This is a genomic window from Pseudomonas thivervalensis (assembly GCF_001269655.1).
In the GTDB taxonomy this organism is placed as follows: Bacteria; Pseudomonadota; Gammaproteobacteria; order Pseudomonadales; family Pseudomonadaceae; genus Aquipseudomonas; species Aquipseudomonas thivervalensis.
Genome location: NZ_LHVE01000001.1, coordinates 519,044 through 575,984, shown reverse-complemented (window position 1 = coordinate 575,984; position 56,941 = coordinate 519,044). Strand labels below are relative to the sequence as shown.

51 protein-coding genes (2 of these 51 cut by a window edge) are annotated in these 56,941 nt (G+C 61.9%); 32 read left to right on the top strand and 19 right to left on the bottom strand.

Annotated features, from left to right (window positions below):
- The 6 genes from AD659_RS02420 to AD659_RS02395 form a co-directional block, all read left to right on the top strand.
- On the top strand, nt 1–2,054 hold the 3' portion of the coding sequence (locus AD659_RS02420) for a TonB-dependent copper receptor (protein WP_053118029.1). 73 nt of this gene lie to the left of the window's left edge; 2,054 of the gene's 2,127 nt are visible here — the last part of the coding sequence; its start codon lies off the left edge, out of view; it ends in the stop codon at nt 2,052–2,054.
- Nucleotides 2,055–2,263: 209 nt separating this feature from the next.
- Nucleotides 2,264–3,643, top strand: coding sequence for a PepSY-associated TM helix domain-containing protein (locus AD659_RS02415; RefSeq protein ID WP_053118027.1), 1,380 nt, complete (start codon nt 2,264–2,266; stop codon nt 3,641–3,643).
- A 201-nt stretch (nt 3,644–3,844) separates the two neighbouring features.
- Nucleotides 3,845–4,633: an ABC transporter ATP-binding protein gene (locus tag AD659_RS02410; protein WP_053118024.1), complete on the top strand. Its 789-nt coding sequence runs from the start codon at nt 3,845–3,847 to the stop codon at nt 4,631–4,633.
- Nucleotides 4,630–5,577 carry an ABC transporter substrate-binding protein gene (locus AD659_RS02405; protein WP_053118022.1) on the top strand — a complete coding sequence of 316 codons (948 nt, stop codon included), beginning with the start codon at nt 4,630–4,632 and terminating at the stop codon, nt 5,575–5,577. Before AD659_RS02410 ends, AD659_RS02405 begins: the two co-directional genes overlap by 4 nt.
- Nucleotides 5,574–6,584 (top strand): FecCD family ABC transporter permease, encoded by a 1,011-nt coding sequence (locus AD659_RS02400; protein ID WP_053118020.1) that lies wholly within the window; start codon nt 5,574–5,576, stop codon nt 6,582–6,584. Before AD659_RS02405 ends, AD659_RS02400 begins: the two co-directional genes overlap by 4 nt.
- A gap of 114 nt (nt 6,585–6,698) precedes the next feature.
- Nucleotides 6,699–6,998: a 7(1) septoil knot domain-containing protein gene (locus AD659_RS02395; protein WP_053118018.1), complete on the top strand. Its 300-nt coding sequence runs from the start codon at nt 6,699–6,701 to the stop codon at nt 6,996–6,998.
- A gap of 56 nt (nt 6,999–7,054) precedes the next feature.
- Here AD659_RS02395 and AD659_RS02390 read toward each other — a convergent pair whose 3' ends face one another.
- Nucleotides 7,055–8,590 carry a class I SAM-dependent methyltransferase gene (locus AD659_RS02390; protein WP_082343498.1) on the bottom strand — a complete coding sequence of 512 codons (1,536 nt, stop codon included), beginning with the start codon at nt 8,588–8,590 and terminating at the stop codon, nt 7,055–7,057.
- A 273-nt stretch (nt 8,591–8,863) separates the two neighbouring features.
- On the opposite strand from AD659_RS02390, the gene urtA reads away from it, so the two are divergent.
- The 11 genes from urtA to ureC all read left to right on the top strand — a co-directional run bounded on the left by urtA (nt 8,864) and on the right by ureC (nt 19,088).
- Entirely contained in the window at nt 8,864–10,129 is a 1,266-nt protein-coding gene (gene urtA, locus AD659_RS02385; protein ID WP_025211599.1) for an urea ABC transporter substrate-binding protein, read from the top strand.
- Nucleotides 10,130–10,228: 99 nt separating this feature from the next.
- Nucleotides 10,229–11,731: an urea ABC transporter permease subunit UrtB gene (gene urtB / locus AD659_RS02380; protein ID WP_053118014.1), complete on the top strand. Its 1,503-nt coding sequence runs from the start codon at nt 10,229–10,231 to the stop codon at nt 11,729–11,731.
- On the top strand, nt 11,731–12,810 hold the full coding sequence (urtC, locus tag AD659_RS02375; protein ID WP_053118012.1) for an urea ABC transporter permease subunit UrtC: 1,080 nt from the start codon (nt 11,731–11,733) through the stop codon (nt 12,808–12,810). The genes urtB and urtC overlap by 1 nt, the downstream gene beginning before the upstream one ends.
- The gene (urtD, locus tag AD659_RS02370; RefSeq protein ID WP_053118009.1) at nt 12,807–13,667 is read left to right on the top strand and encodes an urea ABC transporter ATP-binding protein UrtD; all 861 of its coding nucleotides are present in this window, start codon (nt 12,807–12,809) and stop codon (nt 13,665–13,667) included. The genes urtC and urtD overlap by 4 nt, the downstream gene beginning before the upstream one ends.
- A 169-nt stretch (nt 13,668–13,836) precedes the next feature.
- On the top strand, nt 13,837–14,535 hold the full coding sequence (gene urtE, locus AD659_RS02365) for an urea ABC transporter ATP-binding subunit UrtE (RefSeq protein WP_053118007.1): 699 nt from the start codon (nt 13,837–13,839) through the stop codon (nt 14,533–14,535).
- A 30-nt stretch (nt 14,536–14,565) separates the two neighbouring features.
- Nucleotides 14,566–15,408, top strand: coding sequence for an urease accessory protein UreD (locus AD659_RS02360; protein WP_053118005.1), 843 nt, complete (start codon nt 14,566–14,568; stop codon nt 15,406–15,408).
- 149 nt (nt 15,409–15,557) lie between these two features.
- A complete protein-coding gene (gene ureA / locus AD659_RS02355; protein ID WP_003197350.1) occupies nt 15,558–15,860 on the top strand; it encodes an urease subunit gamma in 303 nt (100 codons plus the stop codon).
- A gap of 9 nt (nt 15,861–15,869) precedes the next feature.
- Nucleotides 15,870–16,403, top strand: a complete 534-nt coding sequence (locus tag AD659_RS02350) for a GNAT family N-acetyltransferase (protein ID WP_053118002.1) — start codon at nt 15,870–15,872, stop codon at nt 16,401–16,403.
- A gap of 5 nt (nt 16,404–16,408) precedes the next feature.
- The gene (locus AD659_RS02345) at nt 16,409–16,942 is read left to right on the top strand and encodes a GNAT family N-acetyltransferase (RefSeq protein WP_053118001.1); all 534 of its coding nucleotides are present in this window, start codon (nt 16,409–16,411) and stop codon (nt 16,940–16,942) included.
- Complete coding sequence (locus AD659_RS02340; protein WP_003186307.1) at nt 16,939–17,247, top strand: urease subunit beta; 309 nt, start codon at nt 16,939–16,941, stop codon at nt 17,245–17,247. The genes AD659_RS02345 and AD659_RS02340 overlap by 4 nt, the downstream gene beginning before the upstream one ends.
- A 140-nt stretch (nt 17,248–17,387) precedes the next feature.
- Nucleotides 17,388–19,088, top strand: coding sequence for an urease subunit alpha (ureC, locus tag AD659_RS02335; RefSeq protein ID WP_053117999.1), 1,701 nt, complete (start codon nt 17,388–17,390; stop codon nt 19,086–19,088).
- 187 nt (nt 19,089–19,275) lie between these two features.
- On the opposite strand, the gene AD659_RS02330 is transcribed toward ureC, so the two are convergent.
- The 3 genes from AD659_RS02330 to AD659_RS02320 all read right to left on the bottom strand — a co-directional run bounded on the left by AD659_RS02330 (nt 19,276) and on the right by AD659_RS02320 (nt 25,871).
- On the bottom strand, nt 19,276–24,240 hold the full coding sequence (locus AD659_RS02330; protein WP_231987633.1) for an NEL-type E3 ubiquitin ligase domain-containing protein: 4,965 nt from the start codon (nt 24,238–24,240) through the stop codon (nt 19,276–19,278).
- 163 nt (nt 24,241–24,403) lie between these two features.
- Complete coding sequence (locus tag AD659_RS02325; RefSeq protein ID WP_053117995.1) at nt 24,404–24,703, bottom strand: chaperone modulator CbpM; 300 nt, start codon at nt 24,701–24,703, stop codon at nt 24,404–24,406.
- A 229-nt stretch (nt 24,704–24,932) separates the two neighbouring features.
- Nucleotides 24,933–25,871: a DnaJ C-terminal domain-containing protein gene (locus AD659_RS02320; RefSeq protein ID WP_053117994.1), complete on the bottom strand. Its 939-nt coding sequence runs from the start codon at nt 25,869–25,871 to the stop codon at nt 24,933–24,935.
- A 295-nt stretch (nt 25,872–26,166) separates the two neighbouring features.
- Between AD659_RS02320 and AD659_RS02315 the strand changes: the two genes are divergently transcribed.
- Nucleotides 26,167–27,441, top strand: coding sequence for an Hsp70 family protein (locus AD659_RS02315; protein ID WP_053117992.1), 1,275 nt, complete (start codon nt 26,167–26,169; stop codon nt 27,439–27,441).
- Nucleotides 27,442–27,574: 133 nt separating this feature from the next.
- Here the strand turns inward: AD659_RS02315 and AD659_RS02310 are convergent, their stop codons facing one another.
- From AD659_RS02310 to AD659_RS02295, 4 genes are all read right to left on the bottom strand, one after another.
- Entirely contained in the window at nt 27,575–28,588 is a 1,014-nt protein-coding gene (locus tag AD659_RS02310; RefSeq protein WP_053117989.1) for an AI-2E family transporter, read from the bottom strand.
- Nucleotides 28,589–28,798: 210 nt separating this feature from the next.
- Nucleotides 28,799–29,071 carry a PsiF family protein gene (locus AD659_RS02305; protein ID WP_053117987.1) on the bottom strand — a complete coding sequence of 91 codons (273 nt, stop codon included), beginning with the start codon at nt 29,069–29,071 and terminating at the stop codon, nt 28,799–28,801.
- Nucleotides 29,072–29,281: 210 nt separating this feature from the next.
- Nucleotides 29,282–30,172: an esterase/lipase family protein gene (locus AD659_RS02300; RefSeq protein ID WP_053117985.1), complete on the bottom strand. Its 891-nt coding sequence runs from the start codon at nt 30,170–30,172 to the stop codon at nt 29,282–29,284.
- Nucleotides 30,173–30,288: 116 nt separating this feature from the next.
- Nucleotides 30,289–30,927 carry an FMN-dependent NADH-azoreductase gene (locus AD659_RS02295; RefSeq protein WP_053117983.1) on the bottom strand — a complete coding sequence of 213 codons (639 nt, stop codon included), beginning with the start codon at nt 30,925–30,927 and terminating at the stop codon, nt 30,289–30,291.
- Nucleotides 30,928–31,063: 136 nt separating this feature from the next.
- Between AD659_RS02295 and AD659_RS02290 the strand changes: the two genes are divergently transcribed.
- Both AD659_RS02290 and AD659_RS02285 read left to right on the top strand, forming a co-directional pair.
- The gene (locus tag AD659_RS02290; RefSeq protein WP_053117981.1) at nt 31,064–31,984 is read left to right on the top strand and encodes a LysR substrate-binding domain-containing protein; all 921 of its coding nucleotides are present in this window, start codon (nt 31,064–31,066) and stop codon (nt 31,982–31,984) included.
- Nucleotides 31,985–32,211: 227 nt separating this feature from the next.
- Nucleotides 32,212–32,742 carry a ferritin-like domain-containing protein gene (locus AD659_RS02285; protein ID WP_053117979.1) on the top strand — a complete coding sequence of 177 codons (531 nt, stop codon included), beginning with the start codon at nt 32,212–32,214 and terminating at the stop codon, nt 32,740–32,742.
- A gap of 129 nt (nt 32,743–32,871) precedes the next feature.
- Here AD659_RS02285 and AD659_RS02280 read toward each other — a convergent pair whose 3' ends face one another.
- Nucleotides 32,872–34,947: an AsmA family protein gene (locus tag AD659_RS02280; protein WP_053117977.1), complete on the bottom strand. Its 2,076-nt coding sequence runs from the start codon at nt 34,945–34,947 to the stop codon at nt 32,872–32,874.
- A gap of 375 nt (nt 34,948–35,322) precedes the next feature.
- Between AD659_RS02280 and AD659_RS02275 the strand changes: the two genes are divergently transcribed.
- From AD659_RS02275 to AD659_RS02245, 7 genes are all read left to right on the top strand, one after another.
- On the top strand, nt 35,323–35,817 hold the full coding sequence (locus tag AD659_RS02275; protein ID WP_053117974.1) for a hypothetical protein: 495 nt from the start codon (nt 35,323–35,325) through the stop codon (nt 35,815–35,817).
- 156 nt (nt 35,818–35,973) lie between these two features.
- On the top strand, nt 35,974–36,606 hold the full coding sequence (locus AD659_RS02270) for a TetR family transcriptional regulator (protein WP_053117972.1): 633 nt from the start codon (nt 35,974–35,976) through the stop codon (nt 36,604–36,606).
- 186 nt (nt 36,607–36,792) lie between these two features.
- Complete coding sequence (gene ureE, locus AD659_RS02265) at nt 36,793–37,293, top strand: urease accessory protein UreE (protein ID WP_053117970.1); 501 nt, start codon at nt 36,793–36,795, stop codon at nt 37,291–37,293.
- On the top strand, nt 37,290–37,979 hold the full coding sequence (locus AD659_RS02260) for an urease accessory protein UreF (protein WP_053117968.1): 690 nt from the start codon (nt 37,290–37,292) through the stop codon (nt 37,977–37,979). Before ureE ends, AD659_RS02260 begins: the two co-directional genes overlap by 4 nt.
- Nucleotides 37,980–37,988: 9 nt before the next feature.
- Complete coding sequence (gene ureG, locus AD659_RS02255) at nt 37,989–38,603, top strand: urease accessory protein UreG (RefSeq protein ID WP_053117966.1); 615 nt, start codon at nt 37,989–37,991, stop codon at nt 38,601–38,603.
- Nucleotides 38,604–38,634: 31 nt separating this feature from the next.
- Nucleotides 38,635–39,207: a HupE/UreJ family protein gene (locus AD659_RS02250; protein WP_053117964.1), complete on the top strand. Its 573-nt coding sequence runs from the start codon at nt 38,635–38,637 to the stop codon at nt 39,205–39,207.
- A gap of 130 nt (nt 39,208–39,337) precedes the next feature.
- The gene (locus tag AD659_RS02245) at nt 39,338–40,471 is read left to right on the top strand and encodes an AGE family epimerase/isomerase (RefSeq protein ID WP_053117962.1); all 1,134 of its coding nucleotides are present in this window, start codon (nt 39,338–39,340) and stop codon (nt 40,469–40,471) included.
- A gap of 183 nt (nt 40,472–40,654) precedes the next feature.
- On the opposite strand, the gene AD659_RS02240 is transcribed toward AD659_RS02245, so the two are convergent.
- From AD659_RS02240 to amaB, 8 genes are all read right to left on the bottom strand, one after another.
- Nucleotides 40,655–41,419 carry an SDR family oxidoreductase gene (locus tag AD659_RS02240; RefSeq protein ID WP_053117960.1) on the bottom strand — a complete coding sequence of 255 codons (765 nt, stop codon included), beginning with the start codon at nt 41,417–41,419 and terminating at the stop codon, nt 40,655–40,657.
- 782 nt (nt 41,420–42,201) lie between these two features.
- Nucleotides 42,202–42,918 (bottom strand): ABC transporter ATP-binding protein, encoded by a 717-nt coding sequence (locus AD659_RS02235; RefSeq protein ID WP_053117959.1) that lies wholly within the window; start codon nt 42,916–42,918, stop codon nt 42,202–42,204.
- On the bottom strand, nt 42,915–43,787 hold the full coding sequence (locus tag AD659_RS02230) for an ABC transporter ATP-binding protein (RefSeq protein WP_053117957.1): 873 nt from the start codon (nt 43,785–43,787) through the stop codon (nt 42,915–42,917). The genes AD659_RS02235 and AD659_RS02230 overlap by 4 nt, the downstream gene beginning before the upstream one ends.
- Nucleotides 43,784–45,064, bottom strand: a complete 1,281-nt coding sequence (livM, locus tag AD659_RS02225) for a high-affinity branched-chain amino acid ABC transporter permease LivM (protein ID WP_053117955.1) — start codon at nt 45,062–45,064, stop codon at nt 43,784–43,786. The genes AD659_RS02230 and livM overlap by 4 nt, the downstream gene beginning before the upstream one ends.
- A gap of 2 nt (nt 45,065–45,066) precedes the next feature.
- Complete coding sequence (locus AD659_RS02220; protein ID WP_053117953.1) at nt 45,067–45,981, bottom strand: ABC transporter permease subunit; 915 nt, start codon at nt 45,979–45,981, stop codon at nt 45,067–45,069.
- 163 nt (nt 45,982–46,144) lie between these two features.
- Nucleotides 46,145–47,281: a branched-chain amino acid ABC transporter substrate-binding protein gene (locus tag AD659_RS02215; RefSeq protein WP_053117951.1), complete on the bottom strand. Its 1,137-nt coding sequence runs from the start codon at nt 47,279–47,281 to the stop codon at nt 46,145–46,147.
- 370 nt (nt 47,282–47,651) lie between these two features.
- Nucleotides 47,652–48,935: an L-pipecolate oxidase gene (amaA, locus tag AD659_RS02210; RefSeq protein WP_053117950.1), complete on the bottom strand. Its 1,284-nt coding sequence runs from the start codon at nt 48,933–48,935 to the stop codon at nt 47,652–47,654.
- Nucleotides 48,936–49,091: 156 nt separating this feature from the next.
- A complete protein-coding gene (amaB, locus tag AD659_RS02205) occupies nt 49,092–50,582 on the bottom strand; it encodes an L-piperidine-6-carboxylate dehydrogenase (RefSeq protein WP_053117948.1) in 1,491 nt (496 codons plus the stop codon).
- A gap of 180 nt (nt 50,583–50,762) precedes the next feature.
- Here amaB and AD659_RS02200 point away from each other — a divergent pair, with 180 nt between their 5' ends.
- The 3 genes from AD659_RS02200 to nadE all read left to right on the top strand — a co-directional run bounded on the left by AD659_RS02200 (nt 50,763) and on the right by nadE (nt 53,977).
- Nucleotides 50,763–51,671 carry a LysR family transcriptional regulator gene (locus AD659_RS02200; protein ID WP_053117946.1) on the top strand — a complete coding sequence of 303 codons (909 nt, stop codon included), beginning with the start codon at nt 50,763–50,765 and terminating at the stop codon, nt 51,669–51,671.
- A gap of 249 nt (nt 51,672–51,920) precedes the next feature.
- Complete coding sequence (gene pncB / locus AD659_RS02195) at nt 51,921–53,126, top strand: nicotinate phosphoribosyltransferase (RefSeq protein WP_053117945.1); 1,206 nt, start codon at nt 51,921–51,923, stop codon at nt 53,124–53,126.
- A 23-nt stretch (nt 53,127–53,149) separates the two neighbouring features.
- Nucleotides 53,150–53,977 carry an NAD(+) synthase gene (gene nadE / locus AD659_RS02190; protein WP_053117943.1) on the top strand — a complete coding sequence of 276 codons (828 nt, stop codon included), beginning with the start codon at nt 53,150–53,152 and terminating at the stop codon, nt 53,975–53,977.
- Nucleotides 53,978–54,995: 1,018 nt separating this feature from the next.
- Here the strand turns inward: nadE and azu are convergent.
- Complete coding sequence (azu, locus tag AD659_RS02185; RefSeq protein ID WP_053117941.1) at nt 54,996–55,442, bottom strand: azurin; 447 nt, start codon at nt 55,440–55,442, stop codon at nt 54,996–54,998.
- A gap of 340 nt (nt 55,443–55,782) precedes the next feature.
- On the opposite strand from azu, the gene AD659_RS02180 reads away from it, so the two are divergent.
- Both AD659_RS02180 and AD659_RS02175 read left to right on the top strand, forming a co-directional pair.
- On the top strand, nt 55,783–56,370 hold the full coding sequence (locus AD659_RS02180) for a cytokinin riboside 5'-monophosphate phosphoribohydrolase (protein ID WP_053117938.1): 588 nt from the start codon (nt 55,783–55,785) through the stop codon (nt 56,368–56,370).
- A gap of 68 nt (nt 56,371–56,438) precedes the next feature.
- Nucleotides 56,439–56,624 (top strand): hypothetical protein, encoded by a 186-nt coding sequence (locus AD659_RS02175; protein WP_053117935.1) that lies wholly within the window; start codon nt 56,439–56,441, stop codon nt 56,622–56,624.
- Between the two features lie 73 nt (nt 56,625–56,697).
- On the opposite strand, the gene AD659_RS02170 is transcribed toward AD659_RS02175, so the two are convergent.
- Nucleotides 56,698–56,941, bottom strand: the 3' portion of a protein-coding gene (locus AD659_RS02170) for an NUDIX hydrolase (RefSeq protein ID WP_053117933.1). 134 nt of this gene lie beyond the right edge of the window; 244 of the gene's 378 nt are visible here — the last part of the coding sequence; its start codon lies beyond the right edge, outside the window; the stop codon is at nt 56,698–56,700.

Here is a 56,941-nt window from a genome sequence, read left to right as displayed (position 1 = left end):
GTTTACGCCAAACCATCGCCGCACTGTGCGGCCTGCTGCTCACCCCGCTCGTGCTGGCCGACGAGCACGAGCATCACGATCATCCGGTCGAAGAACTGAGCCCGACGGTCATCACCGCCATCGCCCCCAGCTCGCCGCTGACCGTCATCACCAACCCCAAGGACCCGCGCCAACCGGTGCCGGCCAGCGATGGCGGCGATTACCTCAAGACCATTCCCGGCTTCGCCCTGGTGCGCAACGGCGGCACCAATGGCGACCCGGTGCTGCGCGGCATGTTCGGCTCGCGGCTGAACATCCTCACCAATGGCAGCATGCTGCTGGGGGCTTGCCCGGGCCGGATGGACGCGCCGACGTCCTACATCTCGCCGGAAACCTACGACAAGCTCACCGTCATCAAAGGCCCGCAAACCGTGCTCTGGGGCCCCGGCGCATCGGCCGGGACCGTGCTGTTCGAGCGCGAGCCGGAACAGTTCGGCGAGCTGGGCACCCGGGTCAACGCCAGTGCGCTGGCCGGCTCCAATGGCCGTTTCGACAAAGTGGTGGATGCCGCCGCCGGTGGGCCGCTGGGTTATGTACGGGTGATCGGCAACACCGCCCATTCAGACGATTACCGCGACGGCAATAACGACACCGTGCCGTCGCGCTATGACAAATGGAATGGCGACGTCACCCTCGGCTGGACGCCGGACGCCGATACCCTGCTGGAGTTGACGGCCGGCAAGGGCGACGGTGAAGCACGTTACGCCGGGCGCGGCATGGACGGCTCACAGTTCAAGCGTGAAAGCCTCGGGCTGCGTTTCGAGCGCTCGAACATCGGCGAGGTGCTGGACAAGGTCGAGGCCCAGGTCTACTACAACTACGCCGACCACGTGATGGACAACTACACGCTGCGCACGCCATCCGGCACCGGGATGATGGCTGGGCCCATGGCCTCCAACGTCGACCGTCGCACCCTCGGCGCCCGTATCAAGGCCACCTGGCGCTGGGCCGACGTGCAACTGATCAGCGGCCTGGACGCCCAGACCAACGAGCATCGCCAACGCAGCAGCATGGGCGTGGATACCTACAAGGACCTGCCGTACACCAAGGACGCCGACTTCCACAATTACGGGGTGTTCGGCGAATTGACCTGGTACGCCGCCGACCGCGACCGAGTGATCACCGGCGCCCGGCTCGACCGTGCCTCGGCCAAGGATTACCGCCAGAGCATCGGTTCCGGCATGTCCGCGCGCCCCAACCCCACCGCCGATGAGACCCGGGCCGACACGCTGCCCAGCGGTTTCGTTCGCTACGAGCACGACCTGGACGACAGCCCCACCACCCTTTATGCAGGCGTGGGTCACGCGCAACGCTTCCCCGACTATTGGGAGCTGTTCTCGCCGAACGCTGGCCCCAGCGGCTCGTTGAATGCCTTCGACGCGATCAAGCCGGAGAAAACCACCCAGCTCGATGTCGGCCTGCAATACAAAACCGAAACCCTCGAAGCCTGGGCATCGGGTTATGTCGGGCAGGTGCGCGACTACATCCTGTTCGATTACACCCCCGGGATGATGGGCTCCACCTCCCGGGCCGAGAACATCGATGCGCGGATCATGGGCGGTGAACTGGGCGCGGCCTACAAACTCACCGAGCGCTGGAAAGCCGACGCCACCCTGGCCTACGCCTGGGGCAAGAACAGCAGCGACGGCAGCGCCCTGGCGCAAATGCCGCCGCTGGACGCACGCCTGGGCCTGACCTACAGCGAAGACCGCTGGAGCGCCGGAGCCTTGTGGCGGGTGGTGGCGGCGCAGCACCGGGTCGATGAAAACAAAGGCAACGTGGTCGGCAAGGACTACGGCAAAAGCTCGGGGTTCGGGGTCTTCTCGCTCAACGGCGCCTATCGCATCAATCAGCACTGGAAGGTCAGCAGCGGCGTCGACAACCTGTTCGGCAAAGCCTACGCCGAGCACTTGAACCTGGCCGGCAACGCCGGGTTCGGCTACCCGGCGAGCGACCCGCAGGCCATCAACGAACCGGGGCGCACGCTCTGGACGAAGGTGGATATGAGTTTCTGACAACACAGGCAAGGCCTGACACCTGACCTTGTGGCGAGGGAGCTTGCTCCCGCTCGGTTGCGTAGCAACCGCAAAAAGCCAGGGACTGCTGCGCAGTCCAGCGGGAGCAAGCTCCCTCGCCACGGGGTCTGTGTTTAAGGCTCCCTGCTTATCGGTTGCCTGGCAACCGCACAACATAACGACACAATTTGCCTGCGGAGCGCTTTGCAATGAGCCAACCGAAACCGAACTTCTACAACCTGGCCTGGCGCTGGCATTTCTATGCCGGGCTGTTTGTCGCGCCGTTCATGGTGATGCTGGCCCTGACCGGCATCATCTACCTGTTCAAGCCGCAACTCGATCCATTGATGTACGGCGACTTACTGAACGTGCCGGCCAGTCATCACGCCCTGGCGGCGGACGACCTGCTCAAGCAGGTCCGCCAGGCCTACCCTGAAGGCCAGGTCAAACAGTACCTGCCTGCGGTCAATGCCGAGCGCAGCGCGCAATTCGTGGTGATCGACAAGGGGCGGGAACTGAATGTGTTCATCGACCCGTACCACGGCGACGTCCTCGGCGAGCAGGATGCCAAGAGCAACCTGCAAGCCATGGCCCGGGCGATCCACGGCGAGTTGCTGATCGGTACCGTCGGCGACCGGCTGGTGGAAATGGCCGCCGGCTGGGGCGTGGTGCTGGTGGTCTCCGGCCTGTACCTGTGGTGGCCGCGCGGACAATCATCGGCCGGTGTGCTGTGGCCGCGCTGGAGCGCACGCGGTCGGTTGTTCTGGCGTGACCTGCACGTCGTCGTCGGCTTCTGGGGGGCGGCGTTCCTGCTGGTGATGCTGCTCAGCGGCATGACCTGGACCGGCTTCTGGGGCAAGCAATACGCGGACCTCTGGAACCGCTTCCCGGCGGCGATGTGGAACGACGTGCCCAAGTCCGACGTCGAGGCCGGCAGCCTCAACAACGCCCACCGCCAGACCGTGCCGTGGGCAATGGAAAATACGCCGATGCCGATGTCCGGCGACCATGCCGAACACATGGCCCACGGCGGCATGCACGAAGGCCCCGCCGCCCCGACCGTCAGCTTGCAAGCGGTGCAGGATATCGCCACCGAGCGTCAGGTCGAACCCGGCTACAGCATCACGTTTCCAACGACCGCCTCGGGCGTGTTCACCATTGCCGTGTTCGCCGATGACCCACGCAACGACGCCACCCTGCACGTGGACCAGTACACCGGCAAGGTCCTGGCCGATGTGCGCTGGGAGCATTACAGCGTCGTGGCCCGCGCCACCGAAACCGGGGTGATGTTGCACGAAGGCAAGATGTTCGGCCCGGTGAACCAGATCCTCGTGCTGCTGGTTTGCCTGATGATCCTGCTCAGCGCCGTGAGTGGCCTGGTCATCTGGTGGAAGCGCCGACCTCAAGGCAAGTTCGGCGTGCCGCCACTGCGCCACGACCTGCCGACGTGGAAGACCGGGGTGGTGATCATGCTCGCCCTGGCGCTGGTGTTCCCGTTGGTGGGGGCTTCGCTGGTGGTGGTTTGGGCGCTGGATCGGCTTGTCACCCGGCTCAATCGTCAGCCTGAAGCGGCTTCATCTTCAAGCTGAAGACAGTGCGTTAACGGAAGGCGGCGCGAAACCTCTACAATCGCGCCCGCTTTCCAAACGATGAACACCATCCCTGTGGGAGCGAGCCTGCTCGCGATAGCGGTGTGTCAGTGACATCTTTGTTGGCTGACCCACCGCTATCGCGAGCAGGCTCGCTCCCACAATGGACTGGGGTTCCGATCCAATCATTTGAGTGAACGCATGACCTCGCTAACCCTCTCCCACCTCGCCTGGACGCCCCTGGGCCATGGCCATTGTCATCACCAGTTCCAGCTGCGTGACGCCACGCTACAGGTGACAGCCGGGGAGTTCGTCGGGTTGATCGGGCCCAACGGCAGCGGCAAGACCAGCCTGTTGCGCTGCGCCTATCGCTTCAGCCGGCCGGAAAGTGGCGAGGTCAAACTCGAGCATCACAACGTCTGGAAACAGTCCTCGCGCTGGTGCGCCCAGCGCATCGCCGTGGTGCTGCAAGAGTTTCCCGACGCCTTCGGCCTGACGGTGGAAGAAGTGGTCGCCATGGGCCGCACGCCCCACAAAGGCCTGTTCGACGGCGACAATCACGACGACCGTCGGCTCGTGCTCCAGGCACTGGAATCGGCCGGGCTCGCAGGCTTTGGCGACCATGCCTTCGCCACGCTCTCGGGCGGTGAAAAACAACGGGTGATCCTCGCCCGCGCCCTGGCCCAGCAACCGCAGTTGCTGATCCTCGACGAACCGACCAATCACCTCGACCCCCACTATCAATTGCAATTGCTGCAACTGATCAAGGGCCTGGGCATCGGCACCCTTGCCAGCCTCCACGACCTGAACCTGGCCGCCGCTTTTTGCGACCGTCTATACGTGATCGAACACGGACGCATCGTCGCCAGCGGCACGCCCAAGGACGTTCTCACCACGGAGCTGTTGCGCGAGGTATTCAGCGTCGAAGCCCTGGTGGATGAACATCCGCTGTCCGGCTACCCACGAATCACCTGGATAACCCAACCATGACCTTGCGTTCCCTGCTGTTGCTGCCCTTGCTGCTGGGCAGTGCCCATGCCCTGGCCGAAGCCACCCGCTACCCATTGACGGTCCAGAGCTGCAACCGCCAGGTGGTGTTCAACGAGGCCCCTCGGCACGCCGTCAGCCATGACATCAACATGACGCAGATGATGCTGGCACTGGGGCTCAAGCCACGCATGGTCGGCTACAGCGGCATCAGTGGCTGGAAATCGGTGACGCCCGAGCTGGCGAAGATCCTCGACGGCCTGCCGGAGCTGGCCGCCAAGTACCCCTCGGTGGAAACCCTGCTCAATGCCAACGTCGATTTCTTCTTCGCCGGCTGGGACTACGGCATGCGGGTGGGTGGCGACCTGACCCCGCAGACCCTGCAACCGTTGGGCATCAACGTGTACGAGTTGACCGAATCCTGTGCGTTTGTGATGAAGCGTCCAGCGGCCTCCCTGGAGGACACCTACAGCGACCTGCGCAACCTCGGCAAAATCTTCGATGTGCAGGACCGCGCCAACGCGCTGATCGCGACGATGCAGGCCCAGGTGGCCGAAATACGCAAGCACCTGCCGACCCAACAACCGCGGGTGTTCCTTTATGACAGCGGCGAAGACCGCGCCATGACCTCCGGGCGCCTGGGCATGCCCCAGGCCCTGATCGACGCGGCCGGCGGGCGCAACATCCTCGACGACGTGGAAACCAGTTGGACGCGGGTGAACTGGGAGAACGTGGTCGAGCGCAACCCGCAGGTGATCGTGATCGTCGACTACGGCGAAGTCAGCGCCGAGCAGAAGCAGCAATTCTTGCTGGACAACCCGGCCCTGCAATCGGTGGAAGCGATCCAGCAGCGACGCTTCATTGTGATCCCCTACGTGCAGGCCACGCCGGGCATCGATAACGTGTTGGCGGTGCAAACCCTGGCGCGGGGTTTCCACCGTCAATGAATGATCGTCGCTACGCCGCCCTGCTGATGGTCCTTGGCGCGCTGCTGCTGGTGTCATGCGTGGTGTCCCTGGGCTTCGGGCCGGCGCGGGTGCCGGTGGCCGTGGTCTGGGATCTGCTGCTGCACAAGGCCTTCGGTGTGGGCGAGGTCTATTGGACGCCCGGCCAGGAGCATATCGTCTGGCTGATCCGCGTCCCGCGCCTGCTACTCGGCGCGCTGGTCGGTGCCGGGCTGGCGCTGATCGGTGCGGTGCTGCAAGCGGTGACGCGCAACCCGCTGGCCGACCCGCATCTACTGGGTGTCACCTCCGGCGCGACCCTGGGAGCGGTGATCGTGGTCTTGCATGTCGGTGAAATCATCGGCCTGCTGACCCTGCCCCTGGCCGCCTTCATCGGCGCATTGCTGAGCATGTTGCTGGTATTGGCCATCGCTGCTCGCCAGGGTCGCCTGGAGAGTGATCGTCTGTTGTTGTGTGGCGTGGCGGTGTCTTTCGTGATGATGGCCGCGGCCAATCTGCTGTTGTTCCTCGGTGATCATCGCGCCAGTTCGGCAGTCATGTTCTGGATGCTCGGCGGCCTGGGCCTGGCGCGCTGGGAACTGCTGGCCGTGCCGGCCGCCAGCGTAGGGCTGGGACTGGTGTTGCTGCTGGGCATGGCCCGGCCGCTGAACGCGCTGATGGCGGGTGAACAGACCGCCGTGACCCTGGGCCTGAACGCGGCGAAGGTGCGGCTATGGATCTTCCTGATTGCGTCGCTGATGACCGGCGTGCTGGTGTCCATCAGCGGCTCGATTGGTTTTGTCGGGCTGATGGTGCCGCACATCGCCCGGCGCCTGGTGGGCGCCGAGCATCGTCGGTTGCTTCCGGCCTGCGTGCTGCTCGGCAGCCTGTTCCTGGTGTGGGTGGACGTGGCAGCTCGCACGCTGATCGCGCCGGAGGACTTGCCGATCGGGGTCGCTACCGCAGCCATCGGCGGACTGTTCTTCATCGGGCTGATGCGCCGCCGCTGATCCACCCAATCAATCGCCGTGGAGTGAATTTACTCGCGACTGCGAGCATCATCCTATACCCAAGGGTCGAGCCGACACTTAGACTGTGCGCCGTCAACTCTCAGGATGAGCGTCATGTTTAAAAAAGTCTTACTGTCGTTGCTGGTACTCGGTTCCAGCGCAGCCTTCGCGGACACGAAGGTCGATGTATCGAAGATCTACGGCAAAATCCAGTTCGTCGATTCTTACCCCGACTACAAGGTGAAGATCGACAACTCCTGGCCCGATCTGGATGTTAAAAAAGTGACCCAGTGGCCCGACTCGGTCGGTAAATGGCAAATTGTAGATCAGTACCCCGATTACAAAATCCAGATGGTTGATTCCTATCCAGACTTCACCATCAAATATGTGGAATCCTGGCCGGAAGTAAACTGACCCTTACCCATGTCGCGCAAGCACTTGCCCACCCAACAACCGTAGGTGTTTGCGCTTCATTGGTCTGATGCGCCATCGTTGAAGAGATGTTTCTTTTTATAGACGCCAAACAGCTCGGTTCCAAGACCTCCATTTCGAAAATGCTCAAGCTCCGCTCGAACCATATCGATGACCAACGCCCGATCTTCAGCCTCTTCAAGATTGAAGTTTCCACTGTAGGCAAGATTCACCATTCGCCAGAGGAAGCAGTTGGTGCGGTAAACGTCTACCGGCTTCAGCCAACGTTCAAGAAGCGCGGTAATCTCCTCGCTTCGAATCCCCTCGAAACACCCAATCGAATGGTCCTTGTCTGGAATGACAGCATCGACAACCTGGGTATCGGCATTTAATCGGTAGCGCGCCGGCAAGGAAGAGAATGCTGCGTCAGCGGCAATTATTGCGTCGGGCCACAAGCGGTTGCCATTACGTCCCACGGCCTCCCCCACACTCCAGAACTCTCCCTCGCTTTTCAAACTACGGGAGATAAAGAGCATGACCTTTTCCAGCGCTACCAAATGATGCAACGCCGAAACACAAATAATGACATCCCACTGTTCACCGGTCGGCACCAGGTTATTCGCATCCGCCACGATCAAATCGAGACCGATCCCTGGCGGAAACTGCTTTGCCGCGATTTGGAGCAGGTCTTCATTGATATCCAGCAATGACCATTCCACGCCTTCGGGAACAGCCGCTGACAAGCCAGCCTCTATCCGCGCGGCGCCACTGCAGATTGACAAGACCTTTATTGCCCCGTGGTCCGTGACTTTCTGGCGTAGCCTCGCCTGAAAATCAGGCGGCGTTTCCGGGACGTTCGCCCTCAGGACACGCGTCGCATAAGCGTAGGCGGCCTCTCCTCCAAACGGCTCCAAAATGACCATGTCAGCCTGCGCACCACACTCTTTCGAATGAGCCAGTCCATTTAATTGGCGAACGCTGCGAGCAACGCCCATCGCAGCTTCACTCTGTCGCTCCTGAACGTTTGCATAGAACTCATTCCGATAGACGCTACTGAAGTGTGCGATCTCGTTTTTCATGCGCATTGGATGGTGTGTTTTCGCCAGAAGAGACTTCATCTCTCCCTCTCTGGCGACGCACAAATCCGATATTGCCAGCCAGTCAGCTGTAGGATCATTCTCCGCCCCCGGTCCACACGTTACCGAGAGACGGCCACCTTTCCCTGCCAGCCAAGCCAGATCCAAATCGACCGTCCTCCATTCCGACGGCGACTGCCCTCCGCAGACATGAAACACCCCAAGTTGAAACTCGGTTTGACTTGCCTCATCAAAAAAAACAGCTGAGCACGTGAGCCCATCCAAACTGATACTGGGCAGAGCCGCCGAAAAGCGAATGTAGAGTCTTGAATCGGAAAACACATTCAGCTGGCTGCTTCGAAGGTGTTCTCCAGCGGTGAGCACCAGCGAATACCGTCCTTCTCTTAAATGCGTCACATGCATCCATTGCGGATGCCCGGCCAGTTTAACTTCAGGCAGCACGTCAAAAACCGCCGTATCGTCGAGCAGAAAATAACTTGCAACGCTGGTGTCATTCAAACGGATTGCCCCACTTCAAATGGCAAAAGAATCAGCATAGTCGGGCGGTCGAAAATCTCACCTTGAATTAATCCACATCCGCGCCCCAATGCGGAGCGCCATATTGCACCAGCACCCGCGAAGTGGTCGTTGATGGTGCATCGTCATTTTCCTCCCCCCCCGATAACCCCGCATTTCAAAGCCTCTGCCCAACCGGGCACACCCCTTGCAAAAGCGCCTTCAGCGTTTGCATCTGCCATCCAAAAAAACTCATAAGTCCACGGAGATCGCACAATGAAGCGTCGTAGCTTGATCAAGGCTTTTACACTCTCGGCAAGCATTGCCGCGATGGGCATGGCCTGGACCGTCCAGGCCGCCGAGACCATCAAGGTCGGCATCCTGCATTCGCTGTCCGGCACCATGGCGATCTCCGAGACGTCCCTCAAGGACATGGCGCTGATGACCATCGACGAGATCAACGCCAAGGGTGGAGTCAACGGCAAGAAGCTTGAAGCGGTGGTCGTGGACCCGGCGTCGAACTGGCCGCTGTTCGCCGAAAAGGGCCGCCAGTTGCTGACCCAGGACAAGGTTGCCGTGGTGTTCGGCTGCTGGACCTCGGTGTCGCGTAAATCGGTGTTGCCGGTGTTCGAAGAACTCAATGGGCTGCTGTTCTACCCGGTGCAATACGAAGGCGAAGAGATGTCGCCAAACGTGTTCTACACCGGCGCAGCGCCGAACCAGCAGGCGATTCCGGCAGTGGAATACCTGATGAGCGAAGAAGGTGGCAGCGCCAAGCGCTACTTCCTGCTGGGCACCGACTACGTCTACCCGCGCACCACCAACAAGATCCTGCGTTCGTTCCTGCACTCCAAAGGCGTGGCGGACAAGGACATCGAAGAGGTCTACACCCCGTTCGGCCACAGCGATTACCAGACCATCGTGGCCAACATCAAGAAATTCTCGGCCGGCGGCAAGACCGCTGTCATCTCCACGGTCAACGGCGACTCCAACGTGCCGTTCTACAAAGAACTGGCGAATCAGGGCCTGAAGGCCACCGATGTACCGGTCGTGGCGTTCTCGGTGGGCGAAGAGGAACTACGCGGCATCGACACCAAGCCACTGGTGGGCAACTTGGCGGCGTGGAACTACTTCGAGTCCGTGGATAACCCGGCGAACAAGAAATTCGTCGACTCCTGGAAAGCCTACGCCAAGGCCAAGAACCTGCCAGGCGCCGACAAAGCGGTGACCAACGACCCGATGGAAGCCACTTACGTCGGCATCCACATGTGGGCGCAAGCGGTGGAAAAAGCCAAGTCCACCGACGTCGACAAAGTCCGCGAAGCCCTCGCCGGCCAGACCTTCGCCGCACCGTCGGGCTATACCCTGACCATGGACAAGACCAACCATCACCTGCACAAGCCAGTGATGATCGGCGAGATCCAGGCCGACGGTCAGTTCAACGTGGTCTGGCAGACCGAAGGGCCGATCCGCGCGCAACCGTGGAGCCCGTTCATCGCCGGCAACGACAAGAAGCCTGACTATGCGGTGAAGAGCAACTGAGCCCATGGGTGTCGGCCCTGAATCTAGGGGTCAACACCCATCCCTTGTGGGAGCGAGCAGGCTCGCTCCCACAAAAAAAGTTTGCGCAAGGCCAACAATATGCCCACCGCCCTTTACCGCCTCATCCTCGCCCTGGTGCTGCTGTTGCCACTGGCCGCCCACGCCGGCGACGCCGAAGACTTCGTCGCCGCCAACCCGACCCAGCAGGCCAAACTGCTGGAAACCTGGGCCGCGCAGCCTGAGCCTGAGCGCGTCGAGCTGATCAACGCCCTGCAACAAGGCCAGTTGACCGTCGACGGCCAACCCAAGACCCTGCGCCTGAACAACCGCTTGCGCGGGCTGATCGAAACCGCGCTCGCCAGTCATCAACTGCTCGCCGTCGATGCCCGCGTACGCCTGGCCGCCGCGCAGCAATTGCAAAAAAGTGCTCGCCCGGCGCAACTGGCCTTTCTCGATCGGCAATTGGCCGGCGAGCAGGACGAAGACGTACACGCCGCCCTGAGCCTGGCCCTGGCGAACCTGCAACTGGTGGACACCAACCCGAACGTACGCCTGGCCGCCGTGCGCCTGCTGGGGGAAACCGGCGACCCGTTGGCCCGTACCCGCCTGGAAGGTCTGCTCGAACCCGGCGTCGAAACCGATGCCGCCGTGCGCACCGCCGCCGAAACCAGCCTCGGCCAGGTCAAGCGCAAGCTCCTGGTGGGCGAGTTGCTGGGCCAGGCCTTCAGCGGCATGTCCCTGGGTTCGATTCTGCTGCTGGCCGCCCTCGGCCTGGCGATCACCTTCGGCCTGCTGGGGGTGATCAACATGGCCCACGGCGAGATGCTCATGTTGGGTGCCTATTCCACTTATGTGGTGCAGATGCTGTTCCAGCGCTTCGCCCCGAACGCCATCGAGTTCTATCCGCTGATCGCCCTGCCGGTGGCATTTTTCATCACCGCTGCCATCGGCATGGCCCTGGAACGCACGGTGATCCGCCACCTCTACGGACGGCCACTGGAAACCCTGCTCGCCACCTGGGGCATCAGCCTGATGCTGATCCAACTGGTGCGCCTGGTATTCGGTGCGCAGAACGTCGAAGTCGCCAACCCGGCGTGGCTGTCGGGCGGAATCCAGGTGTTGCCGAACCTGGTGCTGCCGTACAACCGCATCGTGATCATCGCCTTCGCGCTGTTCGTGGTGGTGCTGACCTGGCTGCTGCTGAACAAGACGCGCCTGGGCCTGAACGTCCGCGCGGTGACCCAGAATCGCAACATGGCCGCTTGCTGCGGCGTGCCCACCGGGCGGGTAGACATGCTCGCCTTCGGCCTCGGCTCGGGCATCGCCGGGCTCGGCGGCGTGGCCCTGAGCCAGATCGGCAACGTCGGCCCGGACCTGGGCCAGAGCTACATCATCGATTCGTTCCTGGTGGTGGTGCTCGGCGGCGTCGGCCAGTTGGCCGGCAGTGTGTTCGCCGCGTTCGGCCTGGGCATCGCCAACAAGATCCTCGAACCGCAGATCGGCGCCGTGCTCGGCAAGATCCTGATCCTCGCGCTGATCATTCTGTTCATCCAGAAGCGTCCGCAAGGCCTCTTCGCGCTCAAAGGACGGGTAATCGACTGATGAATCAGCCCCTGATGCTCACGGCCACGCAAAAGGCCGGTCCCAAAGTGACCCTCGCCGTCGGCGCGCTGATCCTGGCCGTGCTCTTGAGCCTGCCGCTGCTGTCGCTGCTGGCGGCGGACCATCCGCTGCACGTCTCGGCCTACACCCTGACCCTGGTGGGCAAGATTCTCTGCTACGCCATCGTCGCCCTGGCGCTGGACCTGGTCTGGGGCTACGCCGGTTTGCTCTCCCTGGGCCACGGCCTGTTCTTCGCCCTGGGTGGCTACGCCATGGGCATGTACCTGATGCGCCAGGCCGCTGGCGATGGCTTGCCGGCGTTCATGACGTTCTTGTCGTGGACCGAGTTGCCCTGGTACTGGGCCGGCACCCACAGTTTCCTCTGGGCGATGTGCCTGGTGGTGTTGGCGCCGGGTTTGCTGGCCCTGGTGTTCGGCTTCTTCGCCTTCCGCTCGCGGATCAAGGGCGTGTATTTCTCGATCATGACCCAGGCCCTGACCTTCGCCGGGATGCTCCTGTTTTTCCGAAACGAAACCGGGTTTGGCGGCAACAACGGCTTCACCAATTTCCGTTCGATCCTGGGCTTTGGCATCACCGAGCCGGGCACCCGGGCGGTGTTGTTTTTCGCCACGGTGGTGCTGCTGGTGGCGAGCCTGTTCATCGGCTGGCGCCTGGCCCACAGCAAATTCGGGCGGGTGTTGACCGCCCTGCGCGACGCGGAAAACCGCCTGATGTTCTGCGGCTACGATCCCCGTGGTTTCAAGCTGTTCGTCTGGGTGTTGAGCGCGGTGTTGTGTGGCCTGGCCGGGGCGTTGTACGTGCCGCAGGTGGGCATCATCAACCCCAGCGAAATGTCGCCGACCAACTCCATCGAAGCCGCTGTGTGGGTCGCCCTTGGCGGGCGCGGCACGTTGATCGGGCCGTTGCTGGGCGCCGGTGTGGTCAATGGCATGAAGAGCTGGTTCACCGTGGCGTTTCCTGAGTATTGGCTGTTCTTCCTCGGCGCCCTGTTCATCGTCGTGACCCTGTACCTGCCCAAAGGTGTGATCGGGCTGCTGAAGAAAAGGGGCGAACAATGAGGATCACTCCAACGGCGGATTTCATGCTCGAACCGATTCTTGAACCCAACAAAGATCAAGGCAGCAGCCGCGACGCTATCGGCCTCGGCCAGGCGGCCGGCGTGGGCCTGAACACCCGCCACGGCACCATCCTGACCCTGGAAGACATCAGCGTCAGTTTCGATGGTTTCAAGGCCTTGAACGATTTGAACCTGTACATCGGCGTCGGCGAATTGCGCTGCATCATCGGCCCCAACGGCGCCGGCAAGACCACCCTGATGGACGTGATCACCGGCAAGACCCGGCCCAGCCACGGCAAGGCCTGGTTCGGCGAGACCCTCGACCTGACGACCATGAGCGAAGTCGAGATCGCCCAGGCCGGCATCGGGCGCAAGTTCCAGAAGCCGACGGTGTTCGAAGCCCTGAGCGTATTCGAGAACCTGGAGCTGGCGCTCAAGACTGACAAATCGGTGTGGGCCAGCCTGCGGGCGAAATTGACCGGCGAGCAGCACGACCGCATCGACGAAGTGCTCGAGACCATCCGTCTCACCGCCTCGGTCAACCGCGCCGCCGGGCTGCTGTCCCACGGGCAGAAGCAGTTCCTGGAGATCGGCATGCTGCTGGTGCAGGACCCGCAACTGCTGTTGCTCGACGAACCGGTGGCGGGCATGACCGACGCCGAGACCGAGTTCACCGCCGAGCTGTTCAAGTCCCTGGCGGGCAAGCATTCGCTGATGGTGGTGGAACACGACATGGGCTTCGTCGGCGCCATCGCCGACCACGTCACCGTGCTGCACCAGGGCAGCGTGCTGGCCGAAGGGTCGCTGGAACAGGTGCAGGACAATGAGCGGGTGATCGAGGTCTATCTCGGTCGCTGAGGCTGACACGGACCTGATCGTTCCCACGCTCTGCGTGGGAATGCCGCCAGGGACGCTCCGCGTCCCTTGGTTTGCGCAGGGTTCAAATCCTGCGCAATGGTGACGCAGAGCGTCACAGGATGCATTCCCACGCCGAGCGTGGGAACGATCACTAAGGAGAATCTGGAACATGCTGCAAGTCGACAAGCTGCACCAGTACTACGGCGGTAGCCACATCCTGCGCGGCCTGTCGTTCGACGCCAAGGTCGGCGAAGTGACGTGCCTGCTGGGGCGCAACGGCGTGGGCAAGACCACCCTGCTCAAATGCCTGATGGGCCTGCTGCCAGCCAAGGAAGGCGCGGTAAACTGGGAGGGCAAACCCATCACCACCTTCAAGCCGCACCAACGGGTGCACGCCGGCATTGCCTACGTGCCCCAGGGCCGGGAAATTTTCGGCCGGCTGACGGTGGAAGAAAACCTGCTGATGGGTCTGTCGCGCTTCCCTGGCTCAGAAGCCAAGGAAGTGCCGGCATTCATCTACGAACTGTTCCCGGTGCTGCTGCAGATGAAACAACGCCGGGGTGGTGACCTGTCCGGCGGCCAGCAACAGCAACTCGCCATTGGCCGCGCCCTGGCCAGCCGTCCGCGCCTGCTGATCCTCGACGAACCCACCGAAGGCATCCAGCCTTCGGTGATCAAGGAGATCGGCGTGGTGATCAAGAAACTGGCGGCCCGGGGCGACATGGCGATTTTGCTGGTGGAACAGTTCTACGACTTCGCCGCCGAGCTGGCCGATCAGTACCTGGTGATGTCCCGGGGCGAGATCGTACAGCAGGGCCGCGGAGAAAACATGGAAGCCGAGGGTGTGCGCGGGCTGGTTACGATCTAGTCTTAGCGTCCCGACGATCATCAGAAAATCATGAATCTACCTGTATCGCCTCAAGCCCTGTTCACCCCCAGCTGGCATGCCGAGCTGGACTTGGGCTATGCCCGCTTCGGCGATTGCACACGCCCGGTACAGCGCCGCCACAAAGGCCCGCTGCGGGTGCAGAAGCACTTGTACGCCGAAGGCCCCGAGGTGTGCCAGCACATCATCGTCCACCCCCCCGGCGGGATTGCCGGCGGTGATAGCCTGGACATCTCCGCCCACGTCGGCCCGGATGCCTGGGCGCAGCTGACCAGCCCCGGCGCGGCCAAGTGGTACCGCGCCGCGGGCCCGGCGTATCAACAACTGACCCTGAGCGTGGCCCCCGGCGCGACCCTGGAATGGCTGCCTCAGGAAACCATCGTGTTCAGCGCGGCCCAGGCCGAGCTCAGCACACGCATCGACCTACAGGGTGATGCCCGGTTGTTCTACTGGGACATGGTTGCCCTCGGCCGTCCGGCCAGCGGCGAGCGGTTCGACCTCGGGCACTTTCAGTCACGGCTGGACATTCGCCGCGACGGCCAGTTGCTGTGGCATGAGCGCCAGCGCATTGTCGGCGGTGATGGGCTGCTCGACTCGCCCATCGGGCTGGGCGGCGATCCGGTGTTCGCCACGTTGCTGGTGACCGGCGAGATCGACAGTGAGCTGCTGGAACGCTGCCGATCCCTGGGCCATGCCGTGCGCGGCGACCTGACCCAATTGCCCGGCCTGGTCGTGGCCCGCTGCCTGGCGAGCGAAGCGTTGCTGGCGCGGGGGTGGTTGATTGAGTTGTGGCGCTTGCTCAGGCCTGCATTGCTCGGAAGAGAAGCCATGCCACCGAGAATCTGGAGTACCTGAATACTTCTACTGTGGGAGCGAGCCTGCTCGCGAAATCAACGGCACATTCAACATGGATATTGACTGACACACCGCTTTCGCGAGCAGGCTCGCTCCCACAGTGGAACGCGTTTCCTGCAAGAAACTTTATCTGCCCTTATGGATTGCACATGGACCTGACCCCACGCGAAAAAGACAAGCTGCTGATTTTCACCGCCGGCCTCGTCGCCGAACGGCGGCTGGCCCGGGGCTTGAAGCTCAACTACCCGGAAGCCATGGCCTACATTTCCGCCGCGCTGCTGGAAGGCGCCCGTGACGGCCAGACCGTGGCCGAGCTGATGCATTACGGCACCACGTTGCTGAGCCGCGAGCAGGTGATGGAGGGCATCCCGGAAATGATCCCGGAGATCCAGGTGGAGGCGACGTTTCCCGACGGCACCAAACTGGTCACCGTCCACCAACCCATCGCCTGAGGCCACGCCATGACTGCCCACGTTCGTGACGCCCATGCCGCCGACCTGCCGGCGATCCGCGACATCTACAACGACGCCGTCCTCAACACCACGGCGATCTGGAACGAACAAGCCGTGGACCTGGGTAATCGCCAGGCCTGGTTCAGCGCCCGGCAAACCCAGGGCTACCCGGTGCTGGTGGCCGTCGACGCCGAGGACAACGTGCTCGGCTACGCTTCCTTCGGCGACTGGCGGCCGTTCGACGGCTTCCGCCATACGGTGGAGCATTCGGTGTACGTGCGCAACGACCAGCGAGGCAATGGCCTTGGCCCAGTGTTGATGAGCGCGCTGATCGAGCGCGCCAGGGCCTGCGACAAACACGTCATGGTCGCCGCCATCGAAAGCGGCAACGCGGCCTCGATTCGCCTGCATGAGCGGGCCGGCTTCGTCACCACCGGGCAGATGCCTCAGGTGGGCACCAAGTTCGGCCATTGGCTGGACCTGACGTTCATGCAGTTGGTCCTCAACCCCGGGGCGCCACCGCCCGCCATCGACAAGGAGTGATACCGATGAACGCCGCCCAGTTGCGTCGAGTCCACGCCGAAAGCTTTGCCCATTACCGCCAGGGCCTGATCGATCTGTTGCTCGACGCCGTCGGTTACGGCGCCAGCGTAGGGTTCATGGCCGACCTCGATGCCGTCCAGGCCCGCGCCTATTTCGACGAGGTCCAGGCCAGCCTCAACCAGGGCCACCTGCTGCTGTGGGTGGTGGTCAAGGATGAACAAGTGCAGGCCAGCGTCCAGCTTGCCCTGTGCCAGAAGCCCAACGGGCTCAACCGTGCCGAAGTGCAGAAGCTGCTGGTGCGCGGCGAGGCGCGCCGCCGGGGCCTGGGCCAGCAATTGATGAGCGCCCTGGAACTCGGCGCTCGTCAGCACAAACGTGGCCTGCTGTACCTCGACACCGAGGCCGGTTCCGAGGCCGAAGCGTTCTACCGCGCCATGGGCTACACCCGCGTTGGTGAACTGCCCGACTACTGCCAGAGCCCGGACGGCACCTACAGCCCGACCGCCATTTACTACAAGACTTTGGGGCAACCGCAATGATTCCAGGGCAATACCAGGTGCAGCCTGGCGACATCGAACTCAACGTCGGCCGCCGCACGCTCACGCTGAACGTCGCCAACAGCGGCGACCGGCCGATCCAGGTCGGCTCGCACTATCACTTTTTCGAGACCAACGACGCCCTGACCTTCGACCGCGCCGCCAGCCGTGGCATGCGCCTGAACATCCCGGCCGGCACTGCGGTGCGCTTCGAACCGGGCCAGAGTCGCGAGGTGGAGTTGGTGGACCTGGCCGGGCACCGCCGGGTGTTCGGGTTTGCCGGGCGGGTCATGGGCGACCTGGACTGAAGCGCCTCTGTGGCGAGGGAGCTTGCTCCCGCTGGGCTGCGCAGCAGCCCCAAAAACCCAGGGCCGCTGCGCGACCCTGCGGGAGCAAGCTCCCTCGCCACAATGGACTGCATACGACTTAAGAACCTCAAGGCGAGCACATGAAGATTTCGAGACAAGCCTACGCCGACATGTTCGGCCCCACCGTCGGCGACAAGGTCCGCCTGGCCGACACCGAGTTGTGGATCGAAGTGGAAAAGGACTTCACCACCTACGGCGAAGAAGTGAAGTTCGGCGGCGGCAAGGTGATTCGCGATGGCATGGGCCAGAGCCAGCTGCTGGCCGCCGAGGTCGTCGACACCTTGATCACCAACGCACTGATCATCGACCACTGGGGCATCGTCAAGGCCGATGTCGGCCTCAAGGACGGACGCATCGCAGCCATTGGCAAGGCCGGCAACCCGGACATCCAGCCCGACGTGACCATCGCCATCGGCGCCAGCACCGAAGTGATTGCTGGTGAAGGCATGATCCTCACCGCCGGCGGCATCGACACCCACATCCACTTCATCTGCCCACAGCAGATCGAAGAGGCGCTGATGAGCGGCGTCACCACCATGATCGGCGGCGGCACGGGCCCGGCCACCGGGACCAACGCCACCACCTGCACGTCCGGGCCGTGGCACCTGGCGCGCATGCTCCAGGCCGCTGATGCCTTCCCGATGAACATCGGCTTCACCGGCAAGGGCAACGCCAGCCTGCCGGAGCCGTTGATCGAACAGGTCAAGGCCGGGGCCATCGGTCTTAAGCTGCACGAAGACTGGGGCACCACGCCGGCGGCCATCGACAACTGCCTCAGCGTCGCCGACCAGTTCGACGTGCAGGTGGCGATCCACACCGACACCCTCAATGAATCTGGCTTCGTCGAAACCACCCTGGCCGCGTTCAAGGGTCGCACCATCCACACCTACCACACCGAAGGCGCCGGTGGCGGTCACGCGCCGGACATCATCAAGGCCTGCGGTTTCCCCAACGTGCTGCCCAGTTCCACCAACCCGACCCGGCCGTTCACCCGCAACACCATCGACGAACACCTGGACATGCTGATGGTCTGCCATCACCTGGACCCAAGCATTGCCGAGGACGTAGCGTTCGCCGAAAGCCGCATTCGTCGCGAGACCATCGCCGCCGAAGACATCCTCCACGACCTCGGCGCCTTCTCGATGATCAGCTCCGACAGCCAGGCCATGGGCCGCGTCGGCGAAGTCATCACGCGCACCTGGCAGACCGCCGACAAAATGAAGAAGCAACGCGGCGCCCTGCCCGGCGACGGCGAAGGCAACGACAATTTCCGCATCAAGCGCTACATCGCCAAGTACACCATCAACCCGGCGATCACCCACGGCATCAGCCATGAAGTGGGTTCCATCGAAGTGGGCAAGTGGGCCGACCTGGTGCTGTGGCGCCCGGCGTTCTTCGGCGTCAAGCCGACGCTGATCCTCAAGGGCGGAGCGATTGCCGCCAGCCTGATGGGCGACGCCAACGCCTCGATCCCGACGCCGCAACCGGTGCACTACCGACCGATGTTCGCAAGCTACGGCGGCTCACGGCATGCCACCAGCCTGACCTTCATCAGCCAGGCCGCCGCCGAGGCCGGGTTGCCGGAACAGCTGGGGCTGAAGAAAAGAATCGCCGTGGTCAAAGGCTGCCGCGACGTGCAGAAGACCGACCTGATCCACAACGATTACCTGCCGAGCATCGACGTCGACCCGCAGACTTACCAGGTCAAGGCCGACGGCGTGTTGCTGTGGTGCGAACCGGCGGAAGTGCTGCCGATGGCGCAGCGTTATTTCCTGTTTTGAACCCGCACAACCCTTGTGCAGCTCTTGTGCAGTCTTGTGGCGAGGGAGCTTGCTCCCGCTCGGTTGCGAAGCAGCCGCAAAAAAGCGAGGGCTGCTTCGCACCCCAGCGGGAGCAAGCTCCCTCGCCACAAATGAGCCCCCCACTACCGGGTTTCATTCCGGCCTGAAGTAACCGGGTCAGACTCGCTTACAGATCGGTACTCTCCGGCAGCGCGTCCAGCTCGGTTCGCGTCAACGACTGGACCAGCTCCGCTTCCTTGATCTTGTGTTGCAGGCCCAACGCCTCGGACTGGCTGACGTAGTCGGCTTCCTCCAGGGTCCCGGCCGCCTTCGCTTCATCCAGCTCGATCTGGTTGGCGATGAGGGTGTCATTCAGCGCCTGGAAGGAAGCCCCATGCTGCTGCTTCAAATAGTCGATCCAGAAATCCCGGCCCACCAGCGATTGAAACTGCTGGGGTGAATCGTCCAATGCCAGGACCTGATTGGCAGCGGCGTCGAGCATTTCAGGGGTGACATCGCCCAGCGTGAGAAAAACCCCGCCCTCGGGTTGCCCCGGTAGCCTCAGTCGATTCTTGAGCCCCACCCGGAAAGCCAGACGGACCTCGACCTCTTCGATCAGCGCCAGGTTTTCGAGCTTTTCCTCGTTGGTCAGGTCGGGGCGGGCGTTGATCGCGTCACGGCGCCGCTGGATATTCTTCAGGGCAATGCTTTCTACCTCATCGAGGCGAAACAGCCCCTTGGCCAACTGGACCAGCGTTGCCGCCTCATCCTTTCCAACCGCCAAGGCCCTGGCGTTGTGGATCATCAAGCGGATTTCCAGGTAGCTGAACGACAAGGCTGCGCGATCTTCACAGGCAGGTTGGCCGGCCAGGTCGAACAGTTCATCACGCAGCTCGGTGGAACGCCCCATCGCGTCAAGCATCTGCCAAACGCGGGCCTGGAGGTCCGGATGATCTTTCAGGCCCTGGTAAGAGTTAGCCAACCGATGCAACAACTCAAAAAACTCGCCCGATTGCGGCTCATCCGCCAGGCTTTGCCATAAGACTCTCTTGTGCGCCAGTTGGCCCGCGGGCAGGTTAAGCATCCATTGCTGCATATTCGACGGCCCGACCGTCTCTGAAAACCCAAACGCATCAGGCAGACGCAGGACCATCCATTCAGGACGCGTCTGCGAGACCGTCGCCCAGTAATCACGCATGCGCTGCTGGACCGTCTCGCTCAATGGGTTGCCCTGCAACAACGTCACGCGATTGAGGCGTGCGGTGACATGGGCACGCTCGGCGGGCGGGTCGAGCAGGTGATCCGGCACCTGGGTCAAGCCGTTGTCGCGCAAATCAATCAGCGTCAGCGGCTGGTCGCGCAGGCCGGTGGGCCAGGCGGTGATCCCGGTACTCTTCAGGTGCAATCGTTCCAGGTCAGGCAACCTGCTGAAATCCGGCAGGCGCCCCAGCACGTTGGAATCCAGGTCGAGGTTTTTCAAGCGGGTAAGGCCTTGCAGGATTTCAACGCTACGAGGTGTCAGGCCGATTCGGTTCGCCTCCAGTCGTAGCGTCTCCAGGTTCCTCATCCCCTCCAGGGCCCGGGGAATATCGATCAACCGGTTCCTGGACAGGTCCAACCGGCGAATGGAAGGGAATCCGCTGAGGAAGCTTTCGCATTTGTGCAGCGTCAAGCGCATGTCAGGCATATAGAGCACGCCCACATGGCTGAAGTCCGCCGTCAGTTCCGGCAGTGGGCCGAGGTCCATTCCACTCAAATCAAGCTTATAGCCGATGATTCGACGATCCGCTCCTATAGCGACCGAGGTCTGACGCCTCCAGCATCGCTCGATTTGTCTGGCCGCCACCTGCCTGATCCCCAGTGGTACTTGCTGATAGCGAGTACCCACAACACGCCAATCGAGGGTAGCAACCCAACGGTCCAGATCCCGGCGCAGCATTTTCAGCTCGACTTTACGTCGCTTGAGCTCCCTCACCGCGCCATCACCCAGAGAGCGCAACAGCCTCTCGGTTTGTGCCGCCGTGTAGCTCGGGTACAGCTCCAACACCCGGTTTTCCGGCGTCCGGCCCAGGCCCAACCAATCCCGCAGTCCGCCCAGGGGGTAACCGACTCGGCCCGAAGCCAGGCGCAACGGCGATTTAAAGGTGGGCTTGAGCGCGGGCATCTTCAAGCAGCTCGCCAGCGTATCCCGGCCCACCGGCGAAGCGCCGATCGCCTTTTTCAACAAGTCGCCGTGATGAATCGAAGGTCGAGCCATGGCCCGGCGTTCGGCATCCGGCAGGGCATGCTGCAAGGCATCGAAGACGCTGCCCCAATGGCTCAGTTCATTGCCGTTGTCGTCAAAGGCCTGGTAGCGATCATCGTCCCTGACCACGATCTTGGTCTGCGCCGCATTGTGCGGCCCGATGCTGTCGATCAAGGTGCCGGACACATTGGCCTCGCGCAATTCGATGCGCAGCGTGTCGCTCCAGCCGGGCAAGGTTTCCAGGGTGGCCAACACCAGTCGAGGCGTATCCGCCGTGACCAAGGCGTCCTGATACAGGCCCTCGTAGGCTCGGTTCAGGCGCACCGCGCGCTGGAAGTGGCGCAACTCTTCGGCGATGCGCAGCGGGATGGGTTTGGTCTGGCTGGCCTCGGCGAAATCCCAGGCGTCCATTTGCTGCAGCTCTTCGGGGCCAGCCAAGGTGATGATCTGCTCGATCGCCGTGGCCGGAACCGAAGGAAAACGCGACTTGATCAGCGCGACATGGGGGTCATCTCGCGTCTCGCCCAGGGCGTAGTAATCGTTGAGCAACTGCACCTTTTCACTCACCGCCGCCTCGGCGAGTGCCTGGCGCAGGTGCCGGACGCGAGCGTCCATGTTGGTTTTCGCAATCGGCGGGCTCGCCGTGGCCAACAGATCGACGCCTACGGCATCCACCGCTTCGATCAGGTTTTTCAACAGCGCTGGCGTGCGGACCTTGGCCTCGGTCAGGCTGGCCTCACGGACCGGCGTCTCGCTTTCCGAGGGCCGGACGTATTCCCAGCGCGTCCGGCCGGTACCGTCGACAATCTTCAGCTTCAGCCCTCTTGGCCACGGGCCGTATTGGGTCAGCAGGTGCAACATCGGCTCGGCCAGGTCATGGCCCGGCGGCGCCTCGCTTTGCAGTTGCCCGATGAACGTGTCGATTTGTCGGCAGAGGTCGAAGCGCCCCAGGGTGTCGGCCAGTAACGCCGGCACCGGCTCGCCCTCGACATGCAGCCGCCGCAGCACGTCCTGCGGGGTCGCGCTGGCGAGGCGAATCTGCTCCAGTTCGGCATCGCTGAAATCCTTGACGCCGTGCCCCAGGCGCCTCATCAGCGTCGAGCCTTCCCAGGTGCGCGGCTGTTCCAGTTCGTGGTGCCAGGCCCCGTTGCCGTTGTCCGTCAGCTCGGGCTGGTAGGCGTCAGGACGGGAGGGGTGGCGAATGCGATAACGAAGGGTCTGCGGATCCTGTTGCACTTCAAAATGCTGTTCACCCAGCGGCAGGATCTGCTGATCGCCGACCCGATACAGGCCCTGGGCATCCGGGTTCGCAGCTGCGGGAGGCGCCAGTTCACTCTGGTAGACGCTCAGGTCGGGGCGCCACAAACGTGCTTCACCATTGGTCAATTGAACCGGCTCCAACCGATCCACCGTGCCCGACCATTGAATGTGCGGCAGCACCGCCGCACCGGTGGCGACAAAAGCGGTGTTGAGGGCCACGCTGGAGAAATGCGCCCACATTTCCCGGGTCTCCCCACGTTCGAACGCTTCGATACCTTCAAAGGCCTCGTTGAACATCTGCACGGCCCCAACCGTCAACATCAGCGGGCCCAGCCCTGGCACGACGAACGCCGCCAGGTTGAACACATCGACCACCGCGTCCAGGTAACTGTCCAGGCGTGCCAGACGTGCTTTCTGGTCTTCATCGCCGGTGGGCACCGCCACCGCTCGCGCGTCAGCCTGGATCTTCTCGATCTGCCGCAGGCGTAGCGCGTCCCACAGGTCGCCGGGAATGGGCGCCGTGTCCATGGGCAGGTTGCGCAACGACGACTTGAGTGGGTAATCGGCCTGATCATCGACCGTCGGGGACGGTTGATAGAGCTGTTTGAAGCGCCGGAAAAACACCCCCTGCTGACGCAGCGGCACGAAACGGCTGAAGAAGCGACGATAGGCGCTGTTGTGCAGACGTCGCCGCAGTTCGGCCATGAAGTCGACGCTGGAGGCATAGGCTTTTAACGGCTGCTCGGGATCGCCCGGAAGGTAGGCTACGACCGGCACCACCCGGCGACTGCGCTCAAGGTCGGGACCGATCAATACCGGGCCAACCAGTTCGATGTCGAAGATCTTCAGGGACTTGAATGTCACTGCCTGGCCATCGAGGGTGATGCTGCTTGCCCCGCCGATCACCTGCTGCAGCATCTGGTAGACCGCAGGGCTGATGTCCGCCTTGGCCCGGGCGATATGGTTGCTCAGCGCCAAACCCTGCCGGTGATGCTCGCTCAGTGAGTGGTCGTAGGCCTTGCTGCCGTCGGGCCGCACGACAGCGTTGATGTGCGCCTGATACTGGCGCCCCAAGTCGAGCTTGCGACACAGCCTGGCGAAGGCCTCCGGGGCAATCGGCAAGGCCCCTGCGCGCACAGCGTCGGTGGTAGGCCGCACATCGCCGCCGTAAAACGGGCGCACCGTGGTCATCAAGTTGTAGTCCTCACAGGCGGGCTTGCGTTCTTCGTCAGCCTCGAAATTCGCCAGCGCCGCCTCCAGCAGCGACATGCCGCGGTACTCGTAGCGATCGAAATGACCGCCTTCGCTGTCGAGGACCAACGCCGAAAAAAAATCATCGCGGGTCTTGCGCCCGTACTTGCGGACGAAATACACCTCGTTGACGTTCACCACCTGCTTGAACTCAGCCAGGATCGCCTGTTCGAGCAAGGGTTCGGCAAAGGCACGGATGTCCTGGATATTGCCCAACCGGTTGTCGACCTGATTCAGGCGCTCACGGTATTGGGCATGGCTGTCCTTGAGGCTGTCCCTGAGATCAGGAGAGGCCTTGGCGTACCAGCCTGGAAGTTCCAGCTCATGGTCGCTCAGTTCTTGCTGGCGCTGCACGATGGCCCCGCTGTACCAGCCGGGAATACGGGACTTGAGCAAGTCGAAGTGCTCGCCCTGGGGGATGGCGAGACGGGGGGTGAGTCGTGGTATAGCGGGTCATCCTTGACGATTGGAAAACCCGAGCCTACCCCGTGTGCCAGCGAGGAATGCGGTAACTATTTATCGCTTTTTCCGACAAGACATGACGGAAGAACCGCCACGGTCAGTCCACCCAACGGCCCAGTTGCTGGCGCAGCCGCCGGTTCTCGGCCCGCAGTTGCTGGACTTCCTCCAGCAGGTCCAACGCCAGGGCGACGCCTTCCCATTCCAGGTCCAGGTCGTGCCGCAGCTTGGCGGCACGCTTGGCCAGGGCCAGTTCGTAATCGGTAAAACGCCAATCCGTCGGGGCCGCGCCATGGGGTTCGAGGATGCCATGCTCGACGATTTCGATCACATGGACATCGGCCAACGCGGCGGCCTCACAGAATTCCAGCAGGTTCAGTTCAATGATCGGGTTGTTCATGGTCTGCTTCTCCCAATGCTTTAACTGTCGAGTCTAGCCAGGATTGTGGCAAGTCTGACCGTGGCGAGGGAGCTTGCTCCCGCTCGGCTGCGCTGTAGGAGCTGCCGAAGGCTGCGATCTTTTGATCTTGTAAAGATCGCAGCCTCGTTTCACTCGACAGCTCCTACAGGCCCAGCGGGAGCAAGCTCCCTCGCCACAGGTTGTGTGTTCACAGGCCGTCCATCACAGGTCAGAAATTCTCCCGCGGATCGAACGCGGCTTTCTTCGCCAGTTCTGCCCACAACGCCTTGACTGCCTCGTCGCTGGCCTTGGGCATCACGGCCTTGAGCTGCACGAACAGGTAACCGCGCTCGCCGGCCTTGTTGCGCAGGCCGTGGCCCTTGGCGCGCATGCGCTGGCCGTTCTGGCTGCCGGCCGGGACCTTGAGGTTGATCCTGCCGGTGAGGGTCGGCACCGCCACTTCGGTGCCCAGCGCCAGTTCCCACGGGGCCAGAGGCAAGGTGATGATCAGATCCTGGCCTTCGACATCGAACTTGGGATGCGGCGCGAAACGAATGGTCAGGTACAAGTCGCCGTTGGCGCCACCACCGATACCCGGTGCGCCCTGGCCCTTGAGGCGAATGCGTTCGCCGTCGGTCACGCCCAGCGGGATCTTCACGTTCAGGCTCTTGCTGGTGTTGCTCACGTGTTGGCCGGCCGCGTTGTATTGCGGCACTTGGAAGGTGACCTTCTTCGACTCGTTCGACAGGGTTTCTTCCAGGAAAATCGGTAATTCCATTTCCACGTCTTGCCCTCGACGGCCGGCGCTGCGACCTGACTGTCCGCCGCCGAAACCCGGCCCGCGATTACCGAAAATCGAACTGAAGAAGTCCGAGAAATCCCCCGTGTCCTGACCACCGAAACCGCCCCGGCTCTGCCAACCCGGCGGGCCCTGGAACGGCTGGCCGTGCTGGCCGTAACGGCGCAGGTCGTCGTATTCGGCGCGCTTGTCGGCGCTTTTCAGCGCTTCATAAGCTTCGGAGACGTCCTTGAACTTGGTCTCGGCGTCTTTTTCCTTGCTCACATCCGGGTGGTACTTGCGCGCCAGCTTGCGGTAGGCAGCCTTGATCGTGCTGTCATCCGCCGTCGGCTCAACACCCAGGATCTTGTAATAGTCTTTGAAGTCCATCTAAGCATCACCATCCGTTATCGATGTCGCACCGCCACGCACAGCTTGCCCGGATGACCGGACAGCGGGTTGACCGACCTCAAGATTGGGACCGGGCGGCACGTCAGAAGTTTATCGGCAGCCGGTGGCGGTTCTTGTGCCCGCCCTGTGGCTACCAGGCTCATGCCAGCAAGTTTGGGGGTGCAACGCTGTCTTTCAAGGCCAACGATTGCGAATTAGCAGATAACCGGCCTTCGAATCCGCGCCGCACTGACATACACTGCGCGGCCGTTTTTTCAACTGGAACCCGAAAGACATGAAAAACGCATCCCCGGCCCGTGCCTGCGGTATCGACTTTGGCACGTCCAACTCCACCGTCGGCTGGCTGCGCCCCGGCATGGAAACGTTGATCGCGCTGGAGGACGACAAGATCACCCTGCCCTCGGTGGTCTTTTTCAATCTCGAGGAACGCCGCCCGGTGTACGGCCGCCTGGCCCTGCACGAATACCTGGAAGGCTACGAAGGCCGGCTGATGCGCTCGCTCAAGAGCCTGCTGGGCTCCAAGCTGATCAAGCACGACACCAGCGTGTTGGGCACCGCGATGCCGTTCAAGGATCTGCTGGGGTTGTTCATCGGCCAGTTGAAGCAACGCGCCGAAGCCGCCGCCGGTCGGGAATTCGAAGAAGTGGTACTGGGGCGCCCGGTGTTTTTCGTCGATGACGATGAGCTGGCCGACCAGGAAGCCGAGAACACCTTGGTCGACGTGGCGCGAGCCATCGGCTTCAAGGAAGTCTCCTTCCAGTACGAACCCATCGCAGCGGCCTTCGATTATGAATCGACCATCGAGAAAGAAGAGCTGGTGCTGATCGTCGACATCGGTGGTGGTACCTCGGACTTCTCCCTGGTACGCCTGTCCCCCGAACGCCGCACCCACGACAACCGCCACGCCGACATCCTCGCCACCGGCGGCGTGCACATCGGCGGGACCGATTTCGACAAGCAACTCTCCCTGGCCGGCCTGATGCCGCTGTTCGGCTACGGCAGCCGCATGAAAAGCGGCGCCTACATGCCCACCAGCCACCACATGAACCTGGCCACCTGGCACACCATCAACGCGGTGTACTCGCAGAAATCCACCCTCGCCCTGGGCAGCATGCGCTACGACATCGAAGACACCGGCGGCATCGACCGGCTGTTCAAGCTGATCGAACAGCGCGCCGGGCACTGGCTGGCGATGGAAGTGGAAGAAACCAAGATCCAGCTGACCCACGCCGACCAGCGCCATTTGCTCCTGGACCGGATCGAGCCGGGCCTGAGCGTGGACCTGAGCCGGGCGATGTTCGAGTCGGCCATCGACGGCTTGCTGGAGCGCGTGCGCGGCAGCGTCACGCAGTTGCTCAACGATGCCAACGTGCGAGTCGATCAGGTCGACACGGTGTTCTTCACCGGCGGTTCCAGCGGCATCCCGGCGCTGCGCAACAGCGTCTCGGCGATGCTGCCCCAGGCGCGGCATGTGGAAGGCAATATCTTCGGCAGCATTGGCAGTGGGTTGGCGATCGAGGCGATGAAGCGGTATGGCACCCAAGCCTGATCCCAGACCGAGGCGCCCCCTTCGCGAGCAGGCTCGCTCCCACAGTTGACCGCGTTCTTTCTGAAGAAACTCGATTAATTGTGGGAGCGAGCCTGCTCGCGAAAGCGGTAGACCAGGCAATACAACTACCGGATCAGACCATCCCCACCTGCTTCAACTCACTCTTGAGGTACGCATAATAAATCGGCCCCGCCACCACCCCTGGCAGGCCGAACGCGGCTTCGAACACCAGCATCGCCATGAGCAATTCCCAGGACTTGGCGCTGATCTGCCCGCCGACGATGCGGGCGTTGAGGAAGTACTCGAGCTTGTGGATCACGATCAGGTAACCCAGCGCCGCAACCGCCACCCAGATCGACAACGACAAGGCGACGATGGTGATCAGCGTATTGGACATCAGGTTGCCAATGACCGGCAGCAGCCCCAGCAGGAACGTCATCACGATCAGGGTCTTGGTCAACGGTAGATGAATGCCGAACAGCGGCAGCACCACCGCCAGGAAAATCCCGGTGAAGAAGGTGTTGAGCAGGGAGATCTTGATCTGGGCGAAGACGATGTTGCGAAACGCCTTGACCAGCAGGTTCAAGCGATCGAACAGTGCCGCGGCCAGGGGCTTGCGCTTGGTCAGGTCGGGAATGCGCTGCAGGGCAACGATGGCTCCCAGCACCATGCCGATCAGCAGCGTCACGAACATGTGGGCGGCGTCCTTGCCCACCAGTTGCAGGTCGCTCAGGTGCTTGCTCACCCAGTCACTGATCGCTACGCGGAACTCGGCCGCGCTGGCCGGCAGATAAGCATCGATGAAGGGCGGCAATTGCCCGCGGGCGCGGTCGACCACGCCCATGAATTTATCCAGGGAGGCGCCCGGGTTTTCCGCTTCGTGCAGCAGGAAACTGATGGCCCCGGCGAAGATCAGGCTCAGCACACTGACCACCAGCGTGCCCAGCAACGCCACCGCCAGCCAGCGGGCGCGGCGGCCTTCGATCAGGCGCTGCAACTGGGGCGTGAGCATGTTGACCAGTTCGAACACCAGCAGCCCGGCCAGCAAGCTCGGCAACAGGCGCAGCGGCAATACCAGCAGCAACCCACCAAAAATGATCACCCAACTGATCACCAACAACACATGACGCTGAGAAAACGTTGGCATACAGCCTCAGGACAAAACGGCGTGAAAGGATCGGCAGTCTGCCAGCCTTCCACCAGCAGCACTAGGGATTGTATCGGCCGACCTTGGTCGGAGTTCAGGTGTTTTTTTCAGTGGCTGTGCCGCCCCATCGTCGGATCGCCGCCCGGAGCGAGCTTGCTCCGGGCGGCGATCCGACGATAGGGCCTAACAGGTTGGAGAAAAACCCAGCCCTTATTTTTTCTTCAGGCACTCACTCATGAACGCCTTGCGGGCATCGCCCTTCAGCGCCTGCTCGGTGGCGGTGGCGTTGCAGGTTTTCATGCGCTCCTGCGGGGTAGTCTTGAGGCAATTGCTCATGAACGCCTTGCGCTCGTCGCCCTTGAGCGCCTTGGCGGTGGCGTCGGCGTTGCAGGTGGTCATCTTGCTCTGCTGCGCCGTCTCGGCGTAGCCCTGGGAACACAGCAACAGACCGATCATCAACAAAGGCACACGAAGCATCTTCATGGTGTTTCTCCTGGCTGCCGCACGAGGGTACGGCGATGAGGTGCAGTGTAGACAAAGCCTGTTACACCTTCATCTGCTCGATCTTCTGCGCCTGGTCTATCGCCATCGCGAGCAAGCTCGCTCCCACAGTTGAATGCATTCCATCTGAAGAAACCCGGTCGAATGTGGGAGCGAGCCTGCTCGCGATGAACGATAACGCGGTCCGACTGGCTAAACCCCGGCCGCCTTCAATCGCTCGGCATGCTCGACAAACAACCGGATCGGCTCGGCGCCCTTGCCCACCAGCCCCAGCGACTGGTTGACGATGTCGAAGTGGTCCAGCGGATAGTCATCGCCGATGACCGTGCCCAGGTGTGAGCTGTAGCGTCCGACCATGCCGTCGCATTGCCCCGCCTCCCTGACAAAGGTGCGGGCAAATAGACGGCACGTGCGGTTGGTGCCATCGAACAGGTTGCGCCCTTTATCGGTCTTGCCCGGCTGCAAGGTGCCGGACCACGAGTAATAACGCACGCCATTGACCTCTTCCGGGCCCTGCCCGCCCCAGGTGACCGGCAGCCCCTGTGGATAACGTTGGTTGAACAGCGCCACCCCGACGGTAGTCAGGGAGGCATGGGACGCATTGAGGTCTACCGGCAGCTTCGGTCCGCGGTAGCCGGTGTCCAGCAGGCTCATCAGGGCGTTGATCAGGCGTAGCACGGCACTGAGCACGCGCCCCTTGGCGCTGTCGGCCGGGTAGTGGCGTTGCAGGTAATCAGCCAGCTCGGAGCCGTGGTTGGTGCCGGCCACCGAGGTGACCGACGCCACCAGGTCCGGGCGCTTGGCGGCGGCATAGCGGGCGGTGAGGCTGCCCTGGCTGTGGCCAATCAGGTTGACCTTCTGCGCACCGGTTTGCCGCAGGATGTCGTCGATCAGTGCCAGCAACTGCTCGCCGCGCACCTCGGACGAATGCAACGGCGACACCTTTACCGCCACGACCACGGCCCCGCCGCGACGCAACGCCGAGACAATCCCATACCAGTATGGATACAGCACCAGGCGAATGAACCCGAGCATGCCCGGGACCAGCACCAGCGGGTAACGAGTGGCGCAGCGTTGCGACATGGCGACGTCCTTGTGATCAGAGGCAGTCAGCATCGGTACCGATGATGACCAGTCTATGACACCGGGATGAATCCGTGGCCAGAGATTGCTCCCGTTGAGCTGCGCAGCAGCCCCTCTCAGAAGGACCGCGCCAAGGCCAGCAAACGCTCCTCGGCCTCGGCACACGACAACGCAAAACTGCGCTCAGCCGACTCTTCGCCTTCGGCCGCCACCACCGTCACATCGGTGATGCCGATAAACCCCAGGACCGTGCGCAATAGTGTGTCGGCGTGGTTCATGCTCTCCAGTTGGCCGCCGGGGCCGAAACCGAAATCGCCACGACTGGTCACGATCAGCGCCTTCTTGCCCAGCACCAGCGGCTCGTAGTGCGACACGCCGTTGTCCAGGCTGTGATTGAACGTCAGCCCGATGCGCACGATCTGGTCGATCCAGGCCTTCACGCCGCTGGGCACGCTGAAGTTGTGCATGGGCGCGGAGATCACCAGTCGGTCATGGGCTTGCAACTCCTCGACCAGGGCATCGCTCAGGGCCAGGTCCGCCCGCATGATCAACGGCCGATTTTCGGGCTCGGGGTAGAACGCCGCCGCGATAAAGGCTTCGTTGACCGGCGCAATCACTGTCCGTCCGACTTCGCGACGGGTCACTTGGGATTGCGGATGGGCGGGTTGCCACGCCGAGACAAAAGCCTCGGCCAGGCGCCGGGAATGAGAACGATCACCACGGGGACTGCCATGCACTACAAGAATCTTGCTCATCTGAATCTCCCTTTATGCGGCTACAATCAACACTGTTTGTGCTGCTCAGATTGAAGCCCTGCGCTGACAGCGGACAAATGAGCGTTAGTTCATCTGGATGAGTTAATTTCATCCGTCGCATTTCAGGAGCATTCAGATGTTCGCCAACCTGCCACTCAACGCCTTGCGCGCCTTCGAATCCGCCGCGCGGTTGCTCAGTTTCAAGGCGGCCGCAGCGGAGTTGTCGGTGACGCCTACGGCGGTCTCCCACCAGATTCGCGCATTGGAAAGCTGGCTGGGGCTGATGCTGTTCGAACGCCTGCCCCGCCAGGTACGCCTCACCGACGGCGGGCAACGCTTGTTCCACAGCGTGCATGGGGCCTTGCTGGAGGTGGCGCAAAGCGTCGACACCCTGCGCCCGCAACGCAGCACCACCCACCTGACCCTGTCCACCACCGCCGCGTTTGCCGCCCTGTGGCTAGTGCCGCGCCTGGGACGCTTTTATGCGCGCCACCCGAACATCAACGTGCGCCTGGACACCCATTGCGAGGTGATCGACCTGCACCAGGACGCCAGCGTCGACTTGGTGGTGCGCTACAGCCTGGACGCTTACCCGAACCTGTACGGCATGTGCCTGTTCGATGAAAGCTTCGGGGTCTACGGCTCACCTGAACAGGTGGCCCTGGCAGCCCGGCAGCCGCCGACGCTGATCAGCGTGCGCTGGCACAACTCCAAGCTGTATGCCCACGGTTGGGACGCCTGGTGCGCCCAGGCCGGGGAAACCTGGCTCACCCGGCAGCCGTGCATGCGCGAGTACGACGAAGAGCATTACGCCTTGCAAGCCGCGATTGCCGGACAGGGCCTGGTGTTGGCGAGCAATATCCTCGCCTCGGAAAGCATCGCCAGCGGCCTGCTGGTAGGCTATCGCCCGGAGGTCCAGGTCAGCGGGGCCGGCTACAGCGCCCTGTGCGTCCCGGGCCGCGAACGCCATCCGCCGGTGCGGGCATTCTTCCAGTGGCTGGGGGAGGAGGCGCGACTATCCGGGTTTCCCCCGGTGTTTGCGATGCCGCAGGCGTAGGAGCTGCCGAAGGCTCGGGCCGCGTTCGGACGATCTCTTGATTTTGATCTGTCGGCGTTCGCTCATGACTCAATGATCAGGGACAAGATCGCAGCCTCGTTGCACTCGTCAGCTCCTACACGGGGTATTGCATAAAACTTTTTGCTTCGCTCATCACTCCCACCTTAAGAAGCGATCGCGCCGGTAGAGCGTGACGCCTCAACCGGATCAGCCTCCAGGAGAACGAGATGAGCGACATGCACTTATCCGATGTAACCACCCTGCGCGAGCGGGCACGGCAGAACGTGCAGAACGGCGCGGTGACCGAGGGCTACGGCGCCGATCGGCAGGAAGTCATCCGCCTGCTCAACGAAGCGCTGGCCACCGAACTGGTCTGCGTGCTGCGCTACAAGCGCCACTACTTCATGGCCACCGGCCTCAGGGCCAGCGTGGCGGCCGGTGAGTTCCTCGAGCACGCGAACCAGGAAGCCGAGCACGCCGACAAACTCGCCGAGCGTATCGTGCAACTGGGTGGCGAACCGGAGTTCAACCCCGACTTGTTGACCCGCAATTCCCACGCCCAATACATAGCGGGCAACACCCTCAAGGAAATGGTGTACGAGGACTTGGTGGCCGAACGGATCGCCATCGACAGCTACCGGGAAATCATCCAATACATCGGCGAAAAAGACCCGACCACCCGGCGCATCTTCGAAGACATCCTGGCCCAGGAGGAAGAGCATGCCGATGACATGGCCGATATCCTGGCCGACCTGTAAGGGCCTTCAGGGCGCCATCGCGAGCAAGCTCGCTCCCACATTTTGACCGCATTCTTTCAGACAGAATGCGGTCCCCGGTGGGAGCGAGCTTGCTCGCGATGAGGCCAGTCGCCTCACCGCAACATCTGGCTACCGAGTAGGCTTGACCGTCACCGGCGCCTTCCCCGCCTTCATCTGCTCCAGCAGCGGCGCGCACTGGTTCGGCTCACCGCCACTGGGCGCCACCAGCGCCAGCAAGCCCGCCGCTGGCGCAGCGATCACACCCAACGCCACCATTCCCGCACCACGCAGCATCAATGGCACAGCCTTGACCCCGGCGGCCGGCTTGGCAAAGGTGCCTCGCACGTACAACGGCGAGCGCAGGGAAATCAGGCGCCAGCCCTTGGACTCGGGGGTGATGGTCAGGTCAAGCTGTTCGCTCGCCATGTTCGCCGTGCCGTCGATGTAGATGATCGCGTTCTCAGTATCGAACACGAACAGGCGCGTGGTCGCCAGGCCCGTCTTGATGTCGAAGTCCGCCGCCGCGCAGTTGATCTTCACTTCCTTGTCGCCAAAGATTTTCCCCACCACATAGTTGCCGACGTTAAGCCCCGCCAGCTCCATCAATTCCCGACTGATGGCGCCATCGTTGATGAGCATTTTCAGCGTGCCGTTGGAGGTGCCCAGCAACGCCGCCACCGAATTGCCGCGCCCGGTGATGTCGGCATCGCCATTGAGTTCGCCGAAACTGGTTTTCATCGGCTCGAAACCCGGGAACAGCTGCTTGAGCTTGAACCCTCGCGCCGTCAGCTTCGCCTGGCCTTCCAGCGGCCGGGTGCGCCCATTGAGGCGGATCTGCGCATCGAGGCGGCCACCGGCCACGCCGAAGCGCAGGGGCTCGAGGCTCAACTGCCCATCATCGAGTACCAAGTGGGTATAAAGATCGGTGAAAGGCAGCTGCTCGCTGTGGACGATGCGCTTGCCGGTGAATTCCACATCGGCGTCCATCACGCGCCAACGCTCGGTGCGAAACTCTTCCACGGGCAAGACCTTGTCGGTCGGCTGTTTGCTGGCACCGCCCCGGGCCTTCTGCTCGGTATTGGAGTCGGCACCGATCAGCGGCGCCAGGTCGCTGAACAGCAGTTGATTGGAGACCAACGCACCACTGAGTTTCGGCCGCGGCTGGCTGGCGACATAAGCCAGGTCGCCATGGATATCGCTGTCGCCGATCTTGCCGTTGAACGCCTCATAGCGAAACAGCGCCCCACCCGGCTCATGCAGCTTGGCGATCAAGCGGCCATCGGTGGCGTAAGGTGGCGAATCCGGCAGGGTGACGCCGGTCAGCGGGTAGAGATTGGCGAGGCTGTTGCCGGCCAGTTTCAGGCGCAAGTCCAAGGCCCCAAGGTTCATCGGGTCGGTAAGGGTGCCGGCCAGTTCGACACGGGTGTCGCCGATTTTCGCCTGGGCCTGGAGCGGAAAGGGTTGTGACGCATCCTGCAAGGCCAGCAAGCCACCAACCTTGCCGGAGCCGGTCAGGTTCTGCCCGTGATACTGCCCGTTGACCTTGAAGGCGAACGCGTAGTCCTGCGGCGTCGCGCCTTGGTCATGGGCTTTTTTCGCGGCCTTGTCACCCACGATATCGCTGAACGGAATGGGTTTGCCCAACGGGTCGATCAACAGGTCGAGCCGGGTCTTGAGCGTCTGGTCGTCCAGGGTGACGTGCCCCTTGTCGAAGCCAATGGCACCGATGTCCACCACCCAGCTGGAGGGCTCGGCGTCCGGGTCTTTCGGATCGAATTGGAAGGTCCAGTTGGCGCGACCGTCCGCCAGGCGTTGCAGGTTGGCGTTGGGCTCGGTCAGGTCGATGCGCGGAATCGCCACCCGCCGCGCCAGCAAAGCCAGAGGCGAAACGCGCAGCTCGACACGCTTGAGCGTGACCATCTGTGAGGCTTTTGACCAGTCCGGGTTACCCAGGCTCAAGTCATCGGCCACCACATGAGGCCACGGCAACCAGGCACGCCAGCCACCTTCCTCCGGCTCGCGCTGCCAGATCACCGCCAGGTTGCCGTTGATGGCGAAAGGACGATGCAATTCCTCGGAAACCTTGGCATTGAGCGAGGGCTTGATGCGGTTCCAGTCGAAGAAGGCAATGACCAGGACCAGCACCGCCAGCAGGACAACAAGACTGGCGAAGCTCCAGGCGAGGATTTTCGGGGTGCGCGTCATGCACAAGGCTCCTGATGACATGTCAGCGCACGCAACCGCGACGCCGTTGAAACACGAACCTGCAATCGGTTCGTCATAAAGGGTTGGACTGGCGGAACGACCAACAGGTGCCGACGAACGGCATAAAAAATGCCGAGAACCTGACCGATCAGCCAACAAACTGTTACCGCCCCCGCACACTTGCGAGGCAGCGATGGGTACAAAATACCCACCACGGTGCAAAACCGCACCTCGGAAAGGCCCGTTCTAGAGCCTTCGCCGCGAACAATCAATTCCGTTGATTATTACCATTGCGTTTATGAACTTTTATATCGACTTATCGAGAGTAGCATTGCCCTCGTACCCACTTTATCGCCCTCCCAAGGAGCAACGATCATGAAACGCCAATTACTGATGAGCCTGTCCCTTTCACTGCTGGCCTCTACTGCCTTCGCACTGCCAGCTTCCGAACAAGCTACGCCACAGGTCAAGGACAGCCATTCTGTCTACAGCCAGACTGTTGCCGAAGGTGGAAGTGATCGCCTGAAAGAAAAAGGCCTGGCCGAGGACGGTTATGACCGCACCAAGCAAAGCGATACCGTTGCAGCTGACGGTTCCGACCGCACTCCAGGCCAGACCTTGGCAGCTGACGGCTCCGACCGCACTCCAGGCCAAACCTTGGCAGCTGACGGCTCCGACCGCACTCCAGGCCAAACCTTGGCAGCTGACGGCTCCGACCGCACTCCAGGCCAAACCTTGGCAGCTGACGGCTCCGACCGTACCCCAGGCCAGACCCTCGCCGAAGACGGTTCTTCCCGCACTAAAATGGGCGATACCGTGGCCGAAGGCGGTGGTGATCGTGTGATCGAACGCAACGGCACAGTGAGCTGAGCCCATGGTGGCCCAGAAAAAAGCCCGATTCCTGCAATCGGGCTTTTAACTTTTCAACCCCCTCGTTTTCCCGCCCGATCCCCCTCTACCGTTCGACGTCGGCAAAGCCGATTTGCTAGAGTGCGTCGCTCCCGTGAATCAGAAGTCAGCCTTGCGATGCTGCCCCGCGCCGAACAGAAACAACAGACCCGAATTGCCCTGATGGACGCAGCCCGTCATTTGATGGAGTGTGGCCGGGGCTTCGGCAGTCTGAGCCTGCGGGAAGTCGCCAGGACGGCGGGCATCGTGCCCACCGGGTTCTACCGGCACTTCGAGGACATGGACCAACTGGGCCTGGCACTGGTCAGCGAAGTCGGCCAGACCTTCCGCGAAACCATCCGCCTGGTCCGCCACAACGAGTTTGTCATGGGCGGCATTATCGATGCGTCGGTGCGGATCTTTCTCGATGTCGTGCACGTCAACCGATCGCAGTTCCTGTTCCTGGCCCGCGAGCAATATGGCGGCTCCCTGCCGGTGCGCCAGGCCATCGCCCAATTGCGCGAAGACATCAGCTCGGACCTGGCCGCCGACCTGGCGTTGATGCCCAAACTGCAGCACCTGGACCTGGCCGCCCTGGGCGTGATGGCCGATCTCATCGTCAAGAGCGTGTTCGCCACCCTGCCGGACATCATCGACCCACCCGCCCAAGCCCTCCCGGAACATCTCACGCCCCAGGCGAAGATGACCCAGCAACTGCGGTTTATCTTCATTGGCCTCAAGCATTGGCAAGGGCTGGGCAGTACCGAATAACCCCCGAATGCCCCCACTGGTTCGTCTTGCACCAGTCGCAAAATGGTGCGTGATATTCCGATGCGCACCAACTTGGCACGCAATCCGCCCCATCCTGAAACGCCATCCCAGCTATTTCCTACATCGCCTTCGATTGGCAAGCCCCTTGCTCTAAACACAGCACCGTTCATTGCTGGAAGCACTCCGATGCTGGTGATTCACCGCAGAATCGACACTCAACCGCGCTGGGACGCCGAGCTGCTCCTGACCTTCGACGCCCGCAGCAAAAGCCGTCTGCGCTGTTTCAGTGCCGAAGGTGAAGACGTAGGGCTGTTCCTGGAGCGAGGCCAGCCGCCGCTATACGACGGCGAATGCCTGCAGGCAGAAGATGGGCGCATCGTGCGCGTCTGCGCCCGCGCCGAACAATTGTTGCACGTCACCTGCGCCAACGCCTTCGAACTGACCCGCGCCGCCTACCACCTGGGCAATCGCCACGTGGCCCTGCAAGTGGGCGATGGCTGGCTGCGTCTGCTGGACGACTATGTGCTCAAGGCGATGCTCGAACAACTGGGCGCCAACGCCAAAGCCATCGAGGCGCCGTTCCAACCGGAACATGGCGCCTATGGCGGCGGCCATCATCACTCCCGGCACGGCGACGAAGACTTCAACTACGCGCCACGCCTGCACCAGTTTGGCGTGCGCACATGAACCCGGCCTGGGCGCTGCTGCGTCTGGCCAGCCCGCAGTTACCGATTGGCGGCTACAGCTATTCCCAGGGGCTGGAGATGGCGGTGGACAACGGCCAAGTGAAAACTCCCGACGACGCCCGGCGCTGGATCAGCGATCAATTGCTGCTGAACCTGGCACGCTTCGAAGCGCCCTTGCTGCTGGCGCATTGCACCGCCGCCGCGGCTGACGATTGGGACGCGCTGCTGCAACATTGCGAAGCGCACCGCGCCAGCCGGGAAACCCGTGAGCTGTATCAGGAGAGCCGGCAGATGGGCTACTCGTTGCAGCAATTGCTCGTCGGTCTGCCGGAGCTTGACCATGCCGCGCGCGGCTTTCTTGAACAGCTCAGCCTTGAACAGCGCAGCGAGCCGCACCTGGCGCTGGGCTGGGCCCTGGCCGCCCGCGCCTGGCAGATCGCGCCCCAGGACGCCCTCGCCGCCTGGCTGTGGAGCTGGCTGGAAAACCAACTGGCGGTGCTGATGAAAACACTGCCCCTGGGCCAGCAAGCAGCCCAGCGCCTGACCAGCGAACTGCTGCCGCTGTTGCAACAGGCCCAGCACAACGCCTCGAACATCGACCCCGATCACTACGGCAGCGCCGCGTTTGGCCTGTCCCTGGCATGCATGGCCCATGAGCGCCAGTACAGCCGCCTGTTCCGTTCCTAGGAGACACACATGAATACACAACCTCTGCGCGTCGGTATCGGCGGCCCGGTGGGCTCCGGCAAGACCGCCCTGACCCTGGCCCTGTGCCTGGCTCTACGTGAACGCTACAACCTGGCAGTGGTCACCAACGACATCTACACCCGCGAAGACGCCGACTTCCTGGTGCGCAACGAAGCCCTGGCGCCGGAGCGGATCATTGGCGTGGAGACCGGCGGCTGCCCGCATACGGCGATTCGCGAAGATGCGTCGATCAACCTTGAGGCGGTGGACCAGTTGAACCGGCGCTTTCCGGGGCTGGACCTGATCCTGGTGGAGTCGGGCGGCGACAACCTGTCGGCCACCTTCAGCCCGGAGCTGTCGGACCTGACGATCTATGTGATCGACGTCTCGGCCGGCGACAAGCTGCCGCGCAAGGGCGGACCGGGCATTTGCAAATCCGACCTGCTAGTGATCAACAAAATCGACCTGGCACCGCTGGTGGGGGCGTCCCTGGAAATGATGGACAGCGACACCCGGCGGATGCGCAACGGCAAACCCTTCGTGTTCAGCAACCAGAAGACCGGCCAGGGCCTGGAGGACATCATTGCCTTCATCGAGCGCCAAGGCCTGCTGACCGCTGCCTGATTTTACCGACTGACAACAAGGAAGCTTATCCATGACCTTTAAACGCATCTTCGGCGCCCTCGCCCTGCTGCTCACCCCCGCCCTGGCCTTCGCCCACCCCGGCCATGGCGATAATGGCCTGATCGCCGGACTCGGCCACCCCATCGGCGGGCTCGACCACTTGCTGGCGATGCTGGCGGTCGGCTTGTGGGCCGCGCAACAACAAGGCGCCGCGCGTTGGGCACTGCCATGCACCTTCGTCGGTACGATGCTGCTCGGTGGCCTGCTGGGCTTTGAAGGCCTGGCGTTGCCGGCACTGGAAAGCGGAATCGCCGCCTCGGTGCTGGCTCTGGGCCTGGCGGTGGCACTGGCGGTGCGTCCACCGTTGAGTCTGGCCGTTGGCGCGACGGCACTGTTTGCGCTGTTCCATGGCGTGGCCCATGGCTTGGAACTGCCGGACATGTCGAGCCCGTGGGCCTATGCGGTGGGCTTCGTCGCGGCCACGGCGGCGCTGCATGGCGCAGGTTTCGCGCTGGTGCGGGTGTTGCCGCGCGCGGCGGCGCCATTGGTTCGATTGGCCGGGGCGGCTTCGGCTGCGACTGGGGTTTGGTTGTTGGCCGGTTGATTCTCTAGCGCCTGCCGGGCCGCTATCGCGAGCAAGCTCGCGATGACGGACTTACAGGCGCCATCTCTCTGGAGTCGGTCACTCTGCTACCATGTCGCGCAATCGCCCCCAGCCGTGACGACGTCCGCCCATGCCTGATGCTTCCCGCCCCGCCCCTCAGCCTGAATTGACCGCCCTGTTCGCAACGGTGCGTCAGCATTTTCACGACGTGATCGTGCCGATGTGGCAAGGCCCGGGCTGGAATGCCGAACTGGCGCTGCCCTATGAATCCCTGGATGCCGGACATGCGCCACTGCCGCCCCAGCGCTACCGCGCCATGGCCTGTGCGCGGCAGTTGTATGTGTTCGCCAGCCTGATTGGCGAAGTGCCCCAGGCCGAGGAACGGGCCAGTGCCCTGTTCCGCTCGCTGCAACGGCATTTCCACGATGCCGAACACGGCGGCTGGTTCTACAGCATCGACCCCCAAGGCGCGCCGCTGGACACCGGCAAAGACCTCTACACCCATGCCTTTATTCTGTTCGCCTGTGCCCATTACTGGGGTAAGGTCCGCGAACCGCTGGTGGAATCGGTGCTCAACGCCAGCCTGGAGGTCATCGCCCAGCGCTTTGCCAGCGCCGACGGTCTCTACGAAGCCAGCCTCAAGCGCGATTGGTCGACGACCGGTTCCGGCCCGTTGCAAAACCCCTTGATGCACCTGGCCGAAGCCTTCCTCGCCACCCTCTCGATCCGCGAAGACGCCAACGTCCGTCAGGCATTGCTGAGCCTGTGCGACGGGATGGCCAAGCATTTCATCGAACCGCAACAACGGGTGATGATGGAAAAACCGCTCAAGGCTGTGGATAACTGGTTCGAGCCGGGTCATCAATTCGAATGGTATTACTTGCTGGCCTCATCGCCACTGTTGCGCAACGGCACGTTGCACACCGCCCTGGAACGCAGCTTCGGCCATACCGAACAGCGCGGCGTCGACCCCACCTCCGGCGCGGTGTGCGCGATGTTGGCATTGGAGCTACAGGCAGGCCTACGGGATGCCACCCAACGGATCTGGGCTCAGGCGGAGTATTTGCGTGCACTGACATTGCGTTCGGGCAATCAGGGCGCATTGCTGCATCAACTGCAGGCGTTGCAGCAGCATTTCCTGCATGCCAAAGGCTGGAACGAATGCCTCGATGCCGACGGTAGGGTCAGCCGACGGGACATGCCGTCCACCACGCCGTATCACCTGCTGACCTGCTATCGCGGGCTGGCCGATTATCTGGCTTGACACACCCCTGTGGCGAGGGAGCTTGCTCCCGCTGGGCCTGTAGGAGCTGTCGAGCGAAGCGAGGCTGCGATCTTTCCAAGATCAAAAGATCGTCCGAACGCGGCCCGAGCCTTCGGCAGCTCCTACAGCGCAGCCGAGCGGGAGCAAGCTCCCTCGCCACAAAGCTCGTGTCTAGAGCACCCGTCAGGCCTTGTTGCGCTCAATGGCAAACCCAGCCCAGGTCTGGCTCACCGGCATCAGCTCCAGGCTGTTGATGTTGATGTGGGCCGGCGTGTTGAGCACCCAGAAAATCGTATCGGCGATGTCCTGTGGCTGGATCGGCTCGGCGCCAGCGTAGGTCGCGTTGTAACGCTCCTGGTCGCCACCGAAGCGCACCAGGGAGAACTCGCTCTCGCACAGGCCCGGCTCGATGTTGCTCACCCGCACGCCCGTGCCTTGCAGGTCGCAACGCAGGTTCAGGGAGAACTGTTTGACGAACGCCTTGCTCGCGCCATACACATGGCTGCCCGGATACGGGTAGTTGCCGGCGATGGAACCCAGGTTGACGATCCCGGCACCACGACCGTGGGCAATCAGGCGTGGCAACAGCAGGCGGGTGCTGTAGAGCAGGCCTTTGACATTGGTGTCGACCATGGTGTCCCAGTCATCGAGATCGCACTTGGGCGCCGGGTCGACGCCCAGGGCCAGGCCGGCGTTGTTGATCAGTCCGCGCAACGTGGCGAAGGACGGCGGCAGATTGGCGATGGCCTCTTCCATGGCCTTGCGATCACGCACATCCAGGACCAGGCCATGGACTTCGGTCTGCTTCGACAGCTCGGCGCAGAGAGCATTGAGGCGTTCTTCACGACGACCGGTCAGCACCAGTTTCCAACCGGCCTCGGCAAAACGACGGGCACAGGCTTCACCAAAACCGGAGGTCGCGCCGGTGATAAACAGGGTGTCAGACATCGTGTTCTCCTTGTTTGAACTTCAAAAGCCGTTGAATGGAATCGGCCCACAGCATGCCCGGCCTGGTACGCCGGGGGCAAGGTTTGCACATAAGCTTTTGACCCACAGTTGCTCATAAAACAACCAATCCACGCCAAGCCTTGCCCAACAAGGCCCGTAGCCGGTTGCCCGCACCTTATCCACAGGCACGTCCACAGTAATCGGGGGCAAGTGCAAACCCCACAAGCCGCTGTGCATAAGGCTTTGCGGGCTATTTGGAAGATTTTTTCCCTTGACCCCGCAACTGAGGTTGTGCAGCGCTAGTTATCTGCTATAAGCCAGCGCGCGATGGGCAATGGCTCCAAGCCAGTAACGACGGCACTCAGCGCGGTCTTTCCAGAGTTTAATCACAGACTTATCCACAGGCTTGCCCACCGATTTTCGGGCCCCTTCCAGTGCTCACAAAACTGTTGACAACCGCCACTACCGCTTGACCAAAAACGCCTGATCAAAAAACAATCACAGCCCTGTAAGCCACGTATTCAAAGGCTTGCAGCCAGCTACTCCCACGTTACCCACAGCCCGTTCCACAGCAAACGGGGACAAGTCAAAACTGTGACAAAACAACTGTTTGCGGCGACTTTATGTCGCGGTTTCGCAGGGGCTCAGGATTGTTGTCCACAATTCTGAAAACTGTACAAAACCCCGTGGGAGCGAGCTTGCTCCCACAGGGGGATTGCGGTGGTTTGGAGGGATAAAAAAACCGGCGATCACTCGCCGGTTTTTTCATTGCAACAGCCGTATCAATGACCGCCCAGGTACGCGTTGCGCACCTCTTCGTTGGCGAGCAGTTCCTTGCCTGTACCGGTCAGGCGGATTTCGCCGTTGACCATCACATAGGCCCGGTCCGACAACTTGAGGGCGTGGTTGGCGTTCTGTTCCACCAGGAAGATGGTCATCCCGGTGGACGCCAGTTCACGCAGGGTGGCGAAGATCTGTTTCACCACGATCGGCGCCAATCCCAGGCTCGGCTCATCGAGCAGCAACAACTTCGGCCGGCTCATCAATGCCCGGGCGATGGCGAGCATTTGCTGCTCGCCGCCGGACATGGTCATCGCCCGCTGGTTACGCCGTTCCTTGAGTCGCGGGAACAGCTCGAACATGCGCTGCATGTCTTCGCTGGCGTACTTGTCACCGATGGGAATGGTGCCCATCAGCAGGTTTTCCTCGACGGTCATGTCCGGGAATACCCGCCGCCCTTCCGGCGATTGCGCGATGCCGTTGGAGGCAATGTAGTGCGACGACTTGTGGGTGATGTCCACGCCCTGGTAGATGATCTGCCCGCCGGCCGCACGAGGCTGGCCGAAGATCGACATCAGCAGTGTGGACTTGCCGGCACCGTTGGAGCCGATCAGGCTCACGGTCTCGCCTTCGCCAATGTGCATCGAGACTTTTTTCAGGGCCTGGATCGGCCCGTAGAACACGTCCAGCTCCTTGAGTTCGAGGATAGGTCCACTCATACCAGTTCCTCTTCATCGGCACCCAGGTAGGCCGCGATCACCTTCGGATCGTTGCGAATCGCCTCGGGACCGCCCTCGGCGATCACGTTGCCGTGGTCCAGCACAACGATGTGGTCGGAAATGCTCATTACCATGCCCATGTCGTGTTCGATCAGCACCACGGTCAGATCATGCTCGTCGCGCAGCAGCCGGATCATCGCGCTCAGCGCTTCGGTTTCCTGAGGGTTGAGGCCGGCGGCCGGTTCGTCGAGGCAGATGATCTGCGGACGCGTGCACATGGCCCGGGCGATTTCCAGGCGGCGCTGCTGGCCGTAGGAAAGCTCGCCCGCCAGTCGGTTGGCGCAATCCACCAGGTCCACCACTTCCAACCAATAGAACGCATGGTCCAGGGCATCGCTTTCCGCCTTGCGGTAGCCCTTGGTGTTGAGGATGCCCGCCACCAGGCTGCGGTTGACCCACATGTGCTGGGCCACCAGCAGGTTTTCCAGCACCGACATTTCCTTGAACAGGCGAATGTTCTGGAAGGTGCGCGCCAGACCGGCGCGGTTTACCAGGTGGGTGCCGCCGAACATCTTGTAGTACAGCCGGCTGGCGAAGGACTTCGGCGAGACGAAGTCGGTCAGGCGAAACGCTTCGCCCAACAGTTTGATGACGTTGGTCTGCTCGCCACGCACGTTGAGCTCGATCTTGCCACCCGAGGCTTTGTAAAAACCGGTCAAGCAGTTGAACACAGTGGTCTTGCCCGCACCGTTGGGGCCGATCAGGGCAAAGATCGAGTTACGCTTGACCTGCAGGCTGACGTCGGCGAGAGCCTTGATACCACCGAACTGCATCATCAGGTTTTCAACTTTGAGTACGACTTCGCTCATGGCGCTACCCCCTTGCGCGGCGTCACACCGGTACGGCTGATACGGATCAGGCCGCGAGGACGCCAGATCATCATCAACACCATCAGTACGCCGAACAGCAGCACCCGGTACTCGGAGAAGCTGCGCAGCAGCTCCGGTGCCACGGTGAGCACGAATGCGGCAATCACCACGCCAACCGTCGAGCCCATGCCACCCAGCACCACGATCGCCAGGATCAGCGCCGATTCGAAGAAGGTGAACGACGACGGGTTGACGAAGCCCTGGTAACTGGCGAAGAACACGCCGGCCAGGCCAGCCGTGGACGCACCGATGGTGAAGGCCGAGAGCTTGACCAGCACATGGTTCAACCCCATGGAGCGACAGGCGATTTCATCTTCGCGCAGGGCTTCCCAGGCACGCCCGACCGGCATGCGGGTTAGGCGATGCTTGATGTAGAGCACCAGCAGTACCGTGATGAACAACACGATATAGATGAACAGGAATTTGATGTTGGGGTTGTAGTCGATGCCGAAGAACTCATGGAACGGCACCCCGCCGTCTTTCGCTCTTCGACCAAACTCCAGGCCGAAAAAGGTTGGCGACGGCACGGGCATGCCGTTCGGCCCGCCAGTGAACGACAACCAGTTGTTGAGCACCAACCGGATGATCTCACCGAACCCCAGGGTCACGATGGCCAGGTAGTCGCCGTGCATTCGCAACACCGGGAAGCCCAATATGCACCCCGCCATCGCCGCAGCGATGGCTGCCAATGGCAACACCGTCCAGAAACCCAGCCCCAGGTATTGGTAGCCCAGCGCCAGGCCGTAGGCACCGATGGCATAGAACGCCACGTAACCCAGGTCGAGCAGCCCCGCCAGGCCGACCACAATGTTCAGGCCCAGGCCCAGCAACACGTAGATCAGGCCGAGAATGACCACGGTGAGCACGTATTTGTTGGCGAAGAACGGAAACACGATGGCAATCACGATCAGCGCCGGGATGATCCAGCGCAGCCGCGATTTGTAATCCGGTGGCAGCACGTGCACGCCGGAACCGGTGCTCTCGAAACCCTGGAGAATCTTCAGCCCCTTGGGCGTCTGGAGGAACAGGCTCAGGGCAAAGCGCCCAACCATGACGATCGCCACCAGCCAGCCGACGCGGGCCGGCTGCAGGTTGAAGCTGTAGCCGTCGAGCACCACGCCGACGATCGGCCCGAACACGATCAGCGAGATCAGGCCGGCCAGGATCGCGTCGATGACGCTCTGTTTGATATCAAGCGGTTTATTGGCAGCAGACATACTTATACCTTCGCCACGAGTGGGCGACCCAGCAGGCCTTGGGGACGGAAAATCAGAATCAGCACCAGCAGCGAGAAACTGAACACGTCTTTGTAGTCGGAGTTGATCAGACCGGAGAACAGCGACTCGGAGATCCCGAGGATGATCCCGCCAAGCATCGCCCCAGGCAGGGAGCCGATGCCGCCGAGTACCGCCGCGGTGAATGCCTTGATGCCAATGATGAAGCCGGCATAGAAGTCGAAGGTGCCGTAGTTCATGGTGATCAGCACGCCGGCCAGGGCCGCCATGGCTGCACCGATGATGAATACGTAGGAAATCACCCGGTCGGTGTTGATCCCCAGGATCGAGGCCATCTTGCGGTCTTGCTGGGTGGCGCGGCACATGCGCCCGAGCTTGGTGTATTTGATGATGTAGGTCAGCGCGGCCATCCCGGCGAATGCAGCGACCAGGATGAAAATCTTGGTGTAGGTGAGCTGGACGAAACCGCTGCCGATGTCGACGCGCATGGCGCCTTCAAGCAGCGTCGGGATCCCCTGTTGACGAGCGCCCTGGCTGATTTGTGCATAGTTCTGCAAGATCAACGAGATGCCGATGGCACTGATCAGCGGTGCCAGCCGAGTGGAGTTGCGCAGGGGTTTGTAGGCGACGCGTTCGATGACCCAGCCGTATACCCCGGTGACCACGACCGTGAACACGAGGGTGCCAAGGATCATTAGCGGAAAGGATTCAATACCGAAGTAAGCCAGCAGAGCCAGACTGATTGCCGCGAGGTAAGCGGAAATCATGTAAACCTCGCCATGGGCGAAGTTGATCATGCCGATGATGCCGTAGACCATTGTGTAGCCGATGGCGATCAGACCATAGACCGACCCGAGGGTCAGGCCATTGATCAGTTGCTGCAGGAAAATACCATCCATAACGCAATCTCACGCAGTGAGAACCTGCACACCAACAGGTGTGCGGTTCTTCTAAGGAAAATACAGATTTACGTCGGAGCAATGTCAGGGAGGACCGGCAAGCGCCCCTTGGAACCCGGGACTTGCCCGAATTCCATGGAGGCCTGGACGGTCACTTCAGCCCTTACTTCTGTTTTTCCAACTGGTGGTATTTGCCGTCCTTGTCCCACTGGTAGACCACGTAGTCGGAGACTTTCAAGTCGCCCTTGGTGTCCCACTCCTTCTTGCCCATCACGGTCTGGACAGGGTTGGCCTTGAGCCACTTGGCCGCATCCTCGCCTTTGTTGGACTTGGCGCCGTTGAAGCCGGCGGCCAGGGCCTGGACCGAAGCGTAGGCGTACAGGGTGTAGCCTTCAGGCTCGGTGCCATTCTTGCGGAACTCCTCGACCACCGCCTTGCTGTCTGGCAGCAGGCGCGGGTCGGCGCCGAAGGTCATGTACACGCCATCGACGTATTGCGCGCCGCCGGCGGTGGTGACCAGTTCGTCGGTGACAATGCCATCGTCGGACATGAACTTCACGTCCTTGAGGCCTTGCTCACGCAACTGGCGAACCAGCGGGCCGGCTTCCGGATGCAGGCCACCGAAGTAGACCACGTCGGCGCCAGCCCCACGGATCTTGGTGACCACGGCGCTGAAGTCTTTCTCGCCACGGGTCAGGCCTTCGTACAGCACCGGGGTCACGCCGCGCTTGATCAGTTGTGCCTTGGTGGCATCCGCCAGGCCTTGGCCATAGGTGTCCTTGTCATGCAGGACAACGACTTTCTTGCCCTTGAGCACGTCGACGATGTAGTCGCCGGCCACGATGCCCTGCTGGTCGTCACGACCGCACATGCGGAACATCGCGCTGAGGCCGCGCTCGGTCACGGCCGGGTTGGTCGAGCCGGGGGTGATGGCGATGATGCCGGCTTCGTCGTAGACCTCAGAGGCCGGGATGGTGTTGGACGAGCAGAAGTGCCCGACCACGCCGATCACCTTGTCCTGGTCAACCAGGCGGTTGGCCACGGCCACGGCCTGCTTGGGCTCGCAAGCATCGTCGCCGGCAACCAGTACGATCTTCTCGCCGTTGACGCCACCTGCTTTGTTGATGACATCGGCCGCTGCCTGCGCACCCTTCATGTACTGCTCGCCAAATGCAGCGTTGGCGCCGGTCATCGGCCCCGCCACACCAAATTTCACATCAGCTTGAGCAAACGCAGAAACACCCAACGCAGCTGCCACTGCGAGGGCCAGGAAACCTTTCTTGTAAAACGTCTGGGACATGAGGTGGTGCTCCAAGGTTTTTTTTAGTTGGCACTGCGACTTCATTTCACTGAAAAGCTCAGAGCAAGGGCCGTGCCATCGGTTTTTTATTCTGAAAAAAGTCGCTGCTTTATTGTTATTTCGACTGTTTCGAGCCCTTTTTCATAGGGCGTGCAACCGTCTAAACCGCACGAGGTGCAACCTTTTATTTAAATGGGTAAAACCCTCCGTGAGCCATCATTGCAACCCTTACACGAAACGGCGTGCAACCACTGTGTAACAGCCCACGTCACCGAACTGCACACTGTCGGTGCGCGACTGCTACAAGCCGCACCATAACAGGCTAGACGCTACGCTAGAAAACGCGGCTTCCAGCAACAATTTTCAACACTCAAATGACGATCCGCAGGCACTGGCCCGCGTGATACAGCGAGAAGCCCGCCTCATACAGGCAACTGCGCAACCCAACCCCGGCCAATGGCTGCATGGGTGCGAACGGGATCGGCAGGGCCTGGGCGTTACCGTGACAGAGGTAATCGGCGAATGCCTTGCCGACCACCGTACCGGTGGTCACGCCGCGACCGTTGTAGCCGGTCACGGCCACCAGCCCGGGGGCCGGTTCGAACAGGCGCATCAGGTGGTCAGGGGTAAAGGCAATGCAACCGGTCCAGGTGCATTCCCACTCCACTGGCTTGAGGTAAGGAAAATAGTGCTGCTGCACCCGGTCGGCCCAGGCCTTGAGGAACCAGGTCGGCTTGCGATTACCGTTGCCCAGGCTGCCCAGCAACAACCGGCCGTCCTTGTCCCGGCGAATGCTGCTCAATACCTGTCGGGTGTCCCAGGAGCCCTGCCCGCCCGGCAGGATGCGTCCGGCGGCCTCGTCGGTCAGCGGAACCGAAGCGACCTGATAGTAATAACCGGGGAAAAAATTGCGCCGCAGTTCGGTCCAGTCGCCCTCGGTGTAGGCGTTGGAGGCAATTACCACCTGTTCGGCCAGTACCGAACCCTGGGCGGTCTGCACCGACCAGCGCTGGCCTTGGCGTTCCAGGCGCGTCACCGGGGAATGGTCGAACAATTGGCCGCCCAGGTCCGTGGCGGCCTTGGCCAGGCCGCTGGTGTAGGCCATCGGATTGAGCGTACCGGCGCGGCGATCGAGCAATGCCGCGGCGATTTTCGAGGTGCCGGTCGCCTCGGCACAGGCCTGGCCGGTCAGCAATTCCACCGGGGCACCACGACGTTTCCATTGGGCTTCGCGACTGCGCAGGTCGGCCTCGCCCCGGGCGTTATGGGCCATGTGCAAGGTGCCTTCGCGACGCAACTGGCAATCGATGTTGTATTTATCGATGAGGCTGAACACCAAGGCCGGCGCGGCCCCCAGCATGCGATTGAGCTGGCTGCCCACCGCCTCGCCGAACCCGGCCTCGATGTCATCCGGCGGGATCCACAGCCCGGCGTTCACCAGGCCGACGTTACGTCCCGATCCGCCATGCCCGGCCCGATGGGCTTCCAGCACAGCCACGCGCTTGCCTTGTTCGAGCAAGTGCACCGCCGCCGATAGCCCGGTAAAGCCTGCGCCGATCACACAGACATCCACCGTGACTTCGCCGGTGAGCGCGCTGTTTTCAGGCCTTTGCGGCGTCAGTTTTTCCCACAGACATTCTTCGCGTAACGGCATTGCCAGACTCCGAAAAAGAAACCCAACCACTGCACACAAATTCATTGTGGGAGCGAGCCTGCTCGCGATGACGGTTTATCTACCGATATTGATGTCGGCTGATTCGACGCTATCGCGAGCAAGCTCGCTCCCACAGGGATTTTCGTTGAGTCGAACTCAGTCGAAGGTAATCCCCTGCGCCAACGGCAACTCCAGCGAGTAGTTCACGGTATTGGTCTGGCGGCGCATGTAGCCGCGCCAGGCGTCGGAGCCGGATTCGCGACCGCCGCCGGTTTCTTTTTCGCCACCGAATGCGCCGCCGATTTCCGCGCCGCTCGGGCCGATGTTGACGTTGGCGATGCCGCAGTCGCTGCCCACCGCCGACATGAACTGCTCGGCTTCACGCACGTCGGTGGTGAAGATGCAGGACGACAGGCCCTGGGGCACGGAGTTGTTCAGGTGCAGGGCCTCGGCGAAGTCCTTGTAGCCAACCACGTACAGGATCGGCGCGAAGGTTTCGTGGCGCACCACGTCACTCTGCTCGGGCATCTCGACGATGGCCGGCGAGACGTAATAGGCATTCGGGAACTGGTCTTCGAGCTGGCGCTTGCCACCGAACACCCGCCCGCCTTCGCTCAAGGCCTGCTCCAGCGCGTCCTGCATGCCGTCGAAGCTGTGCTTGTCGATCAGTGGGCCGACCAGGTTGCCTTCCAGCGGATGGCCGATGCGCACTTTCGAATAGGCGGCCTTGAGACGGGTAACAATCTCTTCCTTCACCGACTCATGGGCGATCAGCCGGCGCAGGGTGGTGCAACGCTGGCCGGCGGTGCCGACGGCGCTGAACAGGATGGCGCGCACGGCCATGTCCAGGTCGGCGCTCGGCGCCAGGATCATGGCGTTGTTGCCACCCAGTTCGAGGATGCTGCGGGCGAAACGCGCGGCGACTTTCGGCGCCACTTCACGGCCCATGCGGGTGCTGCCGGTGGCGCTGATCAAGGCCACGCGCGGATCATCCACCAGCGCTTCACCGGCATCGCGACCACCGATGATCACCTGGCTCAGGTACGGTGGTGCGTCGCTGAAATTCTTCAGTACACGCTCGAACAGCGCCTGGCACGCCAGGGCGGTGAGCGGGGTCTTTTCCGAGGGTTTCCAGATCACCGGGTTGCCGCAGACCAGGGCCAGCGTGGTGTTCCAGGCCCAGACCGCGACAGGAAAGTTGAAAGCACTGATCACCCCGACCACGCCCAGCGGATGCCAGGATTCACGCATGTGGTGGCCCGGACGCTCGGAGGCGATAGTCAGGCCGTACAACTGGCGGGACAGGCCGACAGCGAAGTCGCAGATGTCGATCATCTCTTGCACTTCGCCCAGGCCTTCCTGGGTGATCTTGCCGGCTTCCCACGACACCAACTCGCCGAGGTCGGCCTTGAATTCACGCAGCAGGTCGCCGAATTGACGCACCAGCTCGCCGCGACGCGGGGCCGGCACCTGGCGCCACAGGTCGAAGGCGTGTTCGGCACGGCTGACCTGCTGCTCGACTTCAGCGGCGCCTTCCCAGTTCACGGCGCCGATGCGACTGCCATCGATAGGCGAATGCACCGGTTGTGTGCCGCCCTGGTACAGGGCCGGATTGACGCCCAGACGATCAAGCAATGCAGCAACCATGGGGTAACTCCTCTAAACGAGCGATAAAAGATTGGCAGGCGGGCAATCACCCTCTGCTCAGGCCTCTAGTTTTAGCTGGCTCGAGTCTTGCCAACAAACGACCATTAAGCGAGATATCATTCCGTTTATTCATGCTGCCCCTGACTCGATTTATAGAGCAACAAGAAAAAGGCCCTCGTCATGCTCAATAAGCGCTATTTACCGTCGATCACCGCCCTCCAGTGCTTCGAAGCCGTGACCCGCCACCTGAGCTTTACCCGTGCCGCCGAAGAACTTCATCTGACCCAGAGTGCCGTGAGCAAACAAGTCGCCCAGCTTGAGGAATTGTTGCAGCACCTGCTGTTCCGGCGTGTGCGCCGCCGCTTGCAGCTGACACCGGCCGGAGACTTGTACTTGGGGGAAGTGAGAAAAATCCTCACCCAGGTGGAGATGTCTACCCATTACCTGCGTTCCTACGGTGGCGATACCGAAGTGCTGCGTGTCTCCACCCCTCCGACGTTCGGTGCCCGCTGGCTGGTCCCGCGCCTGAAGGGGTGGCGCCTGCGTCATCCGAAAATTCATCTGGACCTGTGCAGCGAGCAGGAAGCCGACGACTTGCAGCAGGGGCGCAGCGACCTGGCGTTCTATTTCGGCCAAGGCTCACGTCCTGGCACTGAGTCCTTGAGGCTGTTCGACGAGGAACTGGTGCCGGTCTGCGCACCCGGCAGCCTGCCTGACCAGCCCTTCACCGACCCGACCCAACTGGCCGAGCTGGTGCTGCTGCAGAACGCCTCGCGTCCCCAGGCCTGGCACGACTGGTTCGACAGCCAGGGCTACCACACCGAACACAGCTATCACGGGCCGCGGTTCGAAACCTTCTACATGTGCATTCGTGCCGCCCAGGTCGGCTGCGGCGTCGCCCTGCTACCGCGGTTTCTGGTGGAAGAAGAACTGGCCGACGGCAAACTGGTCATTCCCTGGCCCCATGCGATGCCCAGCACCAGCGCCTATTACCTGGCCTATCCGGAACACTCGGCGGAGGTGCCCAAGGTGCGGCTGTTCGTGGAATGGATGCTGGAGCAGATCGACGGCCCGCAGACATCGCAATAACGGCAGCCAACACAACACCCTGTGGCGAGGGAGCTTGCTCCCGCTGGGGTGCGAAGCGGCCCCTTTTCTGCGGGCGCTGCGCACCCGAGCGGGAGCAAGCTCCCTCGCCACGGTAAGCGCCCCCCCAAAAAGGCCTGTGGGCTGTTAAAAAATCGCTGGCAAAACCCACCAAGGTTATGCGCCACTAGCCCTTTCACTAAAAACCGCCGAACCTCGCTGCCCACTGCCGCGGCCTGTCTGGAGAACCCTATGAGCGAGAGCGTATTTGCCGATCGTATCGTGCAGAACCTGCTCGACACCGACTTCTACAAACTGACGATGATGCAGGCGGTGCTGCACAACTACCCCAATGTCGAAGTCGAGTGGGAGTTTCGTTGCCGCAACAGCGAGGACCTGCGTCCATACCTGGCGGAGATCCGCTTCCAGATCGAGCGCCTGGCGGAATTGAACCTGAGCGCCGACCAGTTGGGCTTCCTGGAACGTATCAGCTTCCTCAAGCCGGACTTCCTGCGGTTCCTGGGACTGTTTCGCTTCAACCTGCGCTACGTGCACACCGGCATCGACAACGGCGAGTTGTTCATCCGCCTGCGCGGACCGTGGCTACATGTGATCCTCTTCGAAGTGCCGCTGCTGGCCATCGTCAGCGAAGTGCGCAACCGCTATCGCTACCGTGAAATTGTCCTGGAACAGGCCCGCGAGCAGTTGTACCGCAAGTTCGACTGGCTGAGCGCCAACGCCAGCGCCGAAGAGCTGTCCGAACTGCAAGTCGCGGACTTCGGCACCCGCCGCCGGTTTTCCTTCCGCGTCCAGGAAGAAGTGGTCAACGTCCTCAAGCACGATTTCCCCGGGCGTTTCGTCGGCACCAGTAACGTGCACCTGTCCCGGGAACTGGGCATGAAACCCCTGGGCACCATGGCCCACGAGTGGATCATGGCCCACCAGCAACTGGGCCCGCGGCTGATCGACAGCCAGATCGCCGCCCTCGACTGCTGGGTGCGCGAATACCGAGGCCTGCTGGGGATCGCGCTCACCGACTGCATCACCATGGACGCCTTCCTCAAGGATTTCGATCTGTTCTTCGCCAAGCTGTTCGACGGTTTGCGCCATGATTCGGGCGACCCGGTGATCTGGGCTGAAAAAGCCATTGCCCACTACCACAAGCTCGGCATCGACCCGATGAGCAAGACCCTGGTGTTCTCTGACAGTCTGACATTGCCCAAATGCCTGGAGATTTTTCGGGCGTTGCGTGGTCGCATTAATGTCAGCTTCGGTATTGGTACCCACCTGACCTGCGACATTCCAGGTGTCGAGCCCATGAGCATCGTGCTTAAAATGATCAGCTGTGCCGGGCAACCCGTGGCCAAGATTTCAGACGAGCCCGGCAAGACCCACTGCAAGGACCCGAATTTCGTCGCCTACATGCGACACGTTTTCCAAGTACCTGCCGCCCTTTGATACATCAAGCAAGGAGTGAATTCATGCAAGCCGTACAGCGTGAGATTGCTGGACAGCTCAAGGTCCAGCCACCGTTCGCCGATGATGCCGCCCTCAAGGCCGAAATCGCCCGGCGAGTGAGCTTCATCCAGGATTGCCTGGTCAATTCCGGGCTCAAGTCCCTCGTGCTGGGCATCAGCGGGGGTGTCGACTCACTGACCGCCGGGCTGCTGGCCCAACGTGCCATGCGCGAACTGCGGGAGAAAACCGGCAACGCGGCCTACAAGTTCATCGCCGTGCGCCTGCCGTACGAAACCCAGTTCGACGAACATGAAGCACAGGCCTGCGTGGACTTCATCGACCCGGACGAGCGCCATACCGTCAACATCGGCCCTGCGGTCAAGGCCCTGGCCGAGCAAGTCGCGGCGTTCGAAGGCAAGGCGGTGGTCTCGCGGGATTTCGTGCTGGGCAATACCAAGGCGCGGATGCGCATGGTGGCGCAATACACCATCGCCGGGGCCGAGCAGGGCCTGGTGATCGGCACTGACCATGCGGCCGAAGCGGTCATGGGGTTCTTCACCAAGTTCGGTGACGGCGCCTGCGACCTGGCGCCGTTGAGCGGCCTGGTGAAAAACCAGGTCCGGGCCATCGCCCGTGACTTCGGCGCGCCGGAATCGCTGGTGGAAAAAGTCCCCACCGCCGACCTTGAAGACCTGTCGCCAGGCAAGCCGGATGAAGCCTCCCACGGCGTGACCTATGCGGAGATCGATGCGTTCCTGCATGGGCAACCGGTTCGTGAAGAGGCAGCCAGGATCATTTGTGATACCTATCGCAAGACTGAGCACAAGCGGGTGATGCCGTATGCCCCGTAAACACCACTAGGGGGGAAGAGTTCCCCTTGTGGGAGCGAGCTTGCTCGCGATGGCGGTGGGTCAGCTTGCATTGATGGTGAATGTAGAGAGGCGTGGGTTGGTGTGTATATCCGTTTTTTTTGTAACGGCGGCTGGCGGTTCCGCTCTTACAGCGGGTCACTTTTGAAAAGCGCAAAAGTAACCAAAACGCTCTTGCCCCACCACTCGGCACCTCGCCTAGGCTCGGTGTGCCCGAACGAAGGCATTGCTCCGTGGGCCCGCCGCGAAGGGCCATCCATGGCCCAGCGCGGCTATCCCGGCATCCATGCCGGGATGCCCACTGCGCAATGCCTGCGTTCGGCCAGCGTGGTTTAACGGGGCGCCCAGATCAAGATCAAGATCAAGATCCAAAGCAAAGCAAAGCAAAGCAAGAGCGGTGGCATGTCCAGCATCTATGTGGCTGAACCATCGCTATCGCGAGCAAGCTCGCTCCCACATTGGATTTTCAGCGAATACAAAATTCATGTGCACCTAGCCCCCCTGTGGGAGCGAGCTTGCTCGCGATGACGCCGGCACATCCAACATCACCGCAAACTGACACACCGCTTTCGCGAGCAAGCCAGCTCCCACAGGAGGAACGCGGTCCCCACCAAGAACCAGGTCGGCTATCAGGCCGCCTCGCGGTGGACGTTGATCTCGGCGCCCCATTAACCACGATGGCTGAACGAAGGTGTTGCGCAGTGGGCAACCCGGCATGGATGCCGGGTTAGCCGCGCTGGGCCATGGATGGCCCTTCGCGGCGGCCCACGGAGCAATGCCTTCGTTCAGGCATGCCGAGCCTAGGCGAGGCACCGAGTGGTGGGGCAAAAGCGTTTTGGTTACTTTTGCGCTCTTCAAAAGTGACCCGCTGTAAGAGCGGAACCGCCAGTAGCCGTTATCGAAGAAACGGATATACACCCAAAACTCAAAACCCAAGCCAAAAAAAACGGCGCTTCCCATTTCTGAAAGAAGCGCCGTTTTTTGTTGTGCCTGAAGCTGATTACTTCAGGGTAACGGTGCCTTTCATCATAGAGATGTGGCCCGGGAACGAGCAGAAGAAGCCGTACTTCTCAGAGGCATTGAGCTTCGAAACGTCAAAGGTCACCGAGTCGGTTTCCTTGGCACCAATGAGTTTGGTATGGGCGATGATGCGTGCATCACCCTCCTTGAGGTAATTCTTGTCGATACCGGCAGCGAGGCCATCAGTGGCAATCGGCTGCATGTCAGCCTCTTTGCTCAGCACCCAGTTATGGCCCATGACGTTTTTCGGCAGGCTGCCCGAGTGAGTCAGCTCGACGGTGAAGGTCTTGCAGCTCTTGTCGATCTCGATGGCCTTGGTGTTGAAGGACATCTGGTCAGTCGAGTCGATGGTGGTCTTGCACTCCGCTGCCATCAGTTGGCTGCTAGCCAGCGTCAACAGGGATACTGCAACAAGTTTGGCAAACATCGTGAATCTCCAAGGCATGGTTAACAAAAATCCGTCAAAGGGAAAGACTGCCTGATTTTCCGGCAAGTTCCTATGACCTGAGTCAAAGATTGTATACAACTTAAGCCTATCAGCCTGATGGACAGAATCAACCAGCCAGAAGTATGAGGCGCCCCTATGATCAGCCCATCACCTTCTGGAGCGACCGTCATGAACTTCAATAGCCTGCTGTGCAGCTTGCTCGCCGCCTACGCCTGTGGCGCCAGCGGCACCTATGAAAAGCCCCAGCGCGAGGTATAAATCCTTTGCGCAACACAGGCCAGGCTTTACTCTGGCGAGGTGACTGACCACGGAGTAAAGCATGTCCATCGCGTCTGTTTGTGTATTTTGCGGCGCCAGCACTGGCACCAACCCCGCGTATCGTGAAGCGGCACAGGCCCTCGGCCGGGCATTGGCGGAACGAAAACTGACCCTGGTCTATGGCGGCGGTGCCGTCGGCCTGATGGGGATCGTCGCCGATGCGGCCCTGGCGGCCGGCGGCGAGGTCATCGGCATCATCCCGCAAAGCCTGAAGGACAAGGAAATCGGCCACAGCGGCCTGACCCGCCTGGAAGTGGTGGACGGCATGCATGCCCGCAAGGCGCGCATGGCCGAACTCAGCGACGCCTTCATCGCCCTGCCCGGCGGCCTCGGCACGCTGGAGGAGCTGTTCGAAGTCTGGACCTGGGGTCAGCTCGGCTACCACGGCAAACCGCTGGGGTTGCTGGAAGTGAACGGTTTCTACAGCAAGCTCACCGCTTTTCTCGATCACATCGTCGGCGAAGGCTTCGTCCGCACGCCCCATCGTGACATGCTGCAAGTGAGCGAATCCGCGCAGAACCTGCTCGATGCCCTGGACGAATGGCAACCGTCCGTGCAACCAAAGTGGGCCGAACAAAAACCCAGCTAACGGCTCGGGCCCGATACAGGGCAGAATATGCGCCGCTCAACCTCACCTTCGACCCCAGAGGATCGCCCATGGCCAAACCCAATTATTCCTTCGCCAAACGTCAGAGAGACTTGGCCAAGGAGCAGAAGAAAGAGGAAAAGCTGCAGCGCAAGAAAGCCACAGCTGAAGAAGCGGCACTGAACCCGGATGACGAAGGCGAAGTGACGGCAGACGATGATGTCGATGCACCGAAAGACCAGGCCCCCGACGCCTGACTCCCCCAGGGCCCGATGATCCGATCCGGCCCCCCGGTTTTGTGTCCAGGACCGGCAGCCTCGCTGCCGGCCCTCACAACCTCAGCGCCTTGATAATCGACAGTCGATAACCCGCAGGCAGGTTCACCGGCAATTGTTCCGGCGCGAACAGCCCGATCTCCTTGTGCTCATGACTGATGGTCGGCACGAAACCGCCCAGCAACTGGCAGCGGTACGTGGAGATGAAGACGTGCTTGCCAGGAATGACCTCGAACAAGTACGAATCCAGCGGCTCCCCCACGCTCACCTCGACCGCCAGCTCCTCGGCGATTTCCCGC

What these genes read in the sequence shown, in the direction of transcription:
- AD659_RS02295 (WP_053117983.1), bottom strand. Translation starts at nt 30,927, where the DNA reads ATGAGCAAGATTCTTGTAGTGCATGGCAGTCCCCGTGGTGATCGTTCT.
- AD659_RS02300 (WP_053117985.1), bottom strand. Translation starts at nt 30,172, where the DNA reads ATGTCGCAACGCTGCGCCACTCGTTACCCGCTGGTGCTGGTCCCGGGC.
- AD659_RS02180 (WP_053117938.1), top strand. Translation starts at nt 55,783, where the DNA reads ATGTCCATCGCGTCTGTTTGTGTATTTTGCGGCGCCAGCACTGGCACC.
- urtC (WP_053118012.1), top strand. Translation starts at nt 11,731, where the DNA reads ATGAATCAGCCCCTGATGCTCACGGCCACGCAAAAGGCCGGTCCCAAA.
- ureC (WP_053117999.1), top strand. Translation starts at nt 17,388, where the DNA reads ATGAAGATTTCGAGACAAGCCTACGCCGACATGTTCGGCCCCACCGTC.
- amaB (WP_053117948.1), bottom strand. Translation starts at nt 50,582, where the DNA reads ATGGTTGCTGCATTGCTTGATCGTCTGGGCGTCAATCCGGCCCTGTAC.
- AD659_RS02245 (WP_053117962.1), top strand. Translation starts at nt 39,338, where the DNA reads ATGCCTGATGCTTCCCGCCCCGCCCCTCAGCCTGAATTGACCGCCCTG.
- AD659_RS02270 (WP_053117972.1), top strand. Translation starts at nt 35,974, where the DNA reads ATGCTGCCCCGCGCCGAACAGAAACAACAGACCCGAATTGCCCTGATG.
- AD659_RS02280 (WP_053117977.1), bottom strand. Translation starts at nt 34,947, where the DNA reads ATGACGCGCACCCCGAAAATCCTCGCCTGGAGCTTCGCCAGTCTTGTT.
- pncB (WP_053117945.1), top strand. Translation starts at nt 51,921, where the DNA reads ATGAGCGAGAGCGTATTTGCCGATCGTATCGTGCAGAACCTGCTCGAC.
- livM (WP_053117955.1), bottom strand. Translation starts at nt 45,064, where the DNA reads ATGTCTGCTGCCAATAAACCGCTTGATATCAAACAGAGCGTCATCGAC.
- azu (WP_053117941.1), bottom strand. Translation starts at nt 55,442, where the DNA reads ATGTTTGCCAAACTTGTTGCAGTATCCCTGTTGACGCTGGCTAGCAGC.
- ureG (WP_053117966.1), top strand. Translation starts at nt 37,989, where the DNA reads ATGAATACACAACCTCTGCGCGTCGGTATCGGCGGCCCGGTGGGCTCC.
- AD659_RS02405 (WP_053118022.1), top strand. Translation starts at nt 4,630, where the DNA reads ATGACCTTGCGTTCCCTGCTGTTGCTGCCCTTGCTGCTGGGCAGTGCC.
- AD659_RS02410 (WP_053118024.1), top strand. Translation starts at nt 3,845, where the DNA reads ATGACCTCGCTAACCCTCTCCCACCTCGCCTGGACGCCCCTGGGCCAT.
- urtD (WP_053118009.1), top strand. Translation starts at nt 12,807, where the DNA reads ATGAGGATCACTCCAACGGCGGATTTCATGCTCGAACCGATTCTTGAA.
- AD659_RS02215 (WP_053117951.1), bottom strand. Translation starts at nt 47,281, where the DNA reads ATGTCCCAGACGTTTTACAAGAAAGGTTTCCTGGCCCTCGCAGTGGCA.
- AD659_RS02285 (WP_053117979.1), top strand. Translation starts at nt 32,212, where the DNA reads ATGAGCGACATGCACTTATCCGATGTAACCACCCTGCGCGAGCGGGCA.
- AD659_RS02400 (WP_053118020.1), top strand. Translation starts at nt 5,574, where the DNA reads ATGAATGATCGTCGCTACGCCGCCCTGCTGATGGTCCTTGGCGCGCTG.
- AD659_RS02240 (WP_053117960.1), bottom strand. Translation starts at nt 41,419, where the DNA reads ATGTCTGACACCCTGTTTATCACCGGCGCGACCTCCGGTTTTGGTGAA.
- AD659_RS02345 (WP_053118001.1), top strand. Translation starts at nt 16,409, where the DNA reads ATGAACGCCGCCCAGTTGCGTCGAGTCCACGCCGAAAGCTTTGCCCAT.
- urtB (WP_053118014.1), top strand. Translation starts at nt 10,229, where the DNA reads ATGCCCACCGCCCTTTACCGCCTCATCCTCGCCCTGGTGCTGCTGTTG.
- AD659_RS02315 (WP_053117992.1), top strand. Translation starts at nt 26,167, where the DNA reads ATGAAAAACGCATCCCCGGCCCGTGCCTGCGGTATCGACTTTGGCACG.
- ureE (WP_053117970.1), top strand. Translation starts at nt 36,793, where the DNA reads ATGCTGGTGATTCACCGCAGAATCGACACTCAACCGCGCTGGGACGCC.
- urtA (WP_025211599.1), top strand. Translation starts at nt 8,864, where the DNA reads ATGAAGCGTCGTAGCTTGATCAAGGCTTTTACACTCTCGGCAAGCATT.
- AD659_RS02360 (WP_053118005.1), top strand. Translation starts at nt 14,566, where the DNA reads ATGAATCTACCTGTATCGCCTCAAGCCCTGTTCACCCCCAGCTGGCAT.
- AD659_RS02415 (WP_053118027.1), top strand. Translation starts at nt 2,264, where the DNA reads ATGAGCCAACCGAAACCGAACTTCTACAACCTGGCCTGGCGCTGGCAT.
- AD659_RS02235 (WP_053117959.1), bottom strand. Translation starts at nt 42,918, where the DNA reads ATGAGTGGACCTATCCTCGAACTCAAGGAGCTGGACGTGTTCTACGGG.
- amaA (WP_053117950.1), bottom strand. Translation starts at nt 48,935, where the DNA reads ATGCCGTTACGCGAAGAATGTCTGTGGGAAAAACTGACGCCGCAAAGG.
- AD659_RS02340 (WP_003186307.1), top strand. Translation starts at nt 16,939, where the DNA reads ATGATTCCAGGGCAATACCAGGTGCAGCCTGGCGACATCGAACTCAAC.
- AD659_RS02230 (WP_053117957.1), bottom strand. Translation starts at nt 43,787, where the DNA reads ATGAGCGAAGTCGTACTCAAAGTTGAAAACCTGATGATGCAGTTCGGT.
- AD659_RS02305 (WP_053117987.1), bottom strand. Translation starts at nt 29,071, where the DNA reads ATGAAGATGCTTCGTGTGCCTTTGTTGATGATCGGTCTGTTGCTGTGT.
- AD659_RS02290 (WP_053117981.1), top strand. Translation starts at nt 31,064, where the DNA reads ATGTTCGCCAACCTGCCACTCAACGCCTTGCGCGCCTTCGAATCCGCC.
- AD659_RS02325 (WP_053117995.1), bottom strand. Translation starts at nt 24,703, where the DNA reads ATGAACAACCCGATCATTGAACTGAACCTGCTGGAATTCTGTGAGGCC.
- AD659_RS02320 (WP_053117994.1), bottom strand. Translation starts at nt 25,871, where the DNA reads ATGGACTTCAAAGACTATTACAAGATCCTGGGTGTTGAGCCGACGGCG.
- AD659_RS02275 (WP_053117974.1), top strand. Translation starts at nt 35,323, where the DNA reads ATGAAACGCCAATTACTGATGAGCCTGTCCCTTTCACTGCTGGCCTCT.
- AD659_RS02175 (WP_053117935.1), top strand. Translation starts at nt 56,439, where the DNA reads ATGGCCAAACCCAATTATTCCTTCGCCAAACGTCAGAGAGACTTGGCC.
- AD659_RS02395 (WP_053118018.1), top strand. Translation starts at nt 6,699, where the DNA reads ATGTTTAAAAAAGTCTTACTGTCGTTGCTGGTACTCGGTTCCAGCGCA.
- AD659_RS02310 (WP_053117989.1), bottom strand. Translation starts at nt 28,588, where the DNA reads ATGCCAACGTTTTCTCAGCGTCATGTGTTGTTGGTGATCAGTTGGGTG.
- nadE (WP_053117943.1), top strand. Translation starts at nt 53,150, where the DNA reads ATGCAAGCCGTACAGCGTGAGATTGCTGGACAGCTCAAGGTCCAGCCA.
- AD659_RS02350 (WP_053118002.1), top strand. Translation starts at nt 15,870, where the DNA reads ATGACTGCCCACGTTCGTGACGCCCATGCCGCCGACCTGCCGGCGATC.
- AD659_RS02200 (WP_053117946.1), top strand. Translation starts at nt 50,763, where the DNA reads ATGCTCAATAAGCGCTATTTACCGTCGATCACCGCCCTCCAGTGCTTC.
- AD659_RS02250 (WP_053117964.1), top strand. Translation starts at nt 38,635, where the DNA reads ATGACCTTTAAACGCATCTTCGGCGCCCTCGCCCTGCTGCTCACCCCC.
- ureA (WP_003197350.1), top strand. Translation starts at nt 15,558, where the DNA reads ATGGACCTGACCCCACGCGAAAAAGACAAGCTGCTGATTTTCACCGCC.
- AD659_RS02260 (WP_053117968.1), top strand. Translation starts at nt 37,290, where the DNA reads ATGAACCCGGCCTGGGCGCTGCTGCGTCTGGCCAGCCCGCAGTTACCG.
- urtE (WP_053118007.1), top strand. Translation starts at nt 13,837, where the DNA reads ATGCTGCAAGTCGACAAGCTGCACCAGTACTACGGCGGTAGCCACATC.
- AD659_RS02220 (WP_053117953.1), bottom strand. Translation starts at nt 45,981, where the DNA reads ATGGATGGTATTTTCCTGCAGCAACTGATCAATGGCCTGACCCTCGGG.